Origin of the sequence: Nonomuraea sp. NPDC048882 (assembly GCF_040649755.1) — a bacterium.
Lineage (GTDB): Bacteria > Actinomycetota > Actinomycetes > Streptosporangiales > Streptosporangiaceae > Nonomuraea > Nonomuraea maheshkhaliensis.
In genome coordinates this window covers 1-43,205 of the sequence record NZ_JBEZGB010000038.1, presented here as the reverse complement: position 1 = coordinate 43,205, position 43,205 = coordinate 1, and the positions used below count along the sequence as shown (strand labels likewise).

Below are 43,205 nucleotides of genomic sequence, written 5' to 3'. Positions count from 1 at the left end.
TAACCCCCCTTTATTATTTGTTTGCGCCCCTCACCAAACCCCCCCCCAACCCCCACCCCCCCCCCCCGGCGGCGCGGCCCACCCCCCGCCCCCCCCCGCGCCCCTGGACGGAGACGTGACCTACCCACGGCCGGATCGGGTATTCCGAATGCCCCTTCGAGCTGCAGAAAAGAACGAGCGGGGGCCGAAAGGCCCCCGCTCGCCGTGGTACGGGATCAGACGCGCGCGACGCCGTCGGCCACGGCCTGGGCGGACACGGCGGCGATCACGGCGGGCGCCACGCGCTCGTCGAACGGGCTCGGGATGATGTACGTCGGCGAGACGTCGTCGCCCACCACGCCGGCCAGCGCGGTGGCCGCGGCCACCTTCATGTTCTCGGTGATCGTGCTGGCCCGCACGTCGAGGGCGCCGCGGAAGACGCCGGGGAAGGCCAGCACGTTGTTGATCTGGTTGGGGAAGTCGGAGCGGCCGGTGGCGACGACGGCGGCGTGCTTGGCGGCCACCTCGGGGTGCACCTCGGGGGTGGGGTTGGACAGCGCGAACACGATGGAGTCCGGCGCCATGGAGGCGATGGCGTCCTCGGACACGGTGGAGCCGGACAGCCCGAGGAACAGGTCGGCGCCGGCCAGGGCCTCCTCGGTGGAGCCGGTGTGTCCCGCCCGATTGGTGTCGCGGGCCAGCGCCTGCTTGACCGGGTTGAGGCCCTCTCTGCCGTCGTAGATCATGCCCTTGGAGTCGGCCACGGCGATGTCGCCGATGCCCGCCTCCAGCAGGATGCGGGTGACGGCGACGCCCGACGCGCCGGCGCCGGCCACGACGGCGCGCAGGTCGCCGAGCGAGCGGCCGGTCACGCGGGCCGCGTTCTGCAGCGCGGCCAGCGCCACGATGGCGGTGCCGTGCTGGTCGTCGTGGAAGACCGGGATGTCGAGCAGGCCGCGCAGCCGCTCCTCGACCTCGAAGCAGCGGGGCGCGCTGATGTCTTCGAGGTTGATGCCGCCGAACGAGGGCGCGAGCCGGACCACGGTCTCGACCAACGCGTCGACGTCGGTGCAGTCGAGGCAGATGGGGACGGCGTCGACGTTCGCGAACTCCTTGAACAGCAGCGCCTTGCCCTCCATCACGGGCATGGCGGCCGCGGGACCGATGTCGCCGAGGCCGAGCACGGCGGTGCCGTCGGAGACGACGGCGACCACCCTGGAGGCCCAGGTGTAGTCGTTGACCAGGGCGGGAGTCTCGGCGATGGCGGAGCAGACCCGGGCGACGCCGGGCGTGTAGGCGAGGGACAGGTCGTCGGCGTCGCGGACCTGGACCGTGGAGCGGATCTCGATCTTGCCTCCGCGGTGCAGCGCGAAGGCCGGGTCCTGATCGAGTGTGTCGATGGAAGCAGCAGAAGCGGGCGTGGCAGCCACAGCGACCCCTGGAGTCATTGGTAGCGGGAAGTAAACCTTCGGCCGACGTGCGCGAGCGGGCTGGCTTCTGTAGCTGCCAGGAACCCCTCGCCGAGCGTCTCGTGAGGGGGTTCGGGGGTCACCCGTCTCCCCATAGTGCCACATGGTGAGATGGTGTCGGGATCGGTGCGGTGTCGGGCCTGACGCCGTTCTGTTGACGCATCGTTAAACGCCCGATGACGGACCGCAGCAAAAGCCATTTAAACTGCACAAAACGCAAGTTTCGTGGCATTTCACTTCGAGGAGGCCGTACATGGCCCTCAGTCCCCAGGGCCGCCGGGGTTACGCCGTCGGCGCGCTCGCCCTGACGGCTGCTCTCGCCCTGACCGCGTGCGGCAGCGAGTCCAGCTCCGGCTCCGGCACCACCAGTGCCAGCGCCTCCGCCGCCGGCGGCAGCGGCGCCACGCTGGTACAGCCCGGCAAGCTCACGGTCTGCACGAACATCCCGTACGAGCCGTTCCAGTTCAAGGACGCCGACGGCAAGATCGTCGGGTTCGACGTGGACATCGTCGATCTGGCCGCCAAGAAGCTCGGCGTCGAGCAGAACATCGTCGACATCGACTTCGCCGTGATCAAGAGCGGCGCGGCGATGGCGGCCGGCAAGTGCGACGTCGCCGCGGCCGGCATGACCATCACTCCCGACCGGCAGAAGAACATCGACTTCTCCGCCCCCTACTTCGACGCCACGCAGGCCCTGCTGGCCAAGAAGGGCACGGGCGCGACGTCGCTCGCGGACGTGAAGGCCAAGGGGCTCAAGCTCGGCGCCCAGGCCAGCACGACCGGTCTCGACTACGTCAAGAAGAACGGGTTCGACCCCACCGAGTACGCCGACTCCTCCAAGGAGCTGCTGGCCCTCCAGGCCGGCCAGGCCGACGTGATCGTGCAGGACCTGCCCGTGGTGCTCACCTGGCTGAAGAAGCCCGAGGTCGCCGCCAAGTTCGAGCTCATCGGCAGCCTCGACACCGGCGAGCAGTACGGCATCGGCCTGAAGAAGGGCGCCGACCCCGTCCTGCTGAAGACGATCAACGACGAGATCGCCAAGGCCAAGGCGGACGGCACCTACGAGAAGATCTACGTGAAGTGGTTCGGCAAGAAGCCCGGCGAGCTGAGCTGATCCATGGCCGACCAGCCGAAGACGGCTGAGCCTGGCCGCGCCAGGCTCAGCCCCCGGAAGAAGCAGCAGGTGCGCCGCGGCGTCCAGTACATCGTGCTGGTCCTCGCGCTCGTCGCCGTCGCCTTGTACGCCGACTGGGGCAGCCTCGCCCAGAACTTCGCCAAGATCGACGTGGCGAAGGAGGCACTGCCCGACCTGTTCACCGTCGCGCTGCGCAACACGATCATCTACACGGTGGGCGGGTTCCTCTTCGCGTTCGTGTTCGGGCTGCTGCTGGCCCTCATGCGGCTCTCGCAGGTCCTGCCGTACCGGTGGATCGCGATCGTCTACATCGAGATCTTCCGCGGCCTGCCCGCGCTGCTGATCTTCCTGATGATCACGTTCCTGCCGCTGGCGCTGCCGGGCTTCCAGGTGCCCGGCGGCACGTACGGACAGGGCATACTCGGGCTCGGGCTGGTCGGCGCCGCCTATCAGGCGGAGGTCTTCCGCGCGGGCCTGCAAGCGGTGCCCAAGGGGCAGACGGAGGCCGCCAGGTCCCTGGGCATGTCCGCCACCAGGGCCCAGGTCACCGTGGTGATCCCGCAGGCGATCCGCATGGTCATCCCGCCGACCACCAACCAGTTCGTGTCGCTGCTGAAGGACTCGTCGCTGGTGCTGTTCCTCGGGGTGTCCGGCGAGTACGTCGAGCTGGCCAAGTTCGGCAACGACCTGGCCTCCCAGTACGCCAACGCCACGCCCATCATGGTCGCCGGCATCACGTACCTGATCGTCACCATCCCGCTGGGTTATCTCGCCTCCCGGCTGGAGGGGCGAAAGGGGAGGACGCGATGACACACGCCATCGAACTGCGCGACCTGCACAAGTACTTCGGCAGGAACGAAGTGCTCAAGGGCATCGACATGACCGTCGAGCCCGGCCAGGTGGTCTGCGTCATCGGCCCCTCGGGGTCGGGCAAGTCCACCCTGCTGCGCTGCGTGAACCTGCTGGAGGAGCCGACCAGGGGCAAGGTGTTCGTCGAGGGCGTCGAGGTCACCGACCCCGACGTGGACATCGACGCCGTACGCCGCCGCATCGGCATGGTCTTCCAGCAGTTCAACCTGTTCCCGCACATGACGGCGCTGGAGAACGTCATGATCGCCCAGCGGCGGGTGCTGAAGCGCGGCAAGAAGGAGGCCGAGGTCGTCGCCAGGGAGAACCTGGACAAGGTCGGCGTCGGCGCCAAGTGCGACGCCCTGCCCGGCCAGCTCTCGGGCGGCCAGCAGCAGCGCGTGGCCATCGCCAGGGCGCTGGCCATGAACCCCGACCTCATGCTCTTCGACGAGCCCACCTCGGCGCTCGACCCCGAACTGGTCGGCGACGTGCTCACCGTCATGCGCAAGCTGGCGGAGGAGGGGATGACCATGCTGGTGGTCACCCACGAGATGGGCTTCGCGCGGGAGGTGGCCGACCGGGTGGTGTTCATGGACGGCGGAGTGATCGTCGAGGACGGCGTGCCCGCCCAGGTGATCGGCGATCCGCAGCAGGAGCGCACCCGCGCCTTCCTGCACCGCGTCCTGCACCCCGAGGGCTGAGCGCCGCGGCCGGGGCGCCCGCGTCGAACGCGGGCGCCCCGGCCACCGCTCACCGGCATGCCGGAGCCCCGGCCGCCTGTTTCGCCGGGCCTGCCCACCTCTGCTGTAATGGATCGGGATGGACCTCACCTCTTACGCCGAGTGGGCGGTCCGGCTGGCCAACGATCCCGAGCCGCCGCCCGAGCTCAGGCGGTTGCGTGACGAGCTGGCCGGCGTGTTCGACGCGGCCGGCGACGACCGGGCCGTGGCCGGGCTGCTCAACGCCCTGCTCGTGCGCTATCCCGTACGCCCCCAGCTCTCCGACCACGACGGCCCCTGGCACCTGCACCTGGCCGACGACCCGGCCGCGACCGCCGTGATGGGCCTGGCCGCGGTCGTCGCCGAGCTGGGCGTGGACCGGCTGGGCCGCTGCCGGGAGCCGCACTGCGGCCTGGCCTTCCTCGACACCTCCTCCAACCGTTCCCGCCGCTACTGCTCGGCCCGCTGCTCCAGCCGCGCGAACGTGGCCGCCTTCCGCGCCCGCCGCAGGAACGACGCCCCAGCCCCCTGAACGGCCCCTCAGCGCCGCTCCCCCGCGGTCTCCACGCGGACCCCACAGCCTGCTCAGCCCCGTTTCACGCCCCGTTTCCCGCCCCGTCGCCGCCACGGCCAGTAACGCAGCACCACGCGGCCCACGATGTCCTCCACAGGGCCGAAGTCCCAGCTGTCCCTGCGCCCGCCGGCCCGCTGGTTGTCGCTCTCCAGCCACCACCCGTCCGCCCCGTGCCACTGGGCCCGTTTTACGATGAGCCGATCGGGATCGCCGGGCAGCCGGGCCACCACGAGGTCGCCAGGACGCACCGCGGCGCCCCTCCGTACGAGCAGCCAGTCGCCCGGCACCAGCGCCGGCCGCATCGAGTCGCCCTCGACACGCACTCTCATCGGCCGCTACCCCCTAGTCCGCAGGTGTTGAGACACGAGTAAGGTCGGTTGTGGACCAAGCTGATTCAGCATCCAGGAAGGATTTTCTGATGCTCGCACGACTGCTACGACCCAAGCATGTCGCTTCCGCCCACTGCGACCTGCCCTGCGGCGTCTACGACCCCGCTCAGGCCCGCATCGAGGCCGAGTCGGTCAAGGCGATCATGGAGAAGTACGCAGGCAACGAGGACCCGGTCTTCCGCGCCCGCGCCATCACCATCAAGGAAGAGCGCGCCGAGCTCGTCAAGCACCACCTGTGGGTGCTGTGGACCGACTACTTCAAGCCGCCGCACCTGGAGCAGTACCCGCAGCTGCACCAGCTCTTCTGGGACGCCACGAAGCTGGCCGGCGCGGCGGGTGCCAAGGGCACCGTCGACGTGGCCAAGGCCGAGGACCTGCTGGGCAAGATCGACGAGATCTCGAAGATCTTCTGGGAGACCAAGGCCGCCTAAAACGGCACAAAAGGCTCTGCGTGGCGGCAGGCCGCGCAGAGCCTTTTCCGTTGATGGCGAGTCTGAATAGTCCAAGCACCGCTCAGGGGCGGTAAGTTGCAGTCAGCGTCGGATTCGCGAGGAGGAACGTGACCGAGGAAACCGAGACGCGCGCAGAAGGCGTGGCCGGCATCCGTGACGTGGTGAGCATCAGGCTCCCCGCGGCGAGTGCCTACCTGTCTGTGCTGCGTACGGCTACCGCCGGACTGGCGGCGCGGCTTGACTTCACCCTGGACGAGATCGAGGACCTGCGGATCGCGGTCGACGAGGCCTGCGCGATGCTGCTCAGCGAGGCGGTGCCCGGCACCGACCTGACCGCGGAGTTCGAGCTCACCGGGCAGGAGATGCAGGTCAGGGTCGAGGTTGCCACCGTCGGCAGCTCCGCGCCCAAGCGTGACGACTTCGCCTGGATGGTGCTGACCGCCCTGGCCGACGACGTGGACGCCGTGACCGACTCTCCTGATCGCATGGCGATCGTCCTGCGCAAGCGCCGAGGCGCGGCCCACAGTGCGGCGGGGCCGGCGTGACGGAAAGGACTGGAGCCATGGCCACGAGCGAACACGCCGTGCCCGACAGGGTGCGCGCCCGCATGCTCTTCGCCGAGCTGGCCGAGCTGGGCCCCGAGGAGCCGCGCCGCCAGCGCATCAGGGACGAGCTGGTCGAGCTTCACCTTCCCCTGGTCGAATACCTGGCTCGCCGCTTCCGCAACAGGGGCGAGTGGCTCGACGACCTCACCCAGGTCGCGACCATCGGTCTGATCAAGTCGATCGACCGGTTCGACCTCAACCGCGGTGTGGAGTTCTCCACCTACGCCACGCCCACCATCGTCGGTGAGATCAAGCGGCACTTCCGCGACAAGGGCTGGGCGGTGCGCGTGCCGCGCCGGCTGCAGGAGCTCAAGCTCTCGCTGACCAAGGCGATCAGCGACCTGTCGCAGCGTGAGGGCCGCGCGCCGACCGTGTCCGAGCTGGCCACCTACCTGAAGATGACCGAGGAGGAGGTGCTCGAAGGGCTCGAGTCGGCCAACGCCTACTCCACGGTCTCCCTCGACGCGCCCGACTCAGGTGACGACGACGCCCCCGCGGTGTCCGACTCCCTCGGCATCGTGGACGAGTCGCTCGAAGGCGTCGAATATCGCGAGTCGCTCAAACCGCTGCTCGAACGGCTGCCGCCGCGGGAGAAGCGCATCCTGCTGCTGCGTTTCTTCGGCAACATGACGCAGTCGCAGATCGCCACCGAGCTGGGCATCTCCCAGATGCACGTCTCGCGGCTGCTCGCCCGCACCCTGGCCCAGCTGCGCGAAGGCCTGACCGCCGACGACTGACCGCGACTAACCGTCGCCGTAGAGAGCATGGGTGGTGGGGGGCGCCAGCAGCGTCGCGAGTCCCGCCAGTGCCACCACGATCAGCGGGATGCCGAGCTGCGGCAGGTCCGACGTGATGAGCGTCCCGCCGACGGGGAGCATGAAGATCTGGGTCACCACGGCCGGCGACCTCCCCCACCGCTCCATCTGAAACAGCCCGCCCCACGCCACCCAGAGCAGACCGGCGCCGACGAGCAGCCCGAACACCGCCTCCGCCACGGCGGAGGTCATGTCGTCGGGTGTCCCGGTCAGGGTCTCCACCGCGACGAAGACGCCGAGCCCGAGCGCGACCAGGCCCTCCACGGCGACTACCGCGGCGGCGATGAGAAGGGTAAGCGGGCGACCGTTCACGGTCCGTACCCTACCCTCCGGGCCGGTTGCCCCGAGAAACGGGACGTTCGGCCGATAAGCCGGACAACCTCACCGGCTACGCTGGCGATATGCGCGCCATGCTGCTGGTCAACCCCAAGGCCACCACCACGAACGCCCGTACCCGGGACGTGCTGATCCGCGCGCTCGGCGCGGCGGTGCAGCTCGCCGTCGAGGAGACCCGCTACCGCGGCCACGCCGCGGCGCTGGCCGCGACCGCCCGGGCCAAGGGCTACGACGTCGTCGCCGTGCTCGGCGGCGACGGGACGATCAACGAGACCGTCAACGGCCTGCTGAACCCCGTGAACGGCGACGCGACCCCGCTCAAGAACGAGTACACCGACGACCCGAGCGCGGGCCGGCCGGCGCTCGTGGTCATCCCCGGCGGCAGCGCGAACGTCTTCGCCCGCGCGCTCGGCCTGCCGAACGACCCGACGGAGTCCACCGGAGTCGTGCTGGAGGCGCTCAGGGAGGGCCGGCGCAGGACGGTGGGTTTGGGGCAGGCACTCTGGGAGGGCCAGTCCCGATATTTCACCTTCTGTTCGGGGATGGGATACGACGCAGAGGTTGTACGGGCCGTGGAGGGCCTGCGGGGCACCGGCCGTAAGGCTACCCCCACACGGTATGTGAACACGGCCCTGAGGCACTATCTGGCCACGGACAAGCGGCATCCCGCGATGACGGTGACCGGTCCCGGCATCCCGGCGGCCAGAGGCGTCTTCATGGCGATCATCTCCAACACCTCACCGTGGACGTACGTGGGCAGCAAGCCCGTCCGCCCGACCCCCTGGGCCAGTTTCGAGACGGGGCTCGACCTCCTGGGGTTGCGCCGGATGGGCCCGATGACGCTCGCCGGAGTCATTCGTCATATCCTTACGGAGAGTGACATTCTTCCGTCCGGCCGGAACCTCGTGCAGCTCCACGACGAGGCCGAGTTCACGCTCACCGCGCAACGCCCGGTGGCCTTTCAACTGGACGGCGACTACCTGGGCGAACGCGAATCAGTAACTTTCCGGTCTACCCCGAACGCGTTACAAGTGCTGGTCTAGCTGGTTACATTCGGTCATTGTGTGACGCATCCGACATCCATAACCGCCAAAACTTCCCGTCAACCCCCTTGCGTGCACTCTCCGTGGCTGAAAAGCTCAGGGATGTCGGAAGGTAGGACCTTTAACACCCCAAGGTTCTGACCTGACCGTCAGCGGGCAAGCCCGGTCCACACACGGAGCCGGGTAATTGTTCGCGCAAGTTAGTGAAACTCTTCACAAAGTAGCCGCACGGAGCCGACCAGAGGCTCCATCTACTAAGGAGTGGACGCATGGACTGGCGCCACCGAGCTGCCTGCCGTGACGTGGACCCCGAGTTGTTCTTCCCGATCGGCAACACCGGCCCCGCACTCATGCAGATCGAAGAGGCCAAGCAGGTCTGTCGTTCCTGCCCGGCCGTCGAATCGTGCCTGAAGTGGGCGCTGGAGTCCGGCCAGGACGCCGGTGTCTGGGGCGGTCTGAGCGAGGACGAGCGCCGCGCGCTCAAGCGCCGCTCCGCGCGCACCCGCGCCCGCCTCACGGCCTGACCCAGCCGCACGACCCAACCGCACAACCCGCACGACCCAGCCGAACGACCCGGCCACGAGCCGGCACGGCCCGCCTCGGCGTGGGCCGGATCCCCGATCCACCGACCGACCGCCGACCTGTAGCGGCCGGCCCTCTCCCCCGATGTACGGCGGCCCCGCGCGTGCGGCGCCGTCAGCCGGACGGGAGCGGGATCGACAGCACGACCTCCGTGCCGCCTTCCAGGCGCGGCTCAATGGTGAGCCGCCCGGACAGCTCTCCCTCCACCAGCGTGCGCACGATCTGCAGCCCCAGACTGGTCGAACTGTCGAGGTCGAAGCCGCTGGGCAGGCCGAGCCCGTCGTCCCAGACGGTCACGGTGAGCCGCTCAGCCGTGGGTTCCGCCACCACCTCCAGCCGTTTGGGCCGCCCATGCTGCAACGCGTTCTGCAACAGCTCGGTCAGCGCCATCGCCAGCGGCGTGGCGATGAGCGAGGGCAGCACGCCGAACACCCCCACCCGCCGGGGCGTGACGGCCACCTCGGGCGACGACACCTCACCGGCCATGGCGAACACACGGTCGGCGATCTCGTCGAAGTCCACGAACTCCTCGGGCGCGTGAGACAGGGTCTCGTGCACGATGGCGATCGAGCCCACCCGGCGGACCGCCTCCTCGAGCGCCTCGCGGCCCTCGGGCACCTGCAGCCGCCTGGCCTGCAGCCTGAGCAGGGCGGCGACGGTCTGCAGGTTGTTCTTGACCCGGTGGTGGATCTCGCGGATCGTGGCGTCCTTCGTCATCAGCTCGCGCTCGCGCCTGCGCAGCTCGGTCACGTCCCTGATGAGCACCAGCGCGCCGATCCGGCCGCCGCCGACGATCAGCGGGATGGCTCTGAGCTGCACGATCGTGCCGCCGGACTCGACCTCGGTCTCCTTGGCCGCGCGGCCGCTGGCCACGATCATGAGGTCTTCGTTGATCGGCTCGTCCGAATAGCACAGCGCGGCGGTGACCCGGCCCAGCTCTGCGCCGACCAGGTCGGCGTGCAGGCCGAGCCGCCGGTACGCCGACAGCGCGTTGGGGGAGGCGTACGTCACCCGGCCGGCCCGGTCGAGTCTGAGCAGCCCGTCGCCGACGCGGGGCGAGCGCACCAGGATCGGCTCCTCGCCGGAGAACGGGAAGCGCCCCTCGGCCACCATCTGCGCCAGGTCGGAGGCGCTCTGCAGGTAGGTCAGCTCCAGCCTGGACGGCGTGCGGGCCGAGGACAGGTTGGTGGAGCGCTGGATGACCGCGAGGAAGCGGGCCTCGCCGCCCTCGACCGCCCGGCGCACGGGGATCGTCTCCTCCCTGACGGGGACGCCGGTGGACCAGTCGGGATCGCCCTCACGGCAGATGCGCCGCTCGTTCCAGGCCGTGTCGATGAGGTGGCGCTCGCCCTTGGCGGCCACGCTGCCGACGATGTCGTCGTGGTAGACGGTGGGGCCGGTCGTAGGGCGCATCTGGGCGATCGCGATCCAGCCGTTCTCGCCCAGCAGCGGCGCCCACAGGACGAGGTCGGCGAAGGACAGGTCGGCCAGCAGCTGCCAGTCGGAGACCAGCGAGTGCAACCAGTCGAGATCCGCCTCGTCGAGCGCGGTGTGGCGGGCTACGAGGTCGCTGAGAGTCGGCACGACTGCATCATGCGTGCTTTTCCCCGCAACAACCAAACCGGCCCGCGCATGACCCCCTCTGACCTGCGCCGACGGAATCGTACGGCGCCGCACAACGGCTCACTCGCATGTTGAGCGCTGATACGGCACTGTCCCACCTAGCTGGACTTTTCCCGAAATCTCATACTGTGAGAACCATCACACCGCCGATGCCGTCCCGCATCCGGGACGTGACTCTGAGCGGCGAGCCGGAGGTGATCCACACGGTCAGGTGGCCGAGCCGCGACACGACGGGCGAACCCGCCTCGGTTGCGATCGCGCAGGCTGCTGTGGATATCCTTCACCATCAACCTGAGCTGCCCGGATCCGCGCGTGCCCGCACCCGTACGCGCACGGCGCCGGTCGGCTGTGCAAGCCCGCGGTTGACCACTCGGGCCAAAGTGAGTTCCGATGATCTCGCGGTGATCAGACACGCCCTCACCGCCGTGGCAGAAGTGAAGGTGAGAGCGTGAGCGACGACAGCCCCCGCGTACCGAAGTACTACGACGTGAAACGGGCCCTGCTCGAACTCACCAAGACCCTCCCTCCCGGCACGGCGCTGCCGCCGGAGCGCACGCTCGCCGTCCGGTTCGAGACCTCGCGCACCACGGTGCGGCAGGCGCTGACCGAGCTCGTGGTCGAGGGGCGGCTGCTGCGCATCCAGGGCAAGGGAACCTTCGTGGCGCAGCCCAAGGTCGCGCAGGTGCTGCAGCTGACGTCGTACATCGGGGATCTGCGCACGGCCGGCCTGGAGCCGGACACGAAGATACTGGAGATCGGCTACCTCACCGCGGACGAGGCGCTGGCGCGCCGGCTGGCCATCAACCCTGGCGGGCGCGTGCTGCGCATCCACCGGCTCAGGCTCGCCAACGGCGAGCCCGTCTCGATCGACACGACCCACCTGTCCGCGCGCCGCTTCCCCCGGCTGCGGCGCGAGCTGGAGGTGCACGCGTCCCTGTACGAGACGCTGCACAACGCCTACAACGTACGGCTGACGGACGCCGAGGAGATCATCGAGACCGTCCTGGCCACCCCCTACGACGCCAAGGCGCTGGGTGTGGACGTGGGCCTGCCGATGCTGCTGCTCACCCGCCACGCCTTCGACGCCGACGGCAACCCCGTCGAATGGGCCCAGTCGCTCTACCGCGGCGACCGCTACAAGTTCGTCACCCGCCTTCGCCGTCCCTGACCGATCATGCTCCTACGCTGGGAACATGAGCATCATCGTGGTCACGGGCACCGGCACGGGCGTGGGCAAGACCGTGGTCGCGGCCGCGCTGGCCGCTCTGACGCGGGCCCGCGGGTCAGCGGCGGCCGTGGTCAAACCCGCCCAGACCGGAGCGGCGGCCGGCGCACCCGGTGACGTGGACGAGGTGATCCGGCTCTCCGGGATCAGCACCACGTTCGAGCTCGGCCGCTTTCCCTGCGCGCTCCCGCCCGCGGCGGCGGCCCGCGTCGCGGGGACCCCGCCGGTGTCGCTCGACGGGGCCGCCGAGCTGGTGCGCGAGCTGGCCGACAGCAACCGCCTGGTGGTCGTCGAGGGCACCGGCGGGCTGCTGGAGCGCTACGACGACGACGGCGCCACCGTGGCCGACCTGGCCCGTACGCTGCGGGCGCAGGTGCTGGTCGTGGTGCGCGTGGGCGGCGACACCGTGGGCCACACCGCGCTCACCCTGGAGGCGCTCGCGCACCGGGGGCTCGATCTGGCCGGAATCGTCATCGGGAGCTGGCCCGGCACGCCGGGGACGGCCGAGCGCAGCAGCGTGGCCGACCTGGAGATGCTGGCCGCGCGTCCGCTGGCGGGGGCACTGCGGGAGGGGGCCGGCGGGCTGGGTGACCGGCAGGCGTTCGCCGAGGCGGCCCGCGAGGGGCTGGGCGCCACGCTCGGCGGCGCGTTCGACCCGGCGGAGTTCAGGGCGCGTTACAGCCTTTGACGCCCCAGGCCCCAGGCCCCAGGCCCACCGACCCACCGACCCACCGACCCACCGACGATGGTGGGGCTAACCCCACCATGGACCAGCACACCAGGCCCATTTCCCGTCCGCGCCCCCGGTCAATACCGTTGACGACATGAAAGTCCCCCGCCCGTGGTCGGCGCGGGCGTGGCTCGACACGGCCCACGTGATGATCGGCTTGCCGGTCGGCGTGCTGCTCGGCGGGCTGACGCTCATCCTGGCCCCGGTCCCGCCCGTGCTGAAGCGGGCCGTGCCGGTGTTCACCGGCGTGCAGCGCTCCAGGTTCGACGCCTTCCAGCGCGCGCACATCCCGCCCGTGCGCTCCCCCGGGAGCTGGCGCAGCCCGGCCACGTGGCGGCAGATCGGCTACCACCTGCTGTCGCCGTTCGTGAGCCTGGCGGGGGCGTTCCTGGTGGCGGTGGTGTGGGGCGGCGCGATCGTGGGGCTCCTGGCGTTCCTGCCGGCGAAGGTGCAGCGGCCGCCGCTGGAGTTCCTCTTCGACCTCAGGGACAACCGGGTCGTGGTCGTCTTCATGCTGATCGGGGCCGCCCTGCTGCTGCTCGCCCCGGTGCTGGCGCGCGGCATGGCGGCGTTGGACCTGTCGGTCGCCCGTACGCTGCTCGGCCCGAGCCGGTCCGAGCTGGGGCAGCGGATCGAGACGCTGACCGAGAGCCGGGCCGGCGTCATCGACGCGGCCGACGCCGAGCGGCGCAGGATCGAGCGCGACCTGCACGACGGCGCCCAGCAGCGGCTGGTCTCCCTGGCCATGAACCTGGGCCTGGCCAGGGCCACCCTGACCGACCTGCCCGAGCCGGCCCGCGAGGCCATCGAGCAGGCCCACGAGGAGGCCAAGCAGGCGCTCAAGGAGCTGCGCGACTTCGTCCGCGGCCTGCATCCCGCCGTGCTCAACGACCAGGGCCTGGACGCGGCGCTGTCCGGCGTCGCCGCCCGCGCCCCCTTCCCCGTCAAGCTCCGCGTCGACATCGAGCGGCGGACCACTCCGACGATCGAGGCGGTGGCGTTCTTCACCGTGTCGGAGGCACTGACCAACATCGCCAAGCACGCGGCGGCCACGCGGGCCGAGGTGAGCGTGCGGCGCGAGCGTGACCGGCTGCACGTGCTCGTCTACGACGACGGGTGCGGCGGGGCCAGAATGGAGGGCGGCACCGGGCTGCGCGGCCTGGCCCAGCGGATCGACTCCGTCGACGGGTCGCTGCGCCTGTCCAGCCCGCTGGGCGGACCGACGACGATCGAGGTGGACTTGCCGTGCGAGTAGTGCTGGCCGAGGATTCCGTGCTGCTGCGCGAGGGCCTGATCCGGCTCCTCGACGCCGCCGGCATGGAGGTGGTCTCGGCCGTGGACGATGCCGAGGGGCTGCTGAGAGCGGCCGAGGAGCACCGGCCCGAGCTGGTCGTCACCGACGTCAGGATGCCGCCCACACACACCGACGAGGGCCTGCGGGCCGCGCTTGTGCTGCGCCGCCAGCAGCCGAAGCTGGCCGTCCTGGTGCTCTCTCAATACGTCGAGGAGCGCTACGCGGCCCAGTTGCTCGCCTCGGCCGCGACCGGCGGCGTGGGCTACCTGCTCAAGGACCGGGTGGCCGACGTGGCCGACTTCATCGACGCGCTGCGCAGGGTCGCCTCGGGCGGCACCGCGCTCGATCCAGAGGTCGTGGCCCAGCTCCTGCTGCGCGGCAACAGCGACCCGCTCGAACGCCTGACGCCGAGGGAGCACGAGGTGCTCAAGCTGATGGCCGAGGGCCGCTCCAACGCCGGCATCGGGCAGGCCCTGGTGCTCAGCGAGGGCGCCGTGGGCAAGCACATCGGCAACATCTTCACCAAGCTCGACCTTCCGCCCGCCGAGGGCGATCACCGGCGTGTCCTGGCGGTGCTGCAGTTCCTCAAGATCAGGAGCCTGCCGTGAGAGCCGCGTGGCTGGCCGGCGGCGCCGTGGCGACCGTGATCGCGCTGATGATCTCCACGATCGGCATCTGGGACGGGTTCGCCAGAGCCAGGATGCCGACCGACTTCACCAGCAGGTCCATCCCGTTCGAGGACGGCCAGGTGCACATCAGGACCGGCCGGGGCCAGGTCAACCTGGACGTCGTGGCGGGCCAGGCGGGCGAGCTGCGGATCGATCGGGAGCTGCACTGGTCGCGCGAACGGCCGACGGTCACGGAAGACTGGGACGCTGAGACGGCCACGCTGCGGCTCGACGCCGCCTGCCCCGGCTCCGACCAGCCGGACGGCCCGCTGTGCCTGGCCAACTACCGGCTGTCGGTGCCGCCGGAGACCGACCTGGAGGCCCGTACGGTCGGCGGCCTGCTCTCGGTCGACGAGCTGTTCTCCGACATCCGCGTGACCTCGGTGTCCGGCGACGTCCGCCTCACCGCCATCTCCGGCGACGTCTGGGCCAGGACCGGCACGGGCGACGTCGACGGCGCCGGACTGTCGGGCAACACCGCCGACGTGGAGGTCGGCTCTGGCGACGTGAAGCTGCTGTTCACCGCCGTGCCGTCGAGCGTCAAGGCCGTGGTGCGGACGAGCGGCGACGTCGCCCTCGACGTGCCGGGGGGCGTCTACGACGTGAAGGCGACCGGCGTCAACACCACGGTCGGCGTCAGGCGGAGCGCCACCTCCTCGAAGAAGATCGTCGCCGGCACGACCGACGGCATGGTGAGCGTCTGCTGCCGGCGATGATCCCCGCGGTGATCCCAGCGGTGATCCCCGCGATGATCTACGCGTCGCCGAAGGTCTGTTTACTCTTGTGACTCATTGGTAAGTTCCCCGGCATGGAGTCTGCGAAGCACGCCGGTGACGCCGCCGTCGCCGTGTCCAAGGCCTATGGCGTCGAGACCATGTTCACCCTGTCGGGAGGGCACGTCTTCCCCCTCTACGACGGCGCGGTGCACGAGGAGATGCGCATCCTCGACGTACGCCACGAGCAGAGCGCGGTGTTCGCCGCCGAGGCGACGGCCCGGCTGACCAGGAGACCCGGTCTGGCCGTGCTGACCGCCGGCCCCGGCATCACCAACGGCGTCAGCGGTGTCGCGACCGCCCACTTCAACGGCTCGCCCGTGGTCGTGCTCGGCGGCCGGGCGCCGCAGTCCCGCTGGGGCAGCGGCGCGCTGCAGGAGATGGACCACCCGCCGCTGCTCGGCCCGATCACCAAGCTGGCGTTCACGGCGTCCGACGCCGAGTCCGTCGGCCAGGAGGTCGAGGTGGCCTTCCGCACGGCGACCGCGCCGCACCGGGGCCCGGTCTTCCTCGACGTCTACATGGACCACCTGTTCTCGCCGTCGCCGCTCCACGAGGTGCGCACGCAGAGCCCCTCGCCGCTCGAACCCGACCCCGACTCCCTGGCGAGCATCGCGCGCCTGCTGGCCGAGGCCGAGCGGCCGGTGCTCGTCTACGGCTCCGACGTGTGGATGGACCGCGCCGAGGAGGCCGCCCGCGACTTCGCCGAGACCTGGCGGCTGCCGGTCATCCCCAACGGCCAGGGCCGCGGCATCCTGCCCTCAGGGCACGAGCTGCTCGTCACCAGGGCCCGCGGCCTGGCCTTCGCCCAGGCCGACCTGGTCATCGTGGTCGGCACGCCGCTCGACTTCCGGCTCGGCTACGGCTGGTTCGGCGGCAAGGAGGGCGCGCCGCTGGCCAGGGTGGTGCACATCGCCGACGCGCCCTCGCAGCTGACCACCCACATGCAGCCGGCCGCCTCCGCCGCCGGCGACCTGTCGGTGGTCTTCTGGAGCCTCGGAACGGCCTGCGGCGAGGCCGGGGTCAAGCCCGACGCGTACGCCTCGTGGGTGTCGAAGCTGTCCGAGAGCGCCGCCGCGGCCATCGCCAGCGACGCCGAGCTGCTCGCGGCCGACACCGACCCGATCCACCCCATGCGGATCTACGGCGAGCTGGGCAAGGTCCTGGCCGACGACGCCGTGGTGATCGGCGACGGCGGCGACTTCGTCTCCTACGCCGGCAAGTACGTCGAGCCGAAGCAGCCGGGCAACTGGCTCGACCCGGGCCCCTACGGCTGCCTCGGCACCGGCCTCGGCTACTCCATCGCCGCCCGCCTGGCCAGGCCGTCCTCGCAGGTGGTGCTGCTGCTCGGCGACGGCGCGGCCGGCTTCTCGCTGATGGACGTCGACACCCTCGTCCGCCACCGGCTCCCCGTCGTGATGATCTGCGGCAACAACGGCATGTGGGGCCTGGAGAAGCACCCCATGCAGATGCTGTACGGCTACGACGTCGCGGCCGAGCTGCAGCCGCAGTGCCGCTACGACCAGGTCGTGACGGCCCTCGGCGGCGGGGGCGAGCTGGTCACCAAGCCGTCGGAGATCGGCCCCGCCCTGCGCCGGGCGTTCGACTCTGGCCTGCCGTACATGGTGAACATCGCCACCGACCCGCAGGTCGCCTACCCCCGCAACACGACGGGGGTCTGAGCGCGCTACTTCGCGGTGGGCGTCTTCGTCGGCGTCGGGGTGGAGGTCTCCGGCGGCTCGTCCTCGGGGCAGGCGCTGTCGACGAGGAGGATCACGACCGTCTTGCCCTCCTCCAGCTTCACTCCGGCGTTCGGCGTGGTCTTCTGGATCCTGCCGCAGCGCCGGCCGTCGACGGTGGTGGTGCGGTCGTCGGTCTTCGACTGGAAGCCCGCCGCCTCGATCATGCTCTGCGCCTCCAGGAAGCGCCTGCCGACCACGTCCGGCACCAGGATCGTCTTGACCGTCGTCGTGGGAGTGGGCGACTTGGAGGGGGACGGGCTGGTCGTCGGCGACTTGGTGGCCGTCTTCGTCGGCGTCCTGGTCGGCCTGTCGAGCGTCGGCGTTCGCGTCGGCACCCTGGTCGGCTTGTCGGGCGTCGGCGTGGGCTCGGGATCCTTGGTGGGGGTCCTGCTGGGCTTGGGCGACCTGGTGCTGGGCTTCGGGTTGGCGATGTCGATGGTGCTGACGGTCGGCTCGGGCAGCCCCATGTTGGTGATGCCGGTCAGGGCCACGGCGGTGGCGCCGGCGCCGAGCACGACTGCCGCGGTGATGCCCGCGATCAGCCCGGTCCTGCGTGAGCCCTTGACCGCCGCGCGCCTGCTTCCCCCGCGCCGCTGGCTCAGGGTGGTGTCCTCGTGGGCCATCCTGACGCCGGTCTGGTAGGCCGGGTCCCCCTGCTGCTGCTGGTGGTGGTGCTGCTGCTGCTGATAGCCGTCGCGGGGCTGCGCCATGGTGGCGCCGGTGGCCGGCGGGGCGGCCGGCAGGTCGGGGACGGCGGGCATCTGCCCGTTGGCGATGGCGCGGGCGGCTTCGCTCATCGCTCTGGCGCTCGGGTAACGCCTGGTCGGATCCTTCGACAGAGCGATCTCCACCAGGTTGCGCACCTGCGGAGGGATGTCCTGCGGCAGCGGCGGCGGAGCCTCGCGGATGTGCTTCAGCGCGATCGTGACCGCACTTTCGCCGTCGAACGGGCGCTGACCCACCAGGCACTCGTACGCGACCACGCCGAGCGCGTAGATGTCGACGGCGGGCGTCACGGGCGCGCCCTCGGCCTGCTCGGGAGCGCAGTAGGCGGCGGTGCCGAGCACCATGCCGGCGTCCGTGAGCCGGTTGGCGACGTCGGAGCGCGCGATGCCGAAGTCGGTGAGCACGAGCGTGCCGTCGCGCTGCACGAGCAGGTTGCCCGGCTTGACGTCGCGGTGCACGATGCCCTGGTCGTGGACGGCCTGGAGCGCCGAGGCGGCCTGCGCGATCAGCTCCATGGCCGGTTGCGGCGGGATGCGGCCCAGCCGGCCGAGCAGCCGGTCGAGCGGCTCCCCGTCGACGAACTTCATCACCAGGTAGACGGTGTCGCCGCTGACGCCGTAGTCGTAGACGTCGACCACGCCGGAGTGGTTGATCGTGGCCATCGCCCGCGCCTCCCCCTGGAAGCGAGCGACGAACCCGGGGTCCTCCATACGGCCTGGGAGCAGCACTTTGACGGCGACGGTGCGGGCGAGCACGATGTCCTCGCCTCGCCACACCTCGCCCATGCCACCGGCGCCGATGCGGGTATCCAGTCGATACCGCCCCGCCAGCGTCGTCCCTTGGGCCACCATGATTCCCCCGCTACCCCCCTACGTCCGAAACCTCTCCCACCCCGCCGTTCTCAACAAAGCGAACTTGTGTCGCGGTGAGGTAACACAGTGGTCACGGAACTCAGAGAGTGTACGACTCACCTGTCCCACATGCCACTTAAATGCCTCAAGCCGTACAAAGCCTATCCTGGGGCCTTAGTGCCACACTTGTCCGCGTTTCCGGTAAGTCGACACCCCCGGATCCGACGGCCCGCACCCCTCGCCACCATAGGGTGATCCCATGACGCTCGTTCCCGGCCTGCGTGCCCAGCTGCTCATCATGGTCGAGATGGAGGACACCGCCAAGAAGCTCGGCAGCGGCGACGTGCCCGTGCTGGCCACGCCCCGGCTGCTCGCGCTGGCCGAGGCGGCCACCATGCGCGCGATCGAGCGGCACCTCGCCCCGGGCGAGACGTCCGTCGGCACCCGGGTCGAGCTTGAGCACACCGCCGCCAGCCCGCTCGGCACCCACGTCCAGGTCGGCGTGGAGCTCACGGAGGTCGACGGCCGGCGGCTGGTCTTCGCCATCGAGGCCCACGACCGGCGAACCGTCGTCGGCAAGGGCACGATCGAACGCGTCGTGGTCGACCGCGCCAGGTTCATGGCCCGCGCTACTCGATGACGGCGATCAGGTCGCCCTCCTGGATGACATCGCCCTCCGCCACCTTGAGCTGCGCCACCACACCGTCGTCCTCGGCGATCACCGGGATCTCCATCTTCATGGACTCCAGGATGACCAGCGTGTCGCCGTCGGAGACGGTGTCGCCCTCCTTGACGACGACCTTCCACACGTTCGCCACCATCTCAGCGCGTACCTCAGCCACCGGGACTCCCCTTCTTCGCGTGCTTCAACGGTCTCATGCGGTCTAGGCGCGCATCCGCGCGACCAGACCGGTGTCGTAGTCGCCGGTGGCGAACTCCGCGTTCTCCAGCAGTTCGGCGCAGAACGGCAGGTTGTTCTTCGGCCCCTCCACCGTGAACTCCGCCACAGCCTTGCGGCCCAGCTCCAGCGCCTCGGCCCGGTCGGAGCCGTAGACGCAGAGCTTGGCCATCAGCGGATCGTAGAACGGCGTGACGGCGTTGCCCGCCACGTAGCCCGAGTCGACCCGCACCCCGTCGCCGGACGGCTCGTCCCAGGCCGTGATCGTGCCCGGCCCCGGGAAGAACCGCTTCGGGTCCTCAGCGTAGACCCGGAACTCGATCGCGTGCCCACGGGGCTCCGGCCGCACCTCGGGGCTCTCCCCCGCGGCGACCCGCAACTGCAGCTCGACCAGGTCGAGCCCGGTGACCAGCTCGGTGACCGGGTGCTCCACCTGCAGCCTGGTGTTCATCTCCAGGAACACGAAGTCCTGCTTGTCGGCGTCGACCAGGCACTCGACCGTGCCCGCGCCCAGGTAGCCGACGGCCTCGCCGACGCGTACGGCGGCGGCCAGCATGCGCTCGCGCAGCTCAGGGGTGATGCCGGGCGAAGGGGACTCCTCGACGACCTTCTGGTGGCGGCGCTGCACCGAGCAGTCACGCTCGCCCAGCGCCACGACCCGGCCGCCGGGAAGGCCGAGGATCTGCACCTCGACGTGGCGGGCCCGCTCGATGTAGCGCTCAAGCAGCACGGCGGGGCCGTCCAGCGCGTCGCCGGAGAAGCGCGCCGCCGCCCTGGCCGCCTGCTCGTACGCCTTCTGCAGCCCGTCGTCGTCGTGCGCCACGCTCATCCCGATGCCACCGCCGCCGCCCGCGGTCTTGACCATGACCGGGTAGCCGATGTTCTCGGCGGCCTTCAGCGCCAGCGACAGATCGGTGACCGGCTCGCGGGTGCCCGCGGCGACCGGCACGCCGGCGGCCTCCATCAGGTTCCTGGCGTTGATCTTGTCGCCCATCTTGTCGATGGCCTCGGGCGCCGGCCCGATCCAGACCATCCCGGCGTCGATCACGGCCCTGGCGAACGCGGCGTTCTCGGCGAGGAAGCCGTAACCGGGGTGGATCGCCTTCGCGCCGGTCGCGCGGGCCGCCTCCAGCACCTTCGCGACGTCGAGATAGCTCTGCGCGGGACTGGCCGGGCCGATCAGCACGGCCTCATCGGCCTCACACACGAACGGCAGGTCGGCGTCGGCCTCGGAGTGAACCGCGATGGCCCGCAGGCCCAGCCGCTTGACCGTACGGATGATCCGCCGCGCGATCTCCCCTCGGTTGGCGATCAGAACGGATCCGAGCGTCTCATTAAGCACGCCGACCAGCCTATGGCCGCCGGAGGCCTGACCCCTTTCCCCCGAAACCACCGATCCGGCGAGTTCGATCTGTAGAAACCCTACAAAGGTGAGCGTCCGTGAACACGACTGTCGCCCCCCGGACTGTAGGACAGGAACGCGCCCCAGGAATGCGCCCATCGCGGCGCCGGGCAAGGGCGCCCGGAATGTCCGGGCGTTGTGCGTCTCGAACTTACGCGATACGACGCGTACGGTCTCAGACGCGGCCGCGGTCGATCACCCGGGCGAGCGCCTCGACCGCATGAGAATCGTACGCGCTGCCGGACGACAACCGGATCCGCTCCAGCGCCGCACCCCCGCGGTCGCGGTCGGTCGACGGCCCCACCAGGTCGTCGTAGGCGTTGGCCACCCGGATAATCCGGCTCGACAGCGGCGGGTCGTCGCTGATCGGGTCGCACTGCCGGCTGACCACCTCGGCCACCCGGTCCAGCACCCCGGTCTGCCTGATCACCTCGGCGCCCAGCTCGGCGATGCGGCGCGCCTGCTCGGGATCGGTCAGCACGGTCGCGCCGCCCGGGATCGGGTCGCGCAGCGAGAGCTGGCCGATGTCGTGCATGAGCGCGGCGTACTCGAGTTCGAGCAGCTCGGGCTCGGCCATGCCCAGCTCTCTGCCGATGGCCACGGCCAGGCGGCTCACCCGGCGCGAGTGCCCGGGCTCGACGTAGCCGCCGACCTCGGTCACCCGCGACAGGGCGCGCACGGTCTGCAGGTAGGTGGCCCTGATGCCGGCGTATTTACGGAAGGCCACCTGCGTGACCAGCAGCGGCGCGGCGAACACCAGCAGCGCCACCAGGTCCATGCTGTGCGTGGCCAGCGCCAGCAGCACGCCGGAGGAGGCCACCGCGGCCCCCAGCGGGAAGGCCATGTTGAGTTCGTCGCGCACGGCCACCCTGAACGCCGTGCGCACCTGCTCGGCCCGCAGCATCGCGGCGATCAGCACGTCGATCAGCAGGGTGACCGCGATGAGCGACACCATCACCGCGAGCGCCGGCCACCACGTGCTGGTCGGCGGCTTGGTCAGCTCGTAGAGGGTGCCGGCCAGCGGCCGGAAGGCGAAGGCGAGCAGCGAGCCGGTGAGCAGCCGCCTGGCCATCGCGTCGAGGCGCGGCGGCCGGCCCACCGCCAGGTGCGGCAGCGCCCCCGCGACCATGCCGACCGCGATCACGGCGACGACCTGCAACGCGGGGTGGGTGAGCGGGTTCTGGCTGAGGTCGAGCAGCAGCGTGTAGCCGAGCGCGGCGGCGGCGCCGATCGGCGCCACCTCCCTGTTGCCCGGCATGGTGAGCCTGGCCAGCTCGCCGACGGCGATGAGCGCTCCGAACCCGACCGCGATCTGCGGGCGCTGCAGCCCGACGGCCGCGGTGTAGGTGACGCCGGCCAGCGCGACGATGCCCGCCGCGCAGATGAGCAGCAGCTGCCCGGAGTCGAGCCGGCGCAGGACCGTGTTCCTGGATCGTTCGGTACGCCTGACGCGCTCTGTGGTGATCATGGCCCGGTCACGACCTGGATGGGCATGGTCGGGTCGTCGTGGTCCTTGATCGGCGTCTCGGCGGCCTCGGGCGGCGGCGGGTCGACCCGGCGCGGCGGCTGCCACGGCTCGCGTTCGAGCGCCCTGATGAAGGCCGCCACCATCACCGGGTCGAAGTGGGTGCCCGCGCTCTTGCGCAGCTCGTCCACGGCCACGGGCACCGGCCGCGCGCCCCGGTAGGAGCGGTCGGAGGTCATCGAGTCGAACGCGTCGGCCACCGCGATCACCTTGGCGAACTCGGGGATCTCGTCACCGGCCAGCCCCATCGGGTAGCCGGTGCCGTCGTGGCGCTCGTGGTGGTGCATGATCCCGGCGTAGGCCTCGTCGAGGAAGCCGATGCCGCGCACGATCTCCAGCCCGCGCATCGGATGGAGCTGGATCGCGGCGAACTCCTCCTCGGTCAGCGGCCCGTCCTTCTGCAGCACCTTGGTGGGCACGCCGAGCTTGCCGACGTCGTGCAGCATGCCCGCGTAGCGGATGGCGCGCACCCGTTCGAGCCCCATGCCGATCTCTTGAGCGATCATGGAGGAGGCGTGCGAGACGCGCGTGCAGTGGCCCCTGGTGTAGTAGTCCTTCGTCTCCACGGCCTGGCAGAGCGCCGCGATCGTGGCGTCGTAGGAGCGCTGCTGGGCGTGATACTGGCCGAACGCCCACCGCGCCACGAACAGCGGCAGCAGCACCAGCACCGCCGAGATCGACGCCACGGTGGCCCACAGCCCGGCCACGAGCAGCCCGAACGTCCCGTATCCGAGATAGGACAGCAGGAACTGGGCCATGCCCCGCACCGGCATCTCGGTGGCCCGCACATGGGTGGCCAGCCCGATCATGGTGAGTGTGAGCGCGATGTTGAGCGGCACGAAGACGGCGGTCGCCGCGGCGTACGGGCCGATGAGGTCGTCGAACGCGTTGACCTCGGGCACCCCCACCCGGCCGTCCAGCGCCTCGTAGACCCGCCCGGCGACGTAGCCGCAGATGGCGAACTGGGCCCCGTTGAACAGCCGCTTGACCAGCGGCAGCCCCGGCCGGACGCTGAAGAGCGCGGTGAAGCCGACCAGCGCGGCGCCTTCCGGCCCGATCAGCACCACGGCCGCCAGCGAGGCCGAGAAGCTGACCGACACCGCGAACTGCTCCACGTTGAGCAGCGTCGGCATCGACTCGCACACCAGGAACAGCAGGGCGAGCACCAGGAGGATGTCGAGATCCTCCACGGCCACGGGCGTGCCGGAGACGAGCACGCTGCGTCCGATGAGAGCGGCCGCCGCACCGATCACGGCGACCAGATAGACCCTTGCGGGCCACGGCAGTTCACGCATTGCGGCCCCCCACGGTGTTCAGGTCCAGGACACCCCAGGAGCCACCGCTCCGCCGACCACCATGATCACCGGGGTGATCAGCACGATGGCCGTGAGCAGCCGGGCGACCATAACCTTCATCATCCCCATGCCTCCACGTCGACTTGTGGGGTTCACGCTACAGAAGTCGGCGTGGGCGCAAGGGCGGAGTCGGAAATCGCAAGCAAAGCGTAATCATGCCACTACTTCACGCGACGATTCGCGGCCCATTCGACTGTTTTCTTCACCCCGGTCGGCAGGTCGGTGCGTGGCTGCCAGCGCAGCCCGTCGTGGGCCGGCACCGGATCGACCGCCATCGCCGGCAGATCGCCGGGACGCGGCGGCGCGAAGCCCGGTTTGTCCTGGGCGCCGGCCGCGTCGGCGATGAGGGAGTGCAGGCGGCGGTCGGTGGTCTGGATGCCGGTGCCGAGGTTGAACCTGCGCCCGTTGCCCTCCGCGCCGCACGCCCTGACGAAGCCGTCGACCACGTCGTCGATGAAGACGTAGTCGCGGGTCTGGGTGCCGTCGCCGTAGAGGACCGTGGGCGTGCCGTTGAGCAGCGCGTCGGTGAAGATCGCCACCACACCCGCCTCGCCTTCGGGCGACTGCCGCGGGCCGTAGACGTTGGACAGCACCAGCGTGGTGTATTCGAGGCCGTAAAGAGCGCGGAACGTGGCCAGGTAGATCTCGCCGCTGAGCTTCGAGGCCGCGTACGGCGACCGCGGGTCGGTCGCGGCGTCGGCCGGCACCGGAATGGTGGCGGGCCGCCCGTAGACGGCCACGGACGAGGCGAACACCACCTTGCGCGTGCGCCCCTCGTGGGCCGCGGTCAGCACCGCCGCGATGCCCTCGACGTTGAGCCTGGCGTCGTGCACCGGATCGGCCACGCTCTTGCGCACGCTGATCTGCGCGGCCAGGTGACAGACCACCTCAGGCTGCAGCTCGGTCGCCAGCGCGACCAGCGCGGGATCGCGGATGTCCATCTCGTGCAGCGTGAAGCGGTCGTGCGCCGCCGCACCGGCCAGGTTTTCCCTCTTGCCGGTGGACAGGTCGTCGACCACGTGCACCTCGTGCTCGTCCGCGAGCAGACGATCGACGAGATTCGACCCGATGAACCCGGCACCCCCGGTGACCAACACGCGCATGGGGTGAATCTTAGTCGGCCAGCTCCGAACGCACCTGCTCGATGCGGGCCAGCACCTTGGAGCGCAGGTCCGAGGGAACGGGGTCGCAGCCGCAGTGTTTGGCCACCAGCGCCTTGACCGCCTTGTCCAGGTCGTATTCCTTCAGGCACGGGCTGCACTCGTCGAGATGAACCCGGATGTCGGCCACGTCACCCTCGGTCAGCTCGCCGTCGAGATAGGCGTAGACCTTGTCGAGCACCTCACGACAGTCGGTGTCGTGCGCGTTGCCACAGCTCATTTCGATCCCTCCGCCGGGACCAGGCCACGCCCGCGAGCGTAATCCTCAAGGAGGCCCCGCAGCTGCCTGCGTCCCCTGTGCAACCTCGACATCACGGTCCCGATGGGGGTCCCCATGATGTCGGCGATCTCCTTATAGGGGAAGCCTTCGACGTCGGCCAGGTAGACCGCGATCCTGAACTCCTCGGGCAGAGCCGCCAGAGCCTGCTTGATGTCGCCGTCGGGGAGGTGTTCGAGCGCCTCCACCTCGGCCGACTTCAGGCCGCTCGACGTGTGCGACTCGGCCCTGGCGAGCTGCCAGTCCTCGATCTCCTCCGTGCCCGACTGCTTCGGCTCCCGCTGCTTCTTGCGGTAGCTGTTGATGAAGGTGTTGGTCAGGATCCGGTAGAGCCACGCCTTGAGATTCGTGCCCTGCTGGAACTGGTGGAAAGAAGCGAACGCCTTGGCGAAGGTCTCCTGCAGCAGGTCCTCCGCGTCCGCGGGATTTCGGGTCATCCGGAGCGCGGCGGAGTAGAGCTGCTCGAGATACGGCATGACGTCGCGCTCGAATCGCTCGCTTCGCTGCTCCAGCGTCTCCGCGCCTGTCGCGGGCACCGGACCCACCCCCCTAAGATCACCGGTGGCCGGCTGTGGCGGAACACCGTACTCAGGGGAGGATACCCGCTGGCCCGCGACCAGTCGGTCAGTGGGCCGGGGTTCGACCAATGTGAGCATGCTCGTCGCAACACGCCCGCGCCCTTGTCTGTTCCCGCAAGATAGAAGGTACGAAGGACCCGGTGCGGGGAACGTCATACGTACCGGCTGGTAGCCCTTTTTCCGGAACCCAGGAGTCGCGTGTGCTGCCCATTCCGGCCGAGGAACTGAACGGCTCAGGGACGCTCGGGCCGTACTGGACCTTCTACCGTGCCGTAGCCGCCGAACAACTCAACCGATGGCTCCCCGCCGACCCCTCCGTGATCCTCGACCTCTCCGGCGGCCGCGGGCGCTGGTCCGGCCAGGCCGCCAGGGCCGGACACCGGGTGATCGAGGTGCTCGACTTCCGCAGGACCCTTGACGGCTCCCGGCTGCGCGACGCCGACCGGGTCCGCCACGTACGCGCCGACGACCTGTCCTTCCTGCCCGACGCGAGCGTGGACGCGGTGCTCGCGGAGGAGCGGGTGATGTCGATCGAGCTGATGGCCGAGTCCGCGATGAGCGACGTGGCCCGCGTGCTGCGTCCCGGCGGGCGGGCACTCGTGTGCGTCGACTCGCTGGTGCTAGGCATGGCGATCCTGGCAGAGCAGGGGCAGTGGCAGCACCTGCGGCAGACCGGCGAGGTCATGCTGGTGCCCTGGCCCGACGGCAGCATCACGCGCTGCTTCAGCAGCGGGCAGCTGCGTGAGCTGCTGGTGGGGGCCGGGCTCGAAGTGGAGTGGATGCGGCCACGCACGGTGCTGTCGCCGTCGACGGTCGACCACGTGCTCGGGTCGGACTCGCGCGCGCTCAACTACCTGGTGCGCACGGAGCTCGACGCCCATCCCGACGACGACGACACGGTCGGCATCCACCTGGTGGCCAGCGCCCGCAAGACCTGACGCCCGACGACGAACGCCGTGCCGCCGTTCTTCGTGTCCGGCGGCTCGCGCTTCGTGCGGGGGCGGTTCGCGTGCCCTCGGCGACGACCTCTGTGGTCAGCGGCGGCGTTCCCGCTTTCCCTGGCACTGCACGCAGCGCGCGGCTTCAGGGCGGGCCTCCAGGCGGCCCTCCGGCACCTGTAGGGCGCAGTCGACGCATCTGCCGTACACCCCCTCCTCGACGCGCTTGATGGCCTCGACGACCGCCTGCCGCTGCGCGGTGGCCACGGTCAGCATGGCCTGGGCGCGGTCGTTGTCGGTCAGGTCCGAGCCGGCGTCCGCCGCGGAGTATTCGCGTACGGCGACGGGGTCGCCCCGCAGGACCCCAATCGAGCGGTCCAGCTCCACGAGCATGTCTTCCAGCCGCTCACGAGCGGTCGTGACGTCCACGAATCCGCACCTCCGGGTGAATAAGGGCAACCCGCGGCTAGGACTCCCCGGATGTCCCGCCCGGCGCAATTAGGGGGCATTTTGGCGGTGACTCCGAGTAAACGGATGCATCGCTTTCCTCACCGGATGCCCACTTATCGCGCCTCTTACACCTTTAGAAAAGCGCGGTTTCCTCCTCCTCGGGTAGCGGTTTGATGAGGTCGGGGCCATTGTTCCGGACGTTGTTCACATCCGTGGAGACCGCGTACGCGGTGAGCCGCCCCGACTCGGCCGGCACCAGCAGCCCGGCGGCCTGGGAGGTGTCGGTGAGCTTGGGGTCGAGCCACTCGGACCAGCGCTCGCGCTCGATCATCATCGGCATCCTGTCGTGGATGCGGCCGAGCTGGTCCTCCGCGTCCGTGGTGATGACGGTGCAGGTGACGAGCCACTTGAGCGGGTCGTCGTCCTCGCGCGAGGGGTCCTTCCAGAACTCGTACAGGCCCGCCATCGCCAGCACCCCGCCGTCTGCGGGATGGATGAAGTACGGCTGTTTCTTCTTCTTTTCTCCCTCGACGGGCATCCACTCGAAGTAGCCGTCCGCCGGCAGCAGGCATCTGCGCTTGGCGAACGCCTGCCGGAACGACGGCTTCTCCGCCAGCGTCTCGGCCCTGGCGTTGATCAGCCGCGAGCCGATCGACGGGTCCTTGGCCCAGGCCGGCACCAGGCCCCACTTCACCACCCTGAGCTGCCGCACCGCCCGCTCGGCCTCCTTGGGCACCCGGCTCAGGACGGCGTAGACGTTCTTGGTCGGGGCGACGTTGTAGTCGGCGCCGAGCTCCTTGTCGGGCTCGGCGTCCTGCTCGACCTCGAACTCCTCAAGCAGCTCGTGCTTCTTACGCGCCGACGCGTATCTACCGCACATGTCCCCACACTGCCATGTCCGGCTTTCGATCGCATGTTTGGGCACGCGCACCCGACACGCCAGGACGAGACCCACCCGACACGCCCGGACCAGGCCCACCCGACACGCCAGCGCCAAGTCCACCCGATATGGAGGCGACGTCCATCCGACATGCCGAGGGACGCGGCCATCCACAGGCCGCAACAGTGCGACAGTCGTTATCCACAGGCTGTGACCCCCGCCCCGCCACGGCCAGTACTCTTTGACCATGCCCGCTCCGCACTGGCCCGCACCGGTGGCGACCGCTCCGGTCACCGCCACCGTCCCGCTGCCCGGCTCCAAGTCGGTGACCAACCGCGCGCTCCTCCTCGCGGCCCTCGCCGACGGCCCGGGCATCGTGCGCCAGGCGCTGCGCAGCCGCGACGCGGACCTCATGGCGTCGGCGCTGCGCTCGTTGGGCACGACCCTGATCCCGACCGAGGAGAGCGCGGCGGGGGTCGACTGGCAGGTGGCCCCAGGCCCCATCCGCGGCGGCGCCCACGTCGACGTCGGCCTGGCGGGCACGGTCATGCGCTTCGTGCCGCCGATGGCCGCGCTCGCCGACGGCCCCGTCTCGTTCGACGGCGACCCACATGCCCGCAAGCGCCCGATGGGCCCCATCCTCGACGCCCTGCGCGCGCTCGGCGCACGCATCGACAACGACGCCCTGCCGTTCACGATCAGCGGTCCGCTGACGGGCGGGGAGGTCGTGCTCGACGCGTCCGGCTCGTCCCAGTTCGTCTCGGGCCTGCTGCTGACGGCGGCCCGGTTCGAGAAGGGCGTCGAGATCCGCCACGTGGGCCCGCCGGTCCCCTCGCAGCCCCACATCGAGATGACCGTCGAGATGCTCAGGGCGGTCGGCGTGGCGGTCGACGACAGCGAGCCCGACGTGTGGCGGGTGGCGCCCGGCCCGATCGCGGCCAGAGACATGACGGTGGAGCCCGACCTGTCCAACGCGGCCCCGTTCCTGGCGGCGGCCCTGGTTACGGGTGGCACGGTGACGATCCCCGGCTGGCCCCTCACCACCACGCAGGCAGGCGACGCCCTCCGCGACCTGCTCACCCAGATGGGCGCCGAGGTCACCCGCTCCGCCGGCTCCCCGGCCGACTCCTCCGCCACGGATGCGGCTTCGTCCAGGACGAGTGCGCCGGCGGCCACCGGCTCCGGCGTCACCGATCTGGTGGTCAGAGGGACGGGCGTGATCACCGGCATCGACACCGACCTGCACGAGGTGGGCGAGCTGACCCCGACGATCGCCGCCCTCGCCGCACTGGCGACCACGCCCAGCCGCATCCGGGGCGTCAGCCACCTGCGCGGCCACGAGACCGACCGGCTGGCCGCACTCGCCACCGAGATCAACCGCCTCGGCGGTGACGCGGAGGAGACCGAGGACGGCCTGATCATCCGCCCCCGCCCGCTGCACGGCGGCACCTTCCACAGCTACGCCGACCACCGCATGGCCACGGCCGGCGCGGTGATCGGCCTGGCCGTGCCCGGCGTCGAGGTGGAGAACATCGCGACGACCGCCAAGACCCTGCCGGAGTTCGTCCAGATGTGGACGGCGATGCTGGACGCCCGATGAACACCGCTCACATACGCCCGACCAGGGCCGACACTCGCCGGCCCGCGAGCGCTGGTTTTACCTTGGACACGCCGGGCACAGCGGAAGAGGGCGGCGGCGCGTGAGACGGCGCTGCCCGCATGACGATGAACAGACGCACCAGCACGACACCGCCACCCGCCCAGCCCCAGCTGGCACCCACCACGGCACCACCAGCCCCACCAAACGCCACACCAGCACCATCAGCTCCACCCACCGCCACAGCACACCCACCGACCACACCCACCGACAGGTCGCCACGCCAACCAGCCATCCAGGCCGGCACATCACGTTCACCACTCGCACTGGGCCTGACGCCGCCACCATTCGCACTGGGCCTGGCACCGCCACCACTCACGCCGGGCCTGACACCGCTCTCACCGTCCACGCAGCAGAGCGCACCACGTTCCCCGGCCACACCAGCCAGGACATCACGCTCATCGAGCGCACAACAGAGCACGTCACGTGCGCCGGCCACACAGCTCAGCACGTCCGTTCATGGGCCACAGGTCAGCACAGCGCACTCACCGATCGCACCGGACGGGATGCCGCACTCACCGGTCAGGCGCAAGCTCAGCACCGGCCCCACCCACCGACGCCATCAGGCCAATCGGCCGCCATGAAGCCGGTCAGCACGGAATCGATCGCCGCAGAACCGATCAGCACCGAACAACCGGCCACCACTGAGCAGATCAGCACAGAGCAGGCCGGCACAGAGCCGATGGGCACTGAGCCGGGCACCGCAATGAGAGGAAGCGAGCGCATGGGAGCAGACCGCTGAGCAAGCGGGAATACGACGAGGACGACGTACGGGTCAGGCCGGGCAAGGGCTCCAGGCCCCGGACCCGGATTCGTCCTGCGCATGAAGACGCCGTCGAGGGGTTCGTGGTGGCCGTCGACCGCGGCCGCTACACCACGCTGATCGAGCCGGAACGCCCGAAAGGCTCGGCCCAGAAGCGAAAGCCGCCCCAGCGCCGGCTCGTGGTCGCCATGAAGGCGCGCGAGCTCGGGCGTAAGGGCATCGTCGTGGGTGACAGGGTGGCGCTCGTGGGAGATGTGTCGGGCCGCCCCGACACCCTCGCCAGGGTGGTCAGGGTGGAGCCGCGCACGTCCATGCTGCGCCGCTCGGCCGACGACACCGAGGACACGGACGGCATCGAGCGTCCGGTCGTGGCCAACGCCGACCAGCTCGTCATCGTGACCGCGCTGGCCGACCCGCCGCCCAGGCCCCGGATGATCGACAGGATCCTGGTGGCCGCGTTCGACGCCGAGATCGACGCCCTGCTCTGCCTCACCAAGTCCGACCTCGCTCCGCCCGACGAGCTGGTGGCACAGTACGAACCGCTGGGCGTGGCGCACGTGGTGGTGCACAAGGGTGGTTCGCTCGACGAGTTGCGCGACCACCTGACCGGGCGCATCAGCGTTCTGGTCGGCCATTCGGGGGTCGGCAAGTCGACCCTGGTCAACGCCCTGGTCCCCGACGCGAACCGGGCCGTCTCCCAGGTCAACGCGGTCACCGGCCGCGGGCGCCACACCTCCACCTCGGCCGTGGCCCTGGAACTGCCAGAGGGTGGGTGGATCATCGACACCCCCGGCGTGCGCAGCTTCGGCCTGGCCCACGTCTCGGTGGAGACGGTGCTGGCGGCCTTCCCCGATCTGAACGAAGGCACGGTCAACTGCCCGAAGGGTTGTACGCACCTGGGCGAAGGGTGCGCGCTGGACACACTGGTGGCGGAGGGCAAGGCCGACCCCGCCCGCTTGAGGTCCCTGCGCCGCCTCCTGTCCAGCCGCGACGGCACCCCGGACGACTCACCCACGACACGCCGCGAGCCCGTACCGGACGAGATCTCCTGATCTCCCCACGAAATCTCCTGCCCCCCGCACGGGCCCGATCAGCGCCAGTACGACACGGGGTCGAGAACGACACGGGGTCGTCCACGAGGTCGTCGTCGATGTCCCGTAGCCCCTTCACGCCGTCCTACTGACCGTTCACGCCGTCCCGCCGACCGTTCAGCCCATCCCGCTGAGTCCTCCGTCATCGCCGCCTCCGCCCCGCGATCGGAGGCCCGGCGGTCGACGGTCCGGCGGTGGGCGGCCTCTCGATCGAAGGACCTGCGGCCGAGTGCCCGGCGATCGGGCCAACTGCTCTGTGATCGGAAGCTCCGCGGTCGGCGGACATGTCCGGGGCGATCAGGTACGCCACGAGCAAACGCGTCCAGCACTTGGGGTAGGTCTCCCGCAGACCACGCAAGACGACCGGGTCATGGCACCCGCAGACCGCGCGTGAGGCGATCGGGTCACGCCGCCCCAGGCCACGCGAGGCGATCGGGCAGCACCGCCCGCAGACCGCGTCAGGCAACCCGATCACAACGCCCTCAGACCACGAAAAACGGCCGCGACGCCCCCGCCAGACACCCGACACAAGCCGACCAGATCACGCCGCCACTGGCCGGTTCGGGCGTAGGGTCCACGTCACCGTCAGATCCGCGACCGCCACCCCGTCCTCGTTCGTCAGCGACACCGCCACGTCGAACTCCGGCCGCTCCCCCGCCTCCAGCCGCCCCACGACCTCCTCCCTCCCCGCGAGCAGCCGGGCCTCGGCCCGGATCTCGCCCTGGGCCACCTTCCGGTACGCGATGGTGGCCGTGGTGGGCAGTGGTGTGGCCCGGCTGAGCTGGTCGCCGAACAGGGACAGCATGGCGGCCCCCGACGCGGACTCGGCGAGGGTGAAGAGCACCCCCGCATGCGGCCCGCCCACGTGGTTGCGCAGGTCCTCACGGTCAGGAACGCGGCAAATCGCCACACCTTCTTCCACCGAATCGAAAACAAGGCCCAAAGTGCGGGCAAAGGGGACCGTTTGTAGCAGGAGATCACCGATATCTAGCGACATGCTGGACATGCTACTGGCCAGTAACTGAAACGAGAGTTACCAGAAAAGGAGCGTCTGCGACTGATGCTCCGTATATCCGACACGGTAGCGTGGGCGATCGTGCAGGGTTACTCGGATGATCTTCGACTCGCTCACGTCATGGCGGACGCCGCCGATGACCTGACCATGCGACGGTTCAAGGCGGTCGACCTCAAGGTCGAGACCAAGCCCGACCTGACGCCGGTCAGCGACGCCGACCGCGCGGTGGAGGAGGCCATCCGGGGCACGCTGCGCCGCGCCAGACCACGTGACGCGGTCGTGGGCGAGGAGTTCGGCAAGACCGGATGGGGCGCCAGGTCCTGGATCATCGACCCCATCGACGGGACCAAGAACTACGTGCGCGGCGTGCCCGTCTGGGCGACGCTGATCGCGCTCATGGAGTACGGCAAGGTCGTCGTCGGCCTGGTGTCGGCCCCCGCCCTCGGCCGGCGTTGGTGGGCGGCGGCCGAGGGCGGGGCGTGGACCGGCAAGAGCCTGACCAAGGCCACCCGCATGCGGGTGTCGTCCGTGTCGACCCTTGAGGACGCCTCGTTCTCGTACTCGAGCTTCGGCGGCTGGGAGAAGTCCGGCAAGCTGGACAACTTCCTCGACCTGAGCCGCTCCTGCTGGCGCACGCGGGCCTACGGCGACTTCTGGTCGCACATGATGGTCGCGGAGGGCTCGGTGGACCTGTCGGCCGAGCCCGAGCTCTCACCGTGGGACATGGCGGCGCTCACGGTCATCGTCGAGGAGGCCGGCGGCATCTGGACCGACGTCGCCGGCGTGAAGGGTCTGGAGGGCGGCAGCCTCGTCTGCACGAACGGCGTCCTGCACACCGAGGTCATCGACCGCCTCAACGGCACCATCGTCAAAGGCTAGGCACGCGGGAGGCGGAGCCCGCAGCACGCGCTCAGCCCTCGACCGGCGGTGCCCCCTCCGAAGCCGAGCGGCGGCCGGCGAGCGACCGGATCGTCGCCGTGGCGGCGTTCAGCTCGTGTTCGTCCTTGACCGTCACATTCCCCTCGTACGTCACCCCCTCCGGCGGGTTCTCATGCCCGATCGGGTCGGCGTCCCAGACGTTCCCCCGGAAGACCACGTTCTCCAGCGGCGGCGCCACGTGCAGAACGGCCGTGTTGTCGGCCCGGACGACGACGTTCTCCTCCAGCGTCACCCAGCTGGCCCCGTAGTCGGCATAGAGCCCGAAGTTGTACGGCGTCCGCACGTCCTCGATGACGTTCCCCCGCACCACGGCCCCGCCGGCCGCCGAATCCCCCTGAGGCCCGGACAGGTAGACGCCCCCGCCGTCGGCCAGCACCTCCATGGTGCTCACGGTCAGGTTGTGCAGGATCCGCGTCCCCTCCCCCGGCCCGGCCACGATCCCGCAGTGGGGCACCTTCGTGATCTCGTTGTGCGCGACGACGCAGCCGCGGGTCCCGGTGACGGCGATCCCCGGCGACCCGCTGAACTCCAGCCCCACCTCCCGCACCAGGTTGTCCGCGATCTCGGTCCCGTGGCTGCCGCTCACCACGACACCCCCCGCGGACAGCGTGTCGAAGGAACAGCCGCGCACCACGAGCTCGTCACCTCCCGTGACCCCCAGCCCAGAAGCCCCGAGCCGAGTGAAACGGCAGCCCTCGATCCGCGCGGCGTCGGTGTCCTCGAACGTCACGCAGGCAGGAATCGTGACGGAATCCGATGGATACGTAACGGAAGCCCCCTCTCCCAGGTGCGCGACCTCGACGCCGCCTCCCTCGTAGTAGCCGCTGCCGTGGTAGTGCGGGAAGCCCTCGGGCCGGCCGGGCCGCAACCACGTCGCGTCGGCGAACACCAGCCCCTCGAACGCCACCCCGCGCGCCCCCGCCACGCTCATCAGCGTCTCCAGCACCGGCGCCACCACCCGCGTACGCGCCGGATCCTCACCGGGAAGGGGCAGGTACAGCAGCACGTGCGCGCCCGGCCGCGACCGGTCGAGCACGAAGGTGCCCGGCTCGCGCAGGAAGGCCGGGTCGTTCTCGATCCGTGTGGGCAGGCCGGGCCCGGCGTTGGTGACGCCCTCCCAGGTGGAGTTGTACAGCTCGGTCGCCAGGCCGAACCCGGGCTGGGCCATGGTGATCACCGTCGAGCCCCCGTCGGCCGACGCCTCCGCCATGCTCAGGCGCGCCTCCGTCCAGGGGTAGACGCCCCGGTAGACGAACTCGGCCCCCCGCCAGGCGCGCGGTTCCGCGCTGTCGGTGACGTAGCCGGTCGCGGTCGCGACCGCCTCCCCCGGCAGTCCGGGTACGGAGGCGCGCGGGGCCCTGCGGCCGTCCACGTAGAGCTGGCGGGTGTCGAGGTCGCCGACCTCCGCCCGCCAGACGCCATCGGCCTCCCGCCAGGCGGTGATGACCCGGCCGCCGCTGACGACGGCCTCCTCACGCTCGGGCGTGCCGTACCCGTACGCACGGTAGACGGTCCCCGAATCGGCTTCTGTGAGCTCGAAGGGCCGGGCGAGCACGTGGGTCCCGCCCCTGAGGAGCACCACGGCCTCCCCGCTCACCTGTCTGGCCGCGGCCCTGGCGCGTTCGAGGGTGGCGAACGGACGCTCGGCGGAGCCGGGCCAGGAGTCGTCGCCCGCCGGAGCGACGTGGAATGGGAACAAGACAGCCGCCTTTCGATGTTTATGCTGTACACGAAGTAATACACCATAAACTGAGACGGTGCCAATGACACGGGATCCGGACGACGGCGTCGAGCTGCTGTGGCGGGAGAAGGAGCACGAGCCCCGGCGCGGGCTGACCACGGGCCGGATCGTGCGCGCCGCGGTCGAGCTGGCCGACGCAGAAGGGCTGGAGGGCCTGTCGATGCGCAAGGTCGCCGACCGGCTCGGTTTCACGACCATGTCGCTCTACCGCCACGTCCCCGGGCGCGAGCAGCTCATCGAGCTGATGCTCGACGAGGTGATGGGTGAGCATCCGCGGCCCCAGGAAGGAGAGGCCGGCTGGCGCACCCGGCTGGAGGCGGTCGCCAGGCAGGCGTGGGAGCTGCGCCGGCGGCATCCCTGGATGGCCGAGGTACGCGGCACCCGCCACGTGCCGGGGCCCAACGGCGTCGCGCACTACGACCACATGCTCGCCGCACTGGCCGGCACGTCGCTCAGGCCGTCCGAGGTGATCGCGGCGATCGCCCTGGTCGGCCGCTTCGTGGACGCCGAGGCCCTGGTCCTGGTCGAGACCCAGCGCGAGGAGCGCCGCAGCGGCGTGTCCGAGCAGGAGTGGTGGGGCGCCCGCGAGTCCCTGTACGAGCGCCTCGACCGCTACCCCACCCTCACCCACCTGTGGGAGAGCGGCGGCTGGGACCAGCCGGAGGACTCCTTCGAGTTCGGCCTGGCCCGCGTCCTTGACGGCATCGAAGCCCTCATAAACAAGCGTGACGAAACCCGTGACGACAGTTGCCAGGAATGCGGCACCCCGCTGGAGCCCGCCCCCTCGGGCCGCCCCCGCGTCTACTGCTCGCGAGCCTGCCGCCAGCGCGCGTACCGCAACAGAAGACGCCCCTGACCGCTCACAGCGAAAGCACCCGCCGCACCGCCCGCATCAGGCTCTCCCGATACCCGCCCCCGTACAGCACCACGTGCACGAGCAGCGGATGCAGCTGATGCAGGGGCACCCGCTCCCGCCACCCCTCCGCTGGCGGAAACTCCTCGCGGTAGGCCCCGAGCACCCGATCCAGGTACGGCAGCCCGAACAGGTCGAGCATCGCCAGATCGCTCTCCCGGTGCCCGCCGTGCGCCGCCGGATCGATCAGCACCCCGCCCCCACCCGACCACAGCACGTTCCCGCTCCACAGGTCACCGTGGATCCTGGCGGGCGCCTCCGCCGGCCCCGACACCTCGGCCAGGCGCTCGACGACCCGCTCGACCAGCGCGACGTCCGCCGCGGGCAGCCGCGCCATACGCAGGAACGGCAGCACCCGCCGCTCCCCGTAGAAGGACGGCCAGTCGGGAGCGGGTGAATTGTCCATCGGCAACTCGGCGATGAACCCCGGCCACGGCGCCCCGAAGCCCTCCGCCCCCGCACGGTGCAGCCGCGCCAGCGCCCGGCCGAACCGCTCGGCGGCCCCGGCGGACGGCGGCTCCTGACGTACCCAGGACAGCACGAGCCGGTCGGGACCCACCTCGATCACCTCGGGCACGGCGACGGCCTCGCTCAGCCAGCGCAGCCCGGCGGCCTCCGAGGCGAAGACCTCGGAGGCGTTCCCGTTCTTGGCGAACACCTCGCGCCCGTCGTCCAGCACGCCCCGCCGCAGCCGCCACCCGTGCGACGCCCCGAGATCATCAGTGATCCTCATCAGCCGAGCTCCTCCGCGATGTGCTCGGCCACCCCCTCCGAGGCGTCCCGCACCAGCGAAAGCACCTCCTCGAACCCCTCACTCCCCCCGTAATACGGATCCGGCACCTCGGCCCCCTCCCCCGCCGCCGGATCGAACGAGCGGAACAACCGCACCTCCACCCCGGCCGGAGCCAGCCTGCGCAGATTGGACAGATTGTCCCGATCCATCGCGAGGACCAGGTCATAACGGTCGAACCAGTCCTTGGTGAACTGCCGGGCCCGATGCGCGGAGCCGTCGTAGCCGTTCCTGGTGAGGATCTCCAGAGCGCGCTCGTCCATGGGATCGCCCACGTGCCACCCGCCGGTCCCCGCGCTCTCGACGCTCACAAGCCCGCCCAGGCCGCGGGTTTCGAGCGTCTGACGGAGCACCACCTCGGCCATCGGCGAACGGCAGATGTTCCCCATGCACACCACGCATACGCGATAAGTCATAGCTCCCATCATGAGGGTGACCTGGTGCGTTCACCGAACGTTCACCCTGGTTGGGGGGTCTGAGTCACCTTCGCTGCATAACTTTCGAGGCGACTAAGGACCAAGTGGGAGGACCCAACCGTGAAGTATGCAGGCCGGCTCGCCGCCGTCGCCGTCGTCGGCGCGCTCTCGCTCGCTGCGTGCGGCACAGACAACAACGCGGGAGCCGCGGGCACCAGCTCCGCCAGCGCGCCCGCCGCCGCGGGCAACGACAACGCCCTCAGCGGCTCGATCAACGCCGCGGGCTCCTCGGCCCAGGCCAACGCGATCACCGAGTGGACGAAGAACTTCACGGCCGCCAACCCCGGTGTCACCCTCAACTACCAGCCCAGCGGCTCGGGCGCGGGCGTGCAGGCGTTCATCCAGGGCACGGTCGCCTTCGCCGGCTCCGACTCGGCGCTGAAGGAAGACGAGCCCGCGCAGGCCGACGCCAGGTGCAAGACCGGCAAGGCGATCAACATCCCCATGGTGACCGGCCCCGTCGCGGTCGTCTACAACCTGCCCGGCGTCGAGGGGCTGCAGCTGTCGCCCAAGACGCTCGGCGGCATCTTCAACAGCACGATCACCAAGTGGGACGACGCCGCCATCAAGGCCGACAACCCCGACGCGAAGCTGCCCTCCACCCCGATCCAGGCCTTCCACCGCTCGGACGAGTCGGGCACCAGCGACAACTTCACCAAGTTCCTCAAGGCCACCGCCGAGTGGCCGCACGAGCCCGCGAAGGCATGGCCGGCCGAGGCCAAGGGTCAGGGCGCCAAGGGCTCCGACGGCATCGCCTCCTCGGTCAAGGACACCGAGGGCGCGATCAGCTACGTCGAGCTCTCCTACGCCGAGAACTCCTCGCTGCAGAAGGCGAAGGTGGCCAACGGCGCCGGCGAGTTCGTCGAGCTCACCCCGGAGAGCGCGGCCAAGACGGTCGAGACCGCCGAGATCAAGGGCACCGGCAACGACCTCGCCCTCTCGATCGACTACGCCACCAAGACCGCGGGCGCCTACCCGATCGTCCTGGTGACGTACGAGATCACCTGCGAGAAGGGCCTCGCCGCGGAGGAGCAGAAGATCGTCAAGAGCTTCCTCACCTACACCGCCAGCGACGAAGGCCAGGCAGCGCTCAAGGAGCTGGGCTACGCCCCGCTCGCGGGCACACTGCTGACGAAGGTCCGGACCGCCGTCGAGGCGATCTCCTGACCTCATGGCGACCAACGTACGCACCCGTGACGGCGGGCCGGCCACGAGCCGGTCCGCCTCGCGGCGCAGCCACGGTGAAGGCCCGTTCCGCTTCCTGTCCACGGCCGCGGGCGTCGTCCTGCTGGGGATCATGGCGGCCATCGCCGTGTTCCTCATCAGCGAGGCGATCCCGGCCCTGCGCGCCAACCAGGCGAACTTCTTCACGGAGCTCACCTGGGACCCCAACGGCGAGCAGGTCTTCGGCATCGCCGCCCTGGCCTTCGGCACCGTGCTCAGCTCCGCGCTCGCGCTCGTCATCGCCACCCCGATCGCCGTGGGCGTGGCCCTGTTCATCTCGCACTACGCGCCACGCAAGCTGGCCGCGCCGCTCGGCTACCTGATCGACCTGCTCGCCGCCGTGCCCAGCGTCGTGTACGGACTGTGGGGGCTCGCGTTCCTGATCCCGCTGATCAGGACGCCGTCGCAGTGGCTCAACGAGCACCTCGGCTGGTTCCCGCTGTTCGCCGGCGAAGGCGCCATCGGCGGCAAGACCATGATCGCCGGATCGATCGTGCTGGCCATCATGATCCTGCCGATCATCGCCGCCATCTCCCGCGAGGTGTTCCTCCAGGCTCCGAAGATGAACGAGGAGGCGGCGCTCGCCCTCGGCGCCACCCGCTGGGAAATGATCAGGATGGCCGTGCTGCCGTTCGGCCGGCCGGGCGTCATCAGCGCCGCCATGCTCGGCCTCGGCCGCGCCATGGGTGAGACCATCGCGGTCGCCTTGATCTTCCCCGCTACCTTCGACATCACCTTCCAGATCCTCACCCCGCACGCCAACAGCATCGCCGCGAACATCGCCAACGGCTTCGGCGAGGCCACCCAGATCGGCCGGGGCGCGCTGATCGCCTCAGGTCTGGTGCTGTTCGTCATCACCCTGCTGGTCAACATGGGTGCGCGCCTGATCATCAACCGCCGCAAGGAGTACGCGAGGGCCGGCGCATGACCGCGATCCAACACATCTCCACCAGCCGCCGGATCAAGGACCGGGTCGTTCAGGGCCTGGTCTATCTGGCGTTCGCGCTGGCCGTGGTGCCGCTCATCTCGGTGCTCTGGCTGGTGATCTCCAATGGTCTGCCCCGGTTCGACCTGGAGTTCCTCACCCACTCCATGAACGGCATCGGCGCCAGGGACGCCGGCGGCGGCGCCTACCACGCCATCATCGGCACCCTCCAACAGGTCCTGCTCGCCTCCGTCATCTCGGTGCCCGTCGGCCTGCTGACCGCGATCTACCTGGTCGAATACGGCAACAACGGCCGGCTCAGCCGCGCTATCAGCTTCTTCGTGGACGTCATGACCGGCGTCCCCTCCGTCGTCGCCGGCCTGTTCGTGCTGGCGTTCTGGATCCTGTTCCTCGGCTTCTCCTACTCCGGCTGGGCGGGCGCGCTCGCGCTGTCGATCCTGATGATGCCGACCGTGGTCAGGTCGGCCGAGGAGATGCTCCGGCTGGTGCCGGTCGACCTGCGCGAGGCTTCGTACGCGCTGGGCGTCCCCAAGTGGCGCACCATCGTCAAGGTCGTGCTGCCGACCGCGTTCACCGGCATCGTCACCGGCGTCATGCTGGCCGTGGCCCGCGTCGCGGGCGAGACGGCGCCGCTGCTGATGACGGTGTTCTTCACCAACTCCATCAACAACGACCCGTTCACCGGGCCGCAGATGGGGCTGCCGCTGTTCGTCTTCGACCAGGCGGCCCGCCCCAACGACACCGCGATCGACCGGGCGTGGACCGGCGCCCTCACGCTCATCCTGATCGTCATGCTGCTCAACCTGGTGGCGCGCCTGATCGCCTGGTGGCGCTCGCCCGCCAGGGGCCGATAGGGGGTTATCAGCACAATGTCCAAGCAGATCCAGGTCTCGGGTCTCGACGCGTACTACGGGTCGCACAAGGCGATCGAGGACGTGTCCATGACCATCGAACCCCGCTCGATCACCGCGTTCATCGGCCCGTCCGGCTGCGGCAAGTCGACGTTCCTGCGCACGCTCAACCGCATGCACGAGGTGATCCCCGGCGCACGCGTGGACGGCAAGGTGCTGCTCGACGGCGAGGACCTGTACGCCAACACGGTCGAGCCCGTCTCCGTGCGCCGGATGATCGGCATGGTCTTCCAGCGCCCCAACCCGTTCCCCACGATGTCGATCTACGAGAACGTGGCCGCGGGCCTGCGCCTCAACGGCCGCGTCAGCAAGTCGCAGACGGACGCCATCGTCGAGGAGTCGCTCAAGGGCGCCAATCTCTGGAACGAGGTCAAGGACCGCCTCAACAAGCCCGGAGCCGGCCTGTCCGGCGGACAGCAGCAGCGCCTCTGCATCGCCCGCGCCATCGCGGTCAAGCCGCAGGTCCTGCTGATGGACGAGCCGTGCTCGGCCCTCGACCCCATCTCCACCCTGGCCATCGAGGACCTGATGGCCAAGCTCAAGGACGAGTTCACCATCGTCATCGTCACCCACAACATGCAGCAGGCGGCCCGCGTCAGCGACAGGACCGCGTTCTTCAACCTGGCCGAGCAGGGCAAACCCGGCAAGGTCATCGAGATGGACGAGACCTCCCGCATGTTCACCAACCCCACGGAGAAGGCCACGGAGGACTACATCACGGGGCGCTTCGGCTGATGACCCGACAGCAGGCGGCATCCACGATGAACGGGGACACGAGGACCAAGCCCGTGCTGCTCATCGCCGACCCGGACGACTCGGTCGTAGAGGACGTGGCCACGGCCCTCGAACTCGAGGGCGTGGCCGTCACAGGAGCGCCCGACGGGGCACAGGGGCTGCTGCAGGCGGGAGCCCTCAGCCCGGACGTGGTGCTCGTCTCGGCCACGCTTCCGGTCATCGACGCGGTCGAGTTCGTCCGCGCGGTACGGCTGGCGCGCGTCGTACCGGTGCTGCTCGGCGTCGGCGAAGGACACGCCGAGCAGGCGCTGCGCGCGCTCGCCGCCGGGGCGGCCGCCTGCGTCGCCAGGCCCTACCGGGTGCCCGAACTGCTGCCGTTCATCCAGGCCGCCTCGCCCGAGTCACGCAAGGTCCTGGCCGTCGGCGGGGTCGAACTGGATATCCAGGCCTACCAGGTACGCGTGGCCGGGCGCGCCGTACACCTGCCGCTGCGCGAGTTCGAGCTGCTCCAGTACCTGATGCGCAACGCCGACCGCACGGTCACCCGCGAGCAGATCATGCGCCACGTCTGGCACGCCGCCGCGAACACCTCGACGAACACCATCGCCGTGCACGTCAAACGCCTGCGCGCGCGCCTGGGCGACGAGGACGACCAGCTCATCCAGACCGTACGCGGCGTGGGCTATCGGCTGGTCACGCCCGGCAGTCACGGAAGTCACGCATGATCCGCTCCACCACGCCCTCGACCGTCGCCACGCCGTACGCCACCTCGGGGCTGCCCTCGGTGAGTACGGCGAGCGCGTAGTCGCGGCCGTCGCCGCCCCGGATCAGCCCCACGCTGATCATGGCCCAGCGCTTGGTGGAGACCCGCTTGAGCCAGCCGTTCTTCAGCGCCACCCGCTCCCCGTCGCAGGCGGCGGCGCTGATGCCCCAGTTCTGCCCGTCGACGACCTCACCCATGAGCCCGAGCACCTGCTTCCGGTCACCGGCCCTGAGCGGGCTCCTGCCGGACACCAGCGCCGCCATGAGCCTGACCTGGTCGTCGACGGACGTCCTGGTGATCCCCCAGCAGTAGAGATCGACGCACTGCCCCGGCACGCCGACCGTGTGCTTCAACCCGAGCCGCTTCCCCGCCCGGTTGAACCCGTCCGCCCCGCCGATCCGCGTCCAGAGCCGGTCCGCGGCGTGGTTATCGCTGTAGCGGATCATCATCTCCGCGTCCCGCCTGACTTCTGCCGGAAGCTTCTTCCACGGGGTACGCAGCAGCAGCGCCATGAGGATCTGCACCTTGGCCGTGCTGGCCGTGATCAGCCGTTCGCCGGCGTGGTAGCGGTAGACCCGTCCGGTCGCCAAGTCCTTCACCATGGCGGTGACCGGCCCCGGCCGCCCTCGCAGGAAGCGATCCAGCCGCCGCGAGACCCGCTCGGCCGAGACCCCGGGCACAGCCTCCCTGCTCACGCTCGCCACAGCCAGGTTGCCCAGACCACCCGCACCGACCCTGCCCCGAGCGCCGACACCGATCCTGGCCAGACCGTCCCCCGCCGTCTTGCCCAAACTGTCGCCGGCCACCCTGGCTCGCCCCAGCTCGGGCCCCGGCAGCACGTCACGCCTCGTCCCGGCCTCTTCGGGCACCGCGTCCCGCATGCTCTCAGCCCTGGGCACGGCGGCAACGCTGACCCCGGCCGGCTCCTGCGACCTGTTCACCGGCACCAGCGGCAGGATCAGGGCGAGCACGACGACCAGCCGCAGTATCGCCTTCGCCACGGCCTCGACCACGTGATCATTATCACGACATATACCAACATGCCGCTAGAGCGTCCCTTGTGGGATCTCCAGGTTGCTTCGGCCAGGGCCTGGGCTCCGAAGGGAGAAGATGCATCTCGGCGTCGTCAGTGACGCCGAGACGGTGACAGCCACGGTGGCCGCGCAGTTCCGGGGAGTGCTGCGGTGGCCGCCACGGTG

General features: G+C 70.1%; 45 protein-coding genes. 26 read left to right on the top strand and 19 right to left on the bottom strand.

What is annotated here, in order from left to right; all coding sequences use genetic code 11:
- Nucleotides 1-215 precede the first annotated feature (215 nt).
- Nucleotides 216-1,427 carry an NADP-dependent malic enzyme gene (locus AB0C27_RS55445; protein WP_357863281.1) on the bottom strand — a complete coding sequence of 404 codons (1,212 nt, stop codon included), beginning with the start codon at nt 1,425-1,427 and terminating at the stop codon, nt 216-218.
- A gap of 274 nt (nt 1,428-1,701) precedes the next feature.
- Here AB0C27_RS55445 and AB0C27_RS55440 point away from each other — a divergent pair, with 274 nt between their 5' ends.
- From AB0C27_RS55440 to AB0C27_RS55425, 4 genes are all read left to right on the top strand, one after another.
- On the top strand, nt 1,702-2,562 hold the full coding sequence (locus AB0C27_RS55440) for an ABC transporter substrate-binding protein (protein WP_357863278.1): 861 nt from the start codon (nt 1,702-1,704) through the stop codon (nt 2,560-2,562).
- Nucleotides 2,563-2,565: 3 nt separating this feature from the next.
- A complete protein-coding gene (locus AB0C27_RS55435; protein ID WP_357863275.1) occupies nt 2,566-3,393 on the top strand; it encodes an amino acid ABC transporter permease in 828 nt (275 codons plus the stop codon).
- Complete coding sequence (locus AB0C27_RS55430) at nt 3,390-4,133, top strand: amino acid ABC transporter ATP-binding protein (RefSeq protein WP_357863272.1); 744 nt, start codon at nt 3,390-3,392, stop codon at nt 4,131-4,133. The genes AB0C27_RS55435 and AB0C27_RS55430 overlap by 4 nt, the downstream gene beginning before the upstream one ends.
- 118 nt (nt 4,134-4,251) lie before the next feature.
- On the top strand, nt 4,252-4,683 hold the full coding sequence (locus tag AB0C27_RS55425) for a CGNR zinc finger domain-containing protein (RefSeq protein WP_357863269.1): 432 nt from the start codon (nt 4,252-4,254) through the stop codon (nt 4,681-4,683).
- Between the two features lie 53 nt (nt 4,684-4,736).
- Here the strand turns inward: AB0C27_RS55425 and AB0C27_RS55420 are convergent, their stop codons facing one another.
- Nucleotides 4,737-5,054 carry a S24 family peptidase gene (locus AB0C27_RS55420; RefSeq protein WP_357863267.1) on the bottom strand — a complete coding sequence of 106 codons (318 nt, stop codon included), beginning with the start codon at nt 5,052-5,054 and terminating at the stop codon, nt 4,737-4,739.
- 89 nt (nt 5,055-5,143) lie between these two features.
- Here AB0C27_RS55420 and sodN point away from each other — a divergent pair, with 89 nt between their 5' ends.
- The 3 genes from sodN to AB0C27_RS55405 all read left to right on the top strand — a co-directional run bounded on the left by sodN (nt 5,144) and on the right by AB0C27_RS55405 (nt 6,908).
- Nucleotides 5,144-5,545 (top strand): superoxide dismutase, Ni, encoded by a 402-nt coding sequence (sodN, locus tag AB0C27_RS55415; protein WP_106252185.1) that lies wholly within the window; start codon nt 5,144-5,146, stop codon nt 5,543-5,545.
- A 128-nt stretch (nt 5,546-5,673) separates the two neighbouring features.
- Nucleotides 5,674-6,111 (top strand): anti-sigma factor, encoded by a 438-nt coding sequence (locus tag AB0C27_RS55410; RefSeq protein ID WP_106252184.1) that lies wholly within the window; start codon nt 5,674-5,676, stop codon nt 6,109-6,111.
- A 17-nt stretch (nt 6,112-6,128) separates the two neighbouring features.
- A complete protein-coding gene (locus AB0C27_RS55405; protein ID WP_346110346.1) occupies nt 6,129-6,908 on the top strand; it encodes an RNA polymerase sigma factor SigF in 780 nt (259 codons plus the stop codon).
- Nucleotides 6,909-6,914: 6 nt separating this feature from the next.
- On the opposite strand, the gene AB0C27_RS55400 is transcribed toward AB0C27_RS55405, so the two are convergent.
- Nucleotides 6,915-7,298: a hypothetical protein gene (locus tag AB0C27_RS55400; RefSeq protein ID WP_357863262.1), complete on the bottom strand. Its 384-nt coding sequence runs from the start codon at nt 7,296-7,298 to the stop codon at nt 6,915-6,917.
- 89 nt (nt 7,299-7,387) lie between these two features.
- Between AB0C27_RS55400 and AB0C27_RS55395 the strand changes: the two genes are divergently transcribed.
- Both AB0C27_RS55395 and AB0C27_RS55390 read left to right on the top strand, forming a co-directional pair.
- A complete protein-coding gene (locus tag AB0C27_RS55395) occupies nt 7,388-8,365 on the top strand; it encodes a diacylglycerol kinase family protein (RefSeq protein WP_346110348.1) in 978 nt (325 codons plus the stop codon).
- 269 nt (nt 8,366-8,634) lie between these two features.
- Complete coding sequence (locus AB0C27_RS55390; RefSeq protein ID WP_346110349.1) at nt 8,635-8,889, top strand: WhiB family transcriptional regulator; 255 nt, start codon at nt 8,635-8,637, stop codon at nt 8,887-8,889.
- A 172-nt stretch (nt 8,890-9,061) separates the two neighbouring features.
- On the opposite strand, the gene AB0C27_RS55385 is transcribed toward AB0C27_RS55390, so the two are convergent.
- Complete coding sequence (locus AB0C27_RS55385) at nt 9,062-10,531, bottom strand: histidine kinase N-terminal domain-containing protein (RefSeq protein ID WP_346110350.1); 1,470 nt, start codon at nt 10,529-10,531, stop codon at nt 9,062-9,064.
- A 487-nt stretch (nt 10,532-11,018) separates the two neighbouring features.
- Between AB0C27_RS55385 and AB0C27_RS55380 the strand changes: the two genes are divergently transcribed.
- From AB0C27_RS55380 to AB0C27_RS55355, 6 genes are all read left to right on the top strand, one after another.
- Entirely contained in the window at nt 11,019-11,738 is a 720-nt protein-coding gene (locus AB0C27_RS55380; protein WP_346110351.1) for a GntR family transcriptional regulator, read from the top strand.
- Nucleotides 11,739-11,763: 25 nt separating this feature from the next.
- A complete protein-coding gene (bioD, locus tag AB0C27_RS55375) occupies nt 11,764-12,483 on the top strand; it encodes a dethiobiotin synthase (RefSeq protein WP_357863257.1) in 720 nt (239 codons plus the stop codon).
- A gap of 136 nt (nt 12,484-12,619) precedes the next feature.
- Nucleotides 12,620-13,780: a sensor histidine kinase gene (locus tag AB0C27_RS55370; protein WP_346110353.1), complete on the top strand. Its 1,161-nt coding sequence runs from the start codon at nt 12,620-12,622 to the stop codon at nt 13,778-13,780.
- Nucleotides 13,771-14,427: a response regulator transcription factor gene (locus AB0C27_RS55365; protein WP_357863253.1), complete on the top strand. Its 657-nt coding sequence runs from the start codon at nt 13,771-13,773 to the stop codon at nt 14,425-14,427. The genes AB0C27_RS55370 and AB0C27_RS55365 overlap by 10 nt, the downstream gene beginning before the upstream one ends.
- Nucleotides 14,424-15,203, top strand: a complete 780-nt coding sequence (locus AB0C27_RS55360; RefSeq protein WP_357863250.1) for a DUF4097 family beta strand repeat-containing protein — start codon at nt 14,424-14,426, stop codon at nt 15,201-15,203. The genes AB0C27_RS55365 and AB0C27_RS55360 overlap by 4 nt, the downstream gene beginning before the upstream one ends.
- A 92-nt stretch (nt 15,204-15,295) precedes the next feature.
- Complete coding sequence (locus AB0C27_RS55355) at nt 15,296-16,942, top strand: acetolactate synthase (RefSeq protein WP_357863247.1); 1,647 nt, start codon at nt 15,296-15,298, stop codon at nt 16,940-16,942.
- 5 nt (nt 16,943-16,947) lie between these two features.
- Here AB0C27_RS55355 and AB0C27_RS55350 read toward each other — a convergent pair whose 3' ends face one another.
- Nucleotides 16,948-18,579 carry a protein kinase gene (locus AB0C27_RS55350; protein WP_357863244.1) on the bottom strand — a complete coding sequence of 544 codons (1,632 nt, stop codon included), beginning with the start codon at nt 18,577-18,579 and terminating at the stop codon, nt 16,948-16,950.
- A 259-nt stretch (nt 18,580-18,838) separates the two neighbouring features.
- Between AB0C27_RS55350 and AB0C27_RS55345 the strand changes: the two genes are divergently transcribed.
- A complete protein-coding gene (locus AB0C27_RS55345; protein WP_357863242.1) occupies nt 18,839-19,219 on the top strand; it encodes a thioesterase family protein in 381 nt (126 codons plus the stop codon).
- On the opposite strand, the gene AB0C27_RS55340 is transcribed toward AB0C27_RS55345, so the two are convergent.
- The 7 genes from AB0C27_RS55340 to AB0C27_RS55310 form a co-directional block, all read right to left on the bottom strand.
- Nucleotides 19,209-19,421, bottom strand: coding sequence for a biotin/lipoyl-binding carrier protein (locus tag AB0C27_RS55340; protein WP_345389604.1), 213 nt, complete (start codon nt 19,419-19,421; stop codon nt 19,209-19,211). The two genes, AB0C27_RS55345 and AB0C27_RS55340, sit on opposite strands and share 11 nt — an antisense overlap.
- A 42-nt stretch (nt 19,422-19,463) precedes the next feature.
- Nucleotides 19,464-20,819 (bottom strand): biotin carboxylase N-terminal domain-containing protein, encoded by a 1,356-nt coding sequence (locus AB0C27_RS55335; protein ID WP_357863239.1) that lies wholly within the window; start codon nt 20,817-20,819, stop codon nt 19,464-19,466.
- A gap of 235 nt (nt 20,820-21,054) precedes the next feature.
- Nucleotides 21,055-22,347 (bottom strand): HD domain-containing phosphohydrolase, encoded by a 1,293-nt coding sequence (locus AB0C27_RS55330; RefSeq protein ID WP_357863237.1) that lies wholly within the window; start codon nt 22,345-22,347, stop codon nt 21,055-21,057.
- Entirely contained in the window at nt 22,344-23,699 is a 1,356-nt protein-coding gene (locus AB0C27_RS55325) for an HD-GYP domain-containing protein (RefSeq protein WP_357863234.1), read from the bottom strand. The genes AB0C27_RS55330 and AB0C27_RS55325 overlap by 4 nt, the downstream gene beginning before the upstream one ends.
- Nucleotides 23,700-23,920: 221 nt before the next feature.
- Entirely contained in the window at nt 23,921-24,862 is a 942-nt protein-coding gene (locus AB0C27_RS55320) for an NAD-dependent epimerase/dehydratase family protein (protein WP_357863231.1), read from the bottom strand.
- 10 nt (nt 24,863-24,872) lie between these two features.
- Nucleotides 24,873-25,139, bottom strand: a complete 267-nt coding sequence (gene rsrA, locus AB0C27_RS55315; RefSeq protein ID WP_346110363.1) for a mycothiol system anti-sigma-R factor — start codon at nt 25,137-25,139, stop codon at nt 24,873-24,875.
- Nucleotides 25,136-25,741: a sigma-70 family RNA polymerase sigma factor gene (locus AB0C27_RS55310; protein WP_345565875.1), complete on the bottom strand. Its 606-nt coding sequence runs from the start codon at nt 25,739-25,741 to the stop codon at nt 25,136-25,138. The genes rsrA and AB0C27_RS55310 overlap by 4 nt, the downstream gene beginning before the upstream one ends.
- 233 nt (nt 25,742-25,974) lie before the next feature.
- Here AB0C27_RS55310 and AB0C27_RS55305 point away from each other — a divergent pair, with 233 nt between their 5' ends.
- Nucleotides 25,975-26,712: a methyltransferase domain-containing protein gene (locus tag AB0C27_RS55305; protein WP_326635444.1), complete on the top strand. Its 738-nt coding sequence runs from the start codon at nt 25,975-25,977 to the stop codon at nt 26,710-26,712.
- Nucleotides 26,713-26,808: 96 nt separating this feature from the next.
- Here AB0C27_RS55305 and AB0C27_RS55300 read toward each other — a convergent pair whose 3' ends face one another.
- Together AB0C27_RS55300 and AB0C27_RS55295 are read right to left on the bottom strand one after the other, a co-directional pair.
- Nucleotides 26,809-27,141 carry a TraR/DksA C4-type zinc finger protein gene (locus AB0C27_RS55300; protein ID WP_357863227.1) on the bottom strand — a complete coding sequence of 111 codons (333 nt, stop codon included), beginning with the start codon at nt 27,139-27,141 and terminating at the stop codon, nt 26,809-26,811.
- A gap of 154 nt (nt 27,142-27,295) precedes the next feature.
- The gene (locus AB0C27_RS55295) at nt 27,296-28,042 is read right to left on the bottom strand and encodes an SOS response-associated peptidase (RefSeq protein WP_357863224.1); all 747 of its coding nucleotides are present in this window, start codon (nt 28,040-28,042) and stop codon (nt 27,296-27,298) included.
- A 247-nt stretch (nt 28,043-28,289) separates the two neighbouring features.
- On the opposite strand from AB0C27_RS55295, the gene aroA reads away from it, so the two are divergent.
- Complete coding sequence (gene aroA, locus AB0C27_RS55290) at nt 28,290-29,642, top strand: 3-phosphoshikimate 1-carboxyvinyltransferase (RefSeq protein ID WP_357863221.1); 1,353 nt, start codon at nt 28,290-28,292, stop codon at nt 29,640-29,642.
- 795 nt (nt 29,643-30,437) lie between these two features.
- The gene (rsgA, locus tag AB0C27_RS55285; protein ID WP_357863290.1) at nt 30,438-31,514 is read left to right on the top strand and encodes a ribosome small subunit-dependent GTPase A; all 1,077 of its coding nucleotides are present in this window, start codon (nt 30,438-30,440) and stop codon (nt 31,512-31,514) included.
- 580 nt (nt 31,515-32,094) lie between these two features.
- Here the strand turns inward: rsgA and AB0C27_RS55280 are convergent.
- Nucleotides 32,095-32,550, bottom strand: coding sequence for a DUF4442 domain-containing protein (locus AB0C27_RS55280; RefSeq protein WP_357863287.1), 456 nt, complete (start codon nt 32,548-32,550; stop codon nt 32,095-32,097).
- A 99-nt stretch (nt 32,551-32,649) separates the two neighbouring features.
- On the opposite strand from AB0C27_RS55280, the gene hisN reads away from it, so the two are divergent.
- Nucleotides 32,650-33,447, top strand: coding sequence for a histidinol-phosphatase (gene hisN / locus AB0C27_RS55275; RefSeq protein ID WP_357863218.1), 798 nt, complete (start codon nt 32,650-32,652; stop codon nt 33,445-33,447).
- A gap of 31 nt (nt 33,448-33,478) precedes the next feature.
- Here the strand turns inward: hisN and AB0C27_RS55270 are convergent, their stop codons facing one another.
- Nucleotides 33,479-35,206: a right-handed parallel beta-helix repeat-containing protein gene (locus AB0C27_RS55270; RefSeq protein ID WP_357863215.1), complete on the bottom strand. Its 1,728-nt coding sequence runs from the start codon at nt 35,204-35,206 to the stop codon at nt 33,479-33,481.
- Between the two features lie 64 nt (nt 35,207-35,270).
- On the opposite strand from AB0C27_RS55270, the gene AB0C27_RS55265 reads away from it, so the two are divergent.
- Nucleotides 35,271-36,104, top strand: a complete 834-nt coding sequence (locus tag AB0C27_RS55265; protein ID WP_357863284.1) for a TetR/AcrR family transcriptional regulator — start codon at nt 35,271-35,273, stop codon at nt 36,102-36,104.
- A 4-nt stretch (nt 36,105-36,108) separates the two neighbouring features.
- On the opposite strand, the gene AB0C27_RS55260 is transcribed toward AB0C27_RS55265, so the two are convergent.
- Both AB0C27_RS55260 and AB0C27_RS55255 read right to left on the bottom strand, forming a co-directional pair.
- On the bottom strand, nt 36,109-36,894 hold the full coding sequence (locus tag AB0C27_RS55260) for a fructosamine kinase family protein (RefSeq protein ID WP_357863212.1): 786 nt from the start codon (nt 36,892-36,894) through the stop codon (nt 36,109-36,111).
- Nucleotides 36,894-37,367, bottom strand: a complete 474-nt coding sequence (locus AB0C27_RS55255; protein WP_357863209.1) for a low molecular weight protein-tyrosine-phosphatase — start codon at nt 37,365-37,367, stop codon at nt 36,894-36,896. Before AB0C27_RS55255 ends, AB0C27_RS55260 begins: the two co-directional genes overlap by 1 nt.
- 120 nt (nt 37,368-37,487) lie before the next feature.
- On the opposite strand from AB0C27_RS55255, the gene pstS reads away from it, so the two are divergent.
- From pstS to AB0C27_RS55230, 5 genes are read left to right on the top strand one after another with little or no spacing between them, the layout of a single operon-like run.
- The gene (pstS, locus tag AB0C27_RS55250) at nt 37,488-38,594 is read left to right on the top strand and encodes a phosphate ABC transporter substrate-binding protein PstS (RefSeq protein WP_346110372.1); all 1,107 of its coding nucleotides are present in this window, start codon (nt 37,488-37,490) and stop codon (nt 38,592-38,594) included.
- A 4-nt stretch (nt 38,595-38,598) separates the two neighbouring features.
- The gene (gene pstC / locus AB0C27_RS55245) at nt 38,599-39,579 is read left to right on the top strand and encodes a phosphate ABC transporter permease subunit PstC (RefSeq protein ID WP_357863205.1); all 981 of its coding nucleotides are present in this window, start codon (nt 38,599-38,601) and stop codon (nt 39,577-39,579) included.
- Complete coding sequence (pstA, locus tag AB0C27_RS55240) at nt 39,576-40,451, top strand: phosphate ABC transporter permease PstA (RefSeq protein ID WP_357863202.1); 876 nt, start codon at nt 39,576-39,578, stop codon at nt 40,449-40,451. Before pstC ends, pstA begins: the two co-directional genes overlap by 4 nt.
- A 15-nt stretch (nt 40,452-40,466) precedes the next feature.
- The gene (pstB, locus tag AB0C27_RS55235) at nt 40,467-41,243 is read left to right on the top strand and encodes a phosphate ABC transporter ATP-binding protein PstB (RefSeq protein WP_357863199.1); all 777 of its coding nucleotides are present in this window, start codon (nt 40,467-40,469) and stop codon (nt 41,241-41,243) included.
- Nucleotides 41,244-41,269: 26 nt separating this feature from the next.
- Nucleotides 41,270-41,968, top strand: coding sequence for a response regulator transcription factor (locus tag AB0C27_RS55230; protein WP_357863196.1), 699 nt, complete (start codon nt 41,270-41,272; stop codon nt 41,966-41,968).
- Here the strand turns inward: AB0C27_RS55230 and AB0C27_RS55225 are convergent.
- Nucleotides 41,937-43,019 (bottom strand): serine hydrolase, encoded by a 1,083-nt coding sequence (locus tag AB0C27_RS55225; protein ID WP_357863193.1) that lies wholly within the window; start codon nt 43,017-43,019, stop codon nt 41,937-41,939. The genes AB0C27_RS55230 and AB0C27_RS55225 overlap by 32 nt on opposite strands.
- Nucleotides 43,020-43,205: the final 186 nt, after the last annotated feature.

Coding starts and splice junctions, on each gene's coding strand:
- AB0C27_RS55445 (WP_357863281.1), bottom strand. CDS start 1,427: ATGACTCCAGGGGTCGCTGTGGCTGCCACGCCCGCTTCTGCTGCTTCC.
- AB0C27_RS55440 (WP_357863278.1), top strand. CDS start 1,702: ATGGCCCTCAGTCCCCAGGGCCGCCGGGGTTACGCCGTCGGCGCGCTC.
- AB0C27_RS55435 (WP_357863275.1), top strand. CDS start 2,566: ATGGCCGACCAGCCGAAGACGGCTGAGCCTGGCCGCGCCAGGCTCAGC.
- AB0C27_RS55430 (WP_357863272.1), top strand. CDS start 3,390: ATGACACACGCCATCGAACTGCGCGACCTGCACAAGTACTTCGGCAGG.
- AB0C27_RS55425 (WP_357863269.1), top strand. CDS start 4,252: ATGGACCTCACCTCTTACGCCGAGTGGGCGGTCCGGCTGGCCAACGAT.
- AB0C27_RS55420 (WP_357863267.1), bottom strand. CDS start 5,054: ATGAGAGTGCGTGTCGAGGGCGACTCGATGCGGCCGGCGCTGGTGCCG.
- sodN (WP_106252185.1), top strand. CDS start 5,144: ATGCTCGCACGACTGCTACGACCCAAGCATGTCGCTTCCGCCCACTGC.
- AB0C27_RS55405 (WP_346110346.1), top strand. CDS start 6,129: ATGGCCACGAGCGAACACGCCGTGCCCGACAGGGTGCGCGCCCGCATG.
- AB0C27_RS55395 (WP_346110348.1), top strand. CDS start 7,388: ATGCGCGCCATGCTGCTGGTCAACCCCAAGGCCACCACCACGAACGCC.
- AB0C27_RS55390 (WP_346110349.1), top strand. CDS start 8,635: ATGGACTGGCGCCACCGAGCTGCCTGCCGTGACGTGGACCCCGAGTTG.
- bioD (WP_357863257.1), top strand. CDS start 11,764: ATGAGCATCATCGTGGTCACGGGCACCGGCACGGGCGTGGGCAAGACC.
- AB0C27_RS55370 (WP_346110353.1), top strand. CDS start 12,620: ATGAAAGTCCCCCGCCCGTGGTCGGCGCGGGCGTGGCTCGACACGGCC.
- AB0C27_RS55355 (WP_357863247.1), top strand. CDS start 15,296: ATGGAGTCTGCGAAGCACGCCGGTGACGCCGCCGTCGCCGTGTCCAAG.
- AB0C27_RS55350 (WP_357863244.1), bottom strand. CDS start 18,579: ATGGTGGCCCAAGGGACGACGCTGGCGGGGCGGTATCGACTGGATACC.
- AB0C27_RS55345 (WP_357863242.1), top strand. CDS start 18,839: ATGACGCTCGTTCCCGGCCTGCGTGCCCAGCTGCTCATCATGGTCGAG.
- AB0C27_RS55330 (WP_357863237.1), bottom strand. CDS start 22,347: ATGATCACCACAGAGCGCGTCAGGCGTACCGAACGATCCAGGAACACG.
- AB0C27_RS55325 (WP_357863234.1), bottom strand. CDS start 23,699: ATGCGTGAACTGCCGTGGCCCGCAAGGGTCTATCTGGTCGCCGTGATC.
- AB0C27_RS55320 (WP_357863231.1), bottom strand. CDS start 24,862: ATGCGCGTGTTGGTCACCGGGGGTGCCGGGTTCATCGGGTCGAATCTC.
- rsrA (WP_346110363.1), bottom strand. CDS start 25,139: ATGAGCTGTGGCAACGCGCACGACACCGACTGTCGTGAGGTGCTCGAC.
- AB0C27_RS55295 (WP_357863224.1), bottom strand. CDS start 28,042: ATGTGCGGTAGATACGCGTCGGCGCGTAAGAAGCACGAGCTGCTTGAG.
- aroA (WP_357863221.1), top strand. CDS start 28,290: ATGCCCGCTCCGCACTGGCCCGCACCGGTGGCGACCGCTCCGGTCACC.
- AB0C27_RS55280 (WP_357863287.1), bottom strand. CDS start 32,550: ATGTCGCTAGATATCGGTGATCTCCTGCTACAAACGGTCCCCTTTGCC.
- AB0C27_RS55265 (WP_357863284.1), top strand. CDS start 35,271: ATGACACGGGATCCGGACGACGGCGTCGAGCTGCTGTGGCGGGAGAAG.
- AB0C27_RS55260 (WP_357863212.1), bottom strand. CDS start 36,894: ATGAGGATCACTGATGATCTCGGGGCGTCGCACGGGTGGCGGCTGCGG.
- AB0C27_RS55255 (WP_357863209.1), bottom strand. CDS start 37,367: ATGACTTATCGCGTATGCGTGGTGTGCATGGGGAACATCTGCCGTTCG.
- pstC (WP_357863205.1), top strand. CDS start 38,599: ATGGCGACCAACGTACGCACCCGTGACGGCGGGCCGGCCACGAGCCGG.
- pstA (WP_357863202.1), top strand. CDS start 39,576: ATGACCGCGATCCAACACATCTCCACCAGCCGCCGGATCAAGGACCGG.
- pstB (WP_357863199.1), top strand. CDS start 40,467: ATGTCCAAGCAGATCCAGGTCTCGGGTCTCGACGCGTACTACGGGTCG.
- AB0C27_RS55230 (WP_357863196.1), top strand. CDS start 41,270: ATGAACGGGGACACGAGGACCAAGCCCGTGCTGCTCATCGCCGACCCG.